Below are 56550 nucleotides of genomic sequence, written 5' to 3'. Positions count from 1 at the left end.
AGCCAGCGCTCGCTGGTGACGTAATAATTCACGCCGATGATGTCTGGAGGGCAGGTGTTGTCGCGGAACCAGAGCAGGTCGGCCACATCGACGCCGGTGCCGGTCAGGTAGTTCCACAGCTTGTGTTCGGGGCCGACCGTGCCGCACAGCAGGTCCCAGGCCAGCCAGCGCCGTTCGTTGTAGAACTCGGCGACATGGCTGAGCTCGGGCGTGCTGTAGGTCTTGCCGAGGTCGTCCGTCTGCACCAGTTTGGCGTTCGGGTTGACCTTGCGGATTTCGCGCATGCACAGCACCACGGCGCGGCACTGGATCAACAGGGCCTGGATGAAACTTTTATCGTCGCGCGCATGCGGATACCAGACGCCGTACAGGCCGGCAAAACGCGCGGTGGTGCAGGGTTCGTTGACGGGGGTGTAGTACTCGAGCCACGGATAGCGGACTGCCACCGCGCCGGCATACTCGGCCAGGCGTTCGGGGAAGGCGGGGTCCAGCAGGCTGGTGTCGCGCGGGCCGCTGCCATGGTGGATCAGGCCGGCAATCGGGGTGATGCCCGCTTCGCGCAGCGCAGGGAGGCGCTCGTCGGGCCAGCTCCAGTCGGCCTTGTCGATGCCGTCCGGGGCGGTGCGTTCCCACAGGATTGGATAACGGATGGCGCGGATGCCGAGGCCGGCAAAGCGGCCGATGTCGCAGTTGCGCAGCGCGTGGCCGTTACGGTCGAGCTGGCTGAAGTATTCGTCCTGCACACGGTTGACAGTACATTCAAGGCCGCCCCAAAGTTCCATTGGGCGGGGTTGGCTGTTCGGGCTCGTGTTATTCATGATTTCACCACTTGTTAGAATTTTAACAACAAAAAACTTTTAGACGGTCGCCGAAAAGCTAAAGTTCGGAATAATCGACTGTCTGGATTGGCCACCGCTCGCGAAAAGAAAACCAGCGTCTCCCGGCACCTCATGGTTGGCCGATGACGCTCCCCCTCGTCGCGTCCGGCTCGACTTCCGGTTGACAGCGCGCCGCCAACCTGCAAACATGCCATCCATGAAATTTCTCAACCCACACTCTTCGTTGATCACCTGGTGGCGCCGCTGACGACGCGCGGCCCAGACGAGAAGATGTGACTCACATGAACGCCGCCTCGATTCAGGTGGCGTTTTTTTTGGCGCGGCGGGATCGGGGCACAGACTAGGAAATGCAATGAGTTCCACAGCAACGACCACTACCCCCGCACCCGTCATCCTGACCGGCGATCGTCCGACCGGTCCTTTGCACCTCGGCCACTTCGTGGGCAGCCTGCGCAACCGCGTTGCCTACCAGAACGAGTACCGCCAGTTCGTGATGCTGGCCGACGCTCAGGCGCTCACCGACAACATGGATGACACCGGGAAGGTACACCGGAACGTTGTCGAAGTGGCGCTCGATTACCTCGCCGTCGGCATCGACCCGACCCGCTCGACGATCTTCATCCAGTCCCAGGTTCCGGAACTGGCCGAGTTGACATTCTATTATCTTAATCTCGTGACTGTCGCCCGGTTGGAACGCAACCCGACCGTCAAGACGGAGATTGCGCTGCGCAACTTCGAGCGCGACATCCCCGCCGGCTTCCTGACTTACCCGGTGAGCCAGGCCTCCGACATCAGCGCCTTCAAGGCGACCCTGGTGCCGGTTGGCGAAGACCAGATCCCGATGATCGAGCAGTGCAATGAGATCGTGCGCCGCTTCAACCGCCTGGCGAAGCAGGACATCCTGGTCGAGTGCAAGGCCCTGGTGCCGGAAATCGGCCGCCTGCCCGGCATCGACGGCAAGGCCAAGATGAGCAAATCGCTGGGCAACACGATCAACCTCGGCGACACTCCCGACCAGATCCGCGCCGCCGTGAAACAGGTCTACACCGACCCGCTGCACCTGAAGGTGTCGGACCCGGGCCATGTGGAAGGCAACGTCGCTTTCCTCTACCTGGATGCCTTCGACACCGACAAGGTCGCGCTGGAAGAGATGAAGGCGCACTACACGCGCGGCGGCCTCGGCGACAGCATCGTCAAGAAGCGCCTCGACGGCGTGCTGCAGGAGATGCTGGCGCCGATTCGCGCCCGCCGCGAAGAGTTCGCCCAGGACAAGGGGCAGGTGCTGCAGATGCTCAAGGAAGGCACTACGCGCGCGCGCGAAGTGGCGGCGGGCACGGTCGACGAAGTGCGCCGCGCGCTGGGTTTGTCCTACTTCTGATTTTCCGCAACGGTCGCGCAGACGTAGGGTGGGCGGCTCCGCCCTGGTCGATGCAAGCACGCGTCCTGTGCGCCGCCCACGCGTTCAACGGACGCCTGAAAGCGGGCGCGGCTGTTCGGACGCTGGCTGAACGCGTGGGCGGCGCAACGGCCGCATGGATGCCACTGCCCGGGTATAGCCGCCCATCCTACATCCCTGTCCGGCGGCTGCCTGCATCCCGTACCGTGGCGCAAGCGCAGACCCTTTTTCATCCGCCGCGGGCGCGCATCGCGCCCCCTCCAGTACCGCCAAACGCTCTCCCTGCATCCCCCACTGGTTTCCCGCCTTGAGCCATGACAAGCTCCATTGCACGGCTTTGCGCGAAGATGCCGTACATCTTATTCGGAGGAAAATATGAGCAAAGGATTGCGGCTGACCGAGAAATGGCTGCAGCGCGCGTTGTGGCTGGTGGCGCTGGCGTTCGCCGGCTTTCTCATCGGCCTCGGAGGCAAGCTGGTCGAGAACCTGGCGGACGTGGAAGCGACGCCCACCATGGAGCAGTTCATCGACCCGGCAAAACTTGCCGCCCTGCGCGCGGAGGAGGAGGGGGCGGACAAGCGGCAAACGCTGGCCCGCGAGCGCCACGAGCAGGCCGAGGGGAAATACCGGGTCGCGCAGTCGAACACGAAATCGGCCCGCGCCACGTTTGACAACTGGCTGGCCACGCGCAGCGTCACCGCGCGTCCCGACCAGGATCCCGAACTGCTGGCGCGCACCAGGGCGCTCGACACGCTCGAAGCGGACGAGCGGCGTGCGCTGGGCGTCGTGGAAGCGCAGCGCCAGGCCCTGCTCGACGCCACCCAGCAAGCGGAACGCGCCATGCGGCGCCGCGGCGACCTCGAGCATCCAGCTTACATGAAGCGCGACGCTGCCCTCCGGTCGCAAACCCTGCGCATCTTCGCCTACCGCCTCGCGCTGACCTTGCCGCTGCTGCTGGCGGCCGGCTGGCTGTTCAAGCACAAGAGGAAGGACCCGTCCTGGCCCTTCGCCTGGGGTTTCATTTTCTTCGCCCTGTTCGCCTTTTTCTTCGAGCTGGTGCCCTACCTGCCGAGTTACGGCGGCTATGTGCGCTATATCGTGGGGATTATCGTCACCGTGGTCGCGGGACGCTATGCGATCGCGGCGCTGCAGCGCTACCTGGCGCGCCAGAAGGAGAGCGAAGCGATGCCGGACGTGCAGCGGCGCCAGACCCTGCGCTACGACACGGCCCTGGCCCGGCTCGACAAGAACGAGTGCCCGGGCTGCGAGCGGCCGGTCGATATGAAAGATGGGAAGATGGACTACTGCCCGCACTGCGGCATCGGCCTGTTCGACCGCTGCGGCGGCTGCACGGCGCGCAAGAATGCGTTCGAACGGTTCTGCTTTGCGTGCGGAACCGCCGCCAATACGAGCCTGGCGGATTGAGCGCCGAGCCGGCGCGTTCGGGCCGGCTCGGACATTTCATTGAGAAGCTTAGTCTTTCAGGTCAGCCGGCACCTTGCCGCCATTCTGGGCCAGCTTGTTCATCACCTGCTTGTGCAGCCAGATATTCATCGAGGCCGAATCGGAGGTGTCGCCGGTGTAGTGCAGTTCGGCGGCCAGTTCCTTGCGCGACTGCAGGCTGCTGTCGAGGTCGAGCAGTTTCAGCAGGTCGACGATCGAGCTGCGCCAGTTCAGCTGCTGGCCGGAGGCCTGCTGCTTGCTGGTCAGGATGGCTTCGACGTCGACCTGTTCCATGGCTGCCGGGGCCGGTGCTGCCTGGGGTGCTGCCTGCGGTGCGGCTGGAGCGGCCTGTGCCTGCGGTGCTGCCGGTGCGCTTGGTGCCTGCGCCTGTGGCTGTTTGTTGGCCGCGTGCGAGGACGGGAAGATCTTGCTGAAGATATTGCTCAGAATGCCCATGTGATGCTCCTTTTGTTGTTGGTGGTTGATGTAACCAAGTCGGGACGCGCTTAGCGGCGCATGCCTTGTGCCATGTGTGCCAAAGCAATTGCAAGCGCCGCGCCGCCGAGGCCTTTGACGAGGTTCGGATGCTCGGCATAGAAACCTCCCATACGCTCGACCACGCCCGGGTTCTCCTGTTCCGCCTTTTGTGCGATCTCCTGCACCTGCTCGGGCGACAACTGCGAAGCCTGTTCCGGCGTGATCTGCGGCTGGCCGCCGCTGGCGCCGCCGAGCAGGTTGCCCAGCATGCCGCCCAGGCCACCCAGGCCCCCGCCCGCGCCGCCGCCCATACCGCCCAGCCCGGCGCCGCCGCGGCCGGCAAGCATGCCCAGCAGGGAAGGACCGGCGGCCGCGATCAATTGATTGAGCATGCCGGCCTGCTGGTTCGGATTACTTTGCCCAAACATCTGGCCGACCATTTGCGGGAAGGGCGGAGTCTGGTCCGAGCGCAGGGCCTGGGTCACGCCCTGGGCGACCGCTTCGCGCGGCGCCGCCTGGGCGACGCGGTCGAAGTCTTCCTCGGCGCGGGTATTGTCGGCGCCGGAAGCACCGCCCATGTATTGTTGCAACAAATTTCCTAGATCAAAAGCCATGACGTCCTCCTGCAGAATTGACAAATGAGTGACAAGCGAACGTCGAGGGTAGGGCGGACGATTGCCCGCTTCGGTACGGTATCGAACGCACGAGCAATAAAACGGTCACATCGGTTCCATCTAGCAATTGAACGCGCGCCGCGCTAAGCTGACGAGATGCCCTACCTGCCCATTGTCCTTTTCGCCGCGATCTATGCAGGCGCCGTGCTGGCCTGGAACTTGCCCTGGCTGGTCGGCGGCGCCTACCTGATCACCAGCCTCAGTTGCTTCGTCGCCTACGCAGTCGACAAGTCGGCCGCCCGCAATGGCAGCTGGCGCACGCCCGAGCGCACCTTGCTGCTGCTGGGCCTGGTTGGCGGCTGGCCGGGCGGCGTACTGGCCCAGCAGTGGCTGCGCCACAAGACGGCCAAGCGCTCGTTCCAGCAGATGTTCTGGTGCACGGTGCTCGCGAACATCGCCGGCTTCCTCTGGCTGTCGTCGCGCCTTTCCGGAACCTGAGATGGCGACGATGCCAGGTTCCTGGCCTTACCCGCGTGTCCTTGCCCACCGCGGCGGCGGGGTGCTGGCGCCGGAAAACACGCTGGCCGGGCTGCGCGAAGGCATGCGGCGCGGGTTTCGCGCCATCGAATACGACATCATGCTGGCGCGCGACGGCGTGCCGGTGGTGATGCACGATCCCTACCTGGGCCGCACGGTGCCTGGGGCCGGCAATGCCTTCGATTACGACGCGGCCGAGCTGGCGGCGATGGATGCGGGCGGCTGGTTCGCCCGCGAACACGAGGGCGAGCCGGTGCCGCTGTTCGTCGAGTTCGCGCAGTTCTGCAAGGCGCACGGCGTCTGGATGAACATGGAGATCAAGCCGGCGCCGGAGTACGACATCGAGACCGGCGGCACGGTGGCGCGCATCGCCGCCGCCCTGTTCGCCGACGAGATCGCGCGTGGCGACATGACGGCGGTGCCGCTGCTGTCGTCGTTCAGCATGCTCGCGCTGGAAGCCGCGCGCGAGGTCGCGCCGCAAGTGCCGCGCGCCTGCCTGATGAGCGAATTGCCGCCCGACTGGGAGCGCCGGGCGCAATCGGTCGAGGCGGTTGCGATTCATACCAATCACAAGCACCTGACGCCGCAGCTGGCGCAGGAGGTGAGGGCGGCCGGGTACGGGCTGTTCTGCTACACGGTCAACGATCCCGCACGGGCCCGTGCGCTGCTCGGCTGGGGCGTCGAGGCCTTCTGTACCGACCGCATCGACCTGTTCACGCCCGATTTCGCTTGAACGGCGCTGTGGGCGGGGTGGGGCTGATGCCTGCCCTGTTATCGGTAGATTGAATCCGCGTGGGCATGCACACCTTACGGCAGCGCTATTGGCAAGATCAGGCAAACCGCGCAATGGTTTCAGGCTTTCGTCTGAACTTGCCGATAACGCCACTCGTAGGGTGGGCATGCCCACGCGGATCAAACACACCGATAACGCCACAGGCAACAGCCCCACGAACCCGGCCCGATTTCGCCCGAAATCGCCCCCGAAACCCCGTCTTGTAAGCGTGTAAATAAAGTCAGCGCCGACTGATATAATCGTTGCTTTATCTACCGTACTGCGCTCTTTCCGCACCCACCAACATGAAATCTTCCGAAATTCGCGAAAAGTTCCTCAAGTTTTTTGAGTCCAAGGGCCATACGATCGTACGGTCCAGCCCCCTCGTGCCGGGCAACGATCCGACCATGTTGTTGACCAACAGCGGAATGGTGCAGTTCAAGGACGTCTTCCTCGGTCTCGATTCGCGGCCCTACTCGCGCGCGACCTCGGTGCAGCGCTGCGTGCGCGCCGGCGGCAAGCACAACGACCTGGAAAACGTCGGCTACACGGCGCGCCACCACACCTTCTTCGAGATGCTGGGTAACTTCAGCTTCGGCGACTATTTCAAGCGCGACGCCATCAACTACTGCTGGGAGCTGCTGACCAAGGTCTACCAGCTGCCGGCCGAAAAGCTGACCGTCACCGTCTACTTCGAGGACGACGAAGCCTACGACATCTGGGCCAACGAAATCGGCGTGCCGAAAGAGCGCATCATCCGCATCGGCGACAACAAGGGCGCGCGCTACGCGTCGGACAATTTCTGGCAGATGGCCGACACCGGCCCTTGCGGCCCGTGCACCGAAGTGTTCTACGACCACGGCGCCGACATCTGGGGCGGCCCTCCGGGTTCGGCCGAGGAAGACGGCGACCGCTTCATCGAGATCTGGAACCTCGTGTTCATGCAGTTCAACCGCGACGAGTCGGGTGTCCTAACCCCACTGCCGAAGCCGTCGATCGACACCGGCATGGGCATGGAGCGCCTCGCCGCCGTGCTGCAGCACGTGCACAGCAACTACGAGATCGACCTGTTCCAGAACCTGATCAAGGCTGCCGCCCGTGAAACCGGCGCGACGGACCTGGAAAACAATTCGCTGAAGGTGATCGCGGACCACATCCGCGCCGCGTCCTTCATGATCGTCGACGGCATCATCCCGAGCAGCGAAGGCCACGGCTACGTCCTGCGCCGCATCATCCGCCGCGCGCTGCGCCACGGCCACAAGCTGGGCCAGACCCGTCCGTTCTTCTTCAAGCTGGTCGGGGACCTGGACGCTGAAATGGGCACTGCCTATCCGGAACTGACTGAGGCGAAAGAGCGCGTCGCGCAGGTGCTGAAGGCCGAGGAAGAGCGTTTCGGCGAGACGCTGGAAAACGGCATGAAGATCCTGGAAGCGCAGCTGGCCAAGGATGCGAAGAACCTGGATGGCGCGACGGCTTTCACGCTGTACGACACCTACGGCTTCCCGCTCGACCTCACCGCCGACATCTGCCGCGAGCGCGGCGTGACGCTCGACGAAGCCGGCTTCACTGCCTCGATGGAGCAGCAGAAGAAGACCGCGCGCGCCGCCGGCAAGTTCAAGATGGCCGCCAAGGTGGAATACGCGGGCGAGAAGACGAAATTCGTCGGCTACGAGTCGCTGGTGCATAACACCCACGTGCTGGCGCTGTACTCGGAAGGCGTTTCGGTGCAGGAGCTGAAGGCGGGCCAGGAAGGCATCGTCGTGCTCGATACGACCCCGTTCTACGCGGAGTCCGGCGGCCAGGTCGGCGACCATGGCCTGATCCGTGCGGGCGCGGGCGAATTCGAAGTCGAAGACACGCTGAAAATCCAGGCGGACGTGTTCGGCCACCACGGCGTGCTGCGCAGCGGTTCGCTGAAGGTCGGCGACACGGTGGATGCGCAGGTCGACCAGGCCAAGCGCGCCCGCACGATCCGCAATCACTCGGCGACGCACCTGATGCACAAGGCGCTGCGCGAAGTGCTCGGTTCGCACGTCCAGCAAAAAGGCTCGCTGGTCGATCCGGACAAAACCCGTTTCGACTTCAGCCACAACGCCCCGGTGACGCAGGAGCAGATCGCGCAAGTCGAGACGATCGTCAATCGCGAGATCCTCGAGAACCACGCGACGCAGGCGCATAACATGTCTTTCGACGACGCGGTGAAGCACGGCGCGATGGCGCTGTTCGGCGAGAAGTACGGCGACGAAGTGCGCGTGCTCGACATCGGTACGTCGAAGGAACTGTGCGGCGGCGTCCACGTGACGCGCACTGGCGACATCGGCCTCTTCAAGATCGTGTCGGAAGGCGGCGTCGCCGCCGGCATCCGCCGCATCGAAGCGGTGACGGGCGAGGGCGCGCTGGCCTGGGTGCAGGCGACCAACGCCAAGCTGCTGGCCGCTGCTTCGGCTTTGAAGACGGCGCCGGAAGAACTGCCATCGCGCATCGCGCAGGTCCAGGATCAAGTGAAACTGCTGGAGAAGGAAGTCGCCGCGCTGAAGTCGAAGCTGGCCTCGGGCCAGGGCGATGAGCTGGTCAGCAAGGCAATCGACGTCAAGGGCATCAAGGTGCTGGCGGCGACGATGGAAGGCGCCGACGTCACGAGCCTGCGGGAGACGATGGACAAGCTCAAGGACAAGCTGCAGACGGCCGCCATCGTGCTGGCCAGCGTCGCGGATGGCAAGGTCAGCCTGATCGCGGGCGTGACCAAGGATGCGACCGGCAAGGTCAAGGCGGGCGAGCTGGTCAACTTCGTGGCCCAGCAGGTGGGCGGCAAGGGCGGCGGGCGTCCGGATATGGCGCAGGCGGGTGGTACCGATCCGTCGGGCTTGCCGGGTGCGCTGGCTGCGGTCGCGGGCTGGGTCGGCGAGCGCGCGTAAGTAGCTGTAGCTGTAGGGTGGACGGCTCTGCCGTCCACGCGTTCAACTAACTCCAGAGCAGCCTGCACGGCTATGCATGGGCTGGTTGAACGCGTGGGCGGGAGACCTGTCCACCCTACGCCGTTTACGGTCGCGTTTCGGCAAACCGTTGCGGCGAGGCATCATTCTAGTGCGTTAATGTATCGAAACGGTGCAGTGCAGCTCGCTTACCGGCGCGTCAATTTGCATGCGCCATGGGTTGGATGAAGGACCCAGCGCAGGTAAAAGAACCCTGCTTACCCTGCGCTACGGGGCGTCGACCCTACCCAATGCACTCTTGTCAAGCCTTCCCAGCTCATCTATTGTCGTTGCGACAATGCAACAATTCGTGACTATTTTGGTGCGGCGCGTCATAATCCTGTAATTGGAGTAGTATCCAAACCTAGTATCACCACCTAAGCAGGCATGCGATGAGCGACACCATTCTCGACACCGATACGATTCAATTCCAGAAGGACCTGGACGCGCGCGGCCTGAACTGCCCGCTGCCTATCCTGAAAGCCAAAAAGGCGCTGGCCGAAATGGCCACGGGCGAGGTGCTGCGCATCACGGCCACCGACACCGGTTCCGTGCGCGACTTCCAGGCCTTTGCCAAGCAGACCGGTAACGCGCTGCTGTCCCACTCGCAAGCCAACGGCGAGTTCGTCTTCCTGATGCGCCGCAAGTAAGCGCCCTCTGCGGCGGGGCAGTACCAGGCCCCGCCAAATACCCTGTTCTCATACGATCGCGCATTTTCGAAGCATCCTTCTAACAAGAAATCGCACGATCGTGCTTTAATTCAGCCTTGATTCTGATTATCTCTTATAATCTAGGCCATTTCAGCCCTCGTCTACCTCTTCAATTTTTCAAAGGCACACCTATGAAAGTCCTGGTACCCGTCAAACGCGTGGTCGACTATAACGTCAAGGTCCGCGTCAAGTCCGACGGCAGCGGCGTGGATATCGCCAACGTCAAGATGTCGATGAACCCGTTCGACGAAATCGCGCTCGAAGAAGCGACCCGTTTGAAGGAAGCCGGCAAGGTCACCGAAGTGGTGGCCGTGTCCATCGGTGTGCCGCAGTGCCAGGAAACCCTGCGCACCGGCATGGCGATCGGCGCCGACCGCGGCATCCTGGTCGAGACCAATGGCGAGACCGAGCCGCTGGCCGTGGCCAAGATCATGAAGGCGCTGGCCGATAAAGAGCAGCCGCAGCTGATCATCCTCGGCAAGCAGGCGATCGACGACGACTCGAACCAGACCGGCCAGATGCTGGCGGCCCTGCTGGGCTGGCCGCAAGCCACCTTCGCTTCGAAAGTCGTGCTGGAAGAGGGCAAGGTCACCGTGACGCGCGAAGTCGACGGCGGCCTGGAAACCGTCGCTTTGACGCTTCCTGCCATCGTCACCACCGACCTGCGCCTGAACGAGCCGCGCTATGTCACGCTGCCGAACATCATGAAGGCCAAGAAGAAGCCGCTGGAAACGATCAAGCCGGAAGACCTGGGCGTCGACGTGGCCAACCGCCTGAAGACCCTGAAAGTCGTCGAGCCGGCCAAGCGCTCGGCGGGCATCAAGGTGCCGGACGTCGCCACGCTGGTGCAGAAGCTGCGCACTGAAGCCAAGGTCATCTGACCTGCCGCCATCAATAAGATATAGGACACATCATGGTCGCACTCGTAATCGCTGAACACGACAATGGCTCCCTCAAGGGCGCAACCCACCACACCGTGACCGCCGCCGCCCAGTGCGGTGGCGATGTGCACGTGCTGGTCGCCGGTGCCAACTGCGGCGCCGCCGCCGAAGCCGCCGCGCAAATCGCCGGCGTCTCGAAAGTGCTGGTCGCCGACGCGGCTTATTTCGCCGACGGCCTCGCCGAGAACATCGCCGAGCAGATCCTGGCGATCGCAGGTTCGTACTCGCACATCCTGGCCCCGGCCACCGCCTACGGCAAGAACATCCTGCCTCGCGTGGCCGCCAGGCTGGACGTGGCGCAAATTTCGGAAATCACCAAGGTCGATTCGCCTGACACCTTCGAGCGTCCGATCTACGCCGGTAACGCGATCGCCACCGTGCAGTCGAGCGACAGCGTGAAGGTCATCACCGTGCGCGGCACCGGCTTCGATGCGGCGCCTGCCGCCGGTGGTTCGGCTGCCGTCGAAAACATCGCCGCCGCTGCGGACTTCGGCAAGTCGAGTTTCGTTGGCCGCGAGCTGGCGAAGTCGGACCGTCCGGAACTCACCGCTGCGAAGATCATCGTCTCCGGCGGCCGCGGCATGGGTTCGGGCGACAACTTCAAGCTGCTCGAGCCGCTGGCCGACAAGCTGGGCGCGGCCATGGGCGCCTCGCGCGCCGCGGTCGACGCGGGCTATGTGCCGAACGACTGGCAGGTTGGCCAGACCGGCAAGATCGTCGCACCGTCGCTGTACATCGCCGTCGGTATCTCGGGCGCGATCCAGCACCTGGCCGGCATGAAGGATTCGAAGACCATCGTCGCCATCAACAAGGATCCGGAAGCGCCGATTTTCTCGGTGGCCGATTATGGCTTGGTGGGTGACCTGTTCGAGGTCATTCCTGAACTGGTGAAAGAACTCGGCTAATTAACGTACGGTGCGCATCGGTTATCACTGATCGTGAAGTAAGGCAGGGTGGGCAAGCCCACGCGGTTCACCGTATGCGATTCGATCCGTTTGGCCGAAGCCAATCAAGAAGAACACAGGCCACGCTGGTCCGGCATCACGCCCGGCTATCGTGGCCTGTTTTACATCCAAAAATCTGAGGAGATATCGTGAGCTACCAAGCCCCGATCAAAGACATGCTGTTCGTCCTGAACGAACTGGCCGGCTTGCAGCAGGTGAGCCAGCTGCCAGGCTGCGAAGACGCAACCGTCGACACCGTCGAAGCGGTGCTCGAAGAGAACGCGAAATTCTGCGGCGAAGTCGTCGCCCCACTGAACGCGCCGAGCGACAAGGAACCGAGCTTCTGGCACGACGGCCAGGTCACGACCTCCGCCGGCTTCAAGGTCGCCTTCCAGGCCTTTGGCGAATCCGGCTGGCAGGGCGTGCAGCACCCGACGGAGTTCGGCGGCCAGGGCTTGCCGAAGCTCGTCGCCACACCATGCACCGAGATGCTCAACGCCGCATCGATCTCGTTCGCACTGGTCGCGCTGCTGACCGATGGCGCCATCGAAGCGCTGCTGACCGCAGGTTCCGACGAGCAGAAAGCCCTGTACCTCGAGCCGCTCATCACCGGCAAATGGACCGGCACCATGAACCTGACCGAGCCGCAGGCCGGGTCGGACCTGGCCGCCGTGCGTACCCGCGCCGTGCCGCAGGGCGACGGCACCTATAAAATCTTCGGCACCAAGATTTTCATCACCTACGGCGAGCACGACATGGCCGAGAACATCATCCACCTGGTGCTGGCGCGTACGCCGGACGCGCCGCCGGGCGTGAAGGGGATCTCGCTGTTCATCGTGCCGAAGTTCCTGGTCAATGCGGACGGCACGCCGGGCGCGCGCAACGATGCGCACTGCGTCTCGATCGAACACAAGCTCGGCATCAAGGCCAGCCCGACGGCGGTGCTGCAGTTCGGCGACCACGGCGGCGCGATCGGCACGCTGGTCGGCGAAGAGAACCGCGGCCTGGAATACATGTTCATCATGATGAACGCGGCGCGCTTCGGCGTCGGCATGCAGGGCATCGGCCTGGCGGAACGCGCTTACCAGCAGGCCGTCGCTTTCGCGAAGGACCGCGTGCAGTCGCGCGACCTGGCGGGTTCCGCCGGCCCGGTCGCCATCATCAACCACCCGGACGTGCGCCGCATGCTGATGTCGATGCGCGCCCAGACGGAAGCGGCGCGTGCGCTGGCCTATGTCGGCGCGGGAATCTCGGATATCGCCCACTATCACGCCGACGAAGCTACCCGTAAAGCGAACCTCGCCGTCTACGAATACCTGGTCCCGGTCATCAAGGGCTGGTCGACCGAGATGAGTGAAAACGTCGCGCGCGACGGCGTGCAGGTACATGGCGGCATGGGCTTCATCGAGGAGACCGGCGCCGCCCAGCACTACCGCGACGCCAAGATCCTGACGATCTACGAAGGCACGACCGCGATCCAGGCGAATGACCTTGTCGGCCGCAAGACCGTGCGTGACGGCGGCGCGGTGGCGAAATCGATCATCGCGCAGGTGCGCAAGACTGAATCTGAACTGAGCGAAGCCGCTTTGGGTGAAGTGCAGGGCGCCGATTTCGCTGCGATCCGCAGGCAGCTGGTCCTTGGCTCCACGGCGCTGGAAGAGGTGGTCGACTTCGTCGTGGCCAATGTGAAGTCCGACATCAAGGGCGTGTTCGCCGGTAGCGTGCTTTACCTGAAGCTGGCCGGCATCGTGCTGGGCGGCTGGCAGATGGCGCGCGCCGCGCTGGTCGCACAGCAGAAACTCGATGCCGGGGAGGGTGACGCCACCTTCCTGCGCGCGAAGATCGCCACCGCGCGCTTCTTCGCGGATCACATCCTGTCCGCTGCGGGTGGTTTGCGTTCGGCCATCGTCGAGGGCAGCGCCGGCGTGCTGGCGCTCGACAACGAGCAGTTCTGAGCCTGACGCGCGCCTGGTTCACCGAAGCGGCCTGCGGGCCGCTTTTTTCATGCCGGCGCGGAAATCTGCACGATTTGCTGAGTTTGATTTCGGTTAAACGGAGCATGACAGCCGCGTTCGTAGACTGGCTCCACTGTTCAACTCTGGAGCTCCACATGCCAACCATACCAGCGCGCCCCATCCGCTTCCCGGCCCTTGCCGTCTCGTCCCTGCTGCTGCTGAGCGCCTGCGGAGGCGGCAATTCCGCTCCGGATCCGGTGGCCACCAGTCCCGATCCGGCCCAGCCCGGCCCGACCGCACCGCCTGCGCCGCCCGAGCAACCGTCCCCGCCGACCCAACCCGGTCCGGACACGCCGGCCGACCCGGCGCCCGAGCCGGAGCCAGTGCTGGCCGCCACCTATGCCGGCCTGGGTGACGACACTACTCAGCCGGCCTGGAACGCGTGGGTCGCCCCGCCGAATCGCGCGCCGGTGAGCGGTGTCGGCTGCCTGGTCAACGAAAACTTCCACCAACATTCGCTGGTATCGATTTACAGGGATGGCGTGCGCCTGGGATTGCCCGACAATATCGGGCGCGGCGGCTGCGCCAGCGCCTACGAACTGCATACCCAAGACACGACGGGCGTGGTGCACATCGAGACCGATGTGCCGAAAAAGTTCACGCTGGGCCAGTTCTTCGCGCTGTGGAAACAGCCGCTCGGCGCGAACGGCACGGCGGGCCTCGGTGCGCCCGTGCGCTTCTACCTGATCGCGAACGAGAAGCTGACGCGCTATACCGGCGACCCGGCCACGCTGGAACTGGTGGCGCACCGCGAAATCGTCATCATTGGCGGCACCGCGCCGGCCGTGCTGCCGAAATATCGCTGGCCGGCCGGCCTTTGAGGTAAATCGGGCCGCGACACTTCGACGCTCTCAGCCGTACGCGCCGCCCGTGTAGAGCAGGTCAAACAGGCGCGAGATGGTGGCGATCAGCACCGTCGTGCCGACGAGCAGGGTGGTCACCAGCAGCAGGGCGAGGAGCCAGGTCGAATGCGAACGGGTGCCTGCCGCGGCATTGTGGCGTGCGTCCCAGCGCTCGTCGGGCGTGAGGCCGATGACCAGCGCCTCGATGTAGCCGGCGATGCCTGAGACCAGCAGCGGCAGCAGCGCATAGAAGGGATTGACCCCGTGCGCGTTGCTGAAGATAAGGCCGGCAATGGGCAGGCTGCTGATGTGCAGCAGGCCGAGGCGATCGAGGCCGCCATGCAGGTAAAAGCGATGCGCCCCCAGCGTCCCCAGGGAAAGCGCGAGCGCGGTGGCCAGCGTCTTGTTCTTGTGTGCCATTCGTCAGCGGATGTGTTACACGAAAGGCCAGAGTATCGTTCATAAACGTGACAAAAGCATCATCTTTTATGTAAATGCAATGTATCAAGCTGTTGCAGCGAATGCGCGGGCGCGGCCGGGCGGGTAGCGGCCGGGCGAAAAATAGCGGATAATGCCCGATTCGGCCGGGACCGCGCGCCTTGTTGTCCGCTTCTTGTCATTTCGCTTGCTGCTCTGCGGCATTGCGCGCTATAATCGTCGGCTTTCTCCGTCCAGTACAACTTTTTGGAATTATTATGGTCGTTATCCGTTTGGCTCGTGGCGGCGCAAAAAAGCGCCCGTTCTTCAACATCGTTGCAACCGATTCGCGTAATCGTCGCGACGGCCGTTTCATCGAGCGCATCGGTTTCTACAACCCGATGGCCTCGGGCGCCGAAGTCGCCCTGCGCATCACCGCTGACCGTCTGGCTTACTGGCAAGGCGTTGGCGCACAACTGTCGCCAACCGTTGCTCGCCTGGTCGCTCAGCAGACCCCGGTAGCAGCTTAAAGCAAGGTTCCAGGTTTGACCGATTCAGCTGCCGCAGTTGCGAATGGGGCGCAAGCCCCTGACGACCTGACCCAGGTCGGGTATGTTGCCGGTGCCTATGGCATCGCCGGCGCCATCCGCGTCACGCCGTTCTCGACGGATGCGGATGCGCTGCTGAGCGTGAAAACCTGGTGGCTCGATAAGCCGAGCCTGCGGTCCGTCACCGTACGGACCACGAAAATGCATGGCGGCGACGTGGTCGCCACCCTCGTCGGGATGGCGGGCCGCGATGCGGCGGAGGCGCTGAAAGGTGCCGCCGTGCACGTATCGCGCCGCGAGTTTCCCGCGCTCGAGGAAGACGAGTATTACTGGTCCGACCTGATCGGCATGGATGTCGTGAACCTGCAGGGCGAAGCCCTTGGCAAGGTGATTGACATGATGAGCAATGGTCCGCAATCCATTCTGCGCATTGAGCCCGTCGCCGATCCGGAAAATGCAGAAAAGGCGCCTGAGCGCCTTGTGCCGTTTGTGGACCAGTTCGTCAAGCACGTTGAACTCAAGGCAAAAAAGATTACCCTGGACTGGGGCCTGGATTATTAACCCGGTCTGTTCGAGGCGAGGTCCCGATGCAGTTTGACGTCGTGAGCTTGTTTCCCGAGATGTTTGCCGCGTTGACGCAGTCGGGTGTGACCCGGCGCGCCTTCGAGCAGGAACGCTGGGGCCTGACGCTGTGGAATCCGCGCGATTTCACGACGGATCGCCACCGCACCGTGGATGACCGCCCCTATGGCGGCGGCCCCGGGATGGTGATGATGGCCAGGCCGCTCGAGGCAACGATCAATGCGGCCAAAGCGCGCCAGGTCGAACATGGCCTGCCGCCGCCGCGCGTGGTGTTCATGTCGCCGCAGGGCAAACCGCTGACGCACGAACGCGTCATGGCGCTGAAGGACGAGCCCGGTCTGGTCGTCCTGTGCGGCCGCTACGAAGCGGTCGACCAGCGCCTGCTGGACCGCATCGTCGACGAGGAAATTTCCCTTGGCGACTTCGTGCTCTCCGGCGGCGAATTGCCGGCGATGGCCTTGATGGATGCGGTAGTGCGGCTCTTGCCAGGCGTGCTGGGCGACGAAGCCTCGGCGGTCGAAGACAGTTTCGTCAACGGCCTGCTCGATTCGCCGCATTACACCCGCCCCGACGTCTACGAGGGCGTGCCGGTACCGCCGGTCCTGATGGGCGGGAATCACGCCGAGATTAATAAATGGCGCCGCCAGCGCATGCTGGAGGCGACCCTGAAGAAACGGCCGGAACTGTTGGACAAGGCGCGCGAAGCGGGCCAGCTGACGAAGGCCGATGAAAAGTTTTTGACCTCGCTCCGTCCTGCGGAGTAAGGTCGGAAAATGCACCATATGGTGCGAGACGTGCGGGCATGTTGCTCACACGTTCAACCCCATCCTCTACTGGGCGACGCATCGAGCGTCAACACGCGCCAGCAAGATGGTTTTTGGAGTCATAAGAATGAATCTGATTCAGCAACTCGAGCAGGAAGAAATCGCGCGCCTCGGCCGTGCCATTCCTGATTTCGCACCTGGCGACACCGTGATCGTCAACGTCAACGTCGTCGAAGGCACCCGCAAGCGCGCCCAGGCATACGAAGGCGTCGTCATCTCGCGTCGTAACCGCGGCCTGAACTCGAACTTCATCGTTCGCAAGATCTCGTCGGGTGAAGGTGTCGAGCGTACGTTCCAGCTGTATTCGCCGCTGATCGCTTCGATCGAAGTGAAACGCCGCGGTGACGTGCGTCGCGCCAAGCTGTACTACCTGCGTGAGCGTTCGGGCAAGTCGGCTCGTATCAAAGAGAAACTGCCACAACGCAAGGTCGCTAACACCACCGCAGCCGCTAAGTAATAGCGATTGTGGAGCGAAAAAAGGCATCCCCCGGGATGCCTTTTTCTTTATCCGTTGGAGGAAATGCTTTTGGTTAAGGTTCATTTCGACCCATCCCGCCTGCCAATCGACGCCGTTGCCGGCGAGCCGGCGATCGACCCTGCATTATTGACCACCGAGGCGCTGCGCGCCCGTTTCGCCCGCTCGCGCCTGAGCTGGGAGCCGGAAACGCCGGATGAGTCCTGGATGCCCCCGGGCTTCAAACTGCGCCGCGCCGCCGTGCTGGTGCCCGTGGTCGAACGCCCCGAGGGCTTGACGGTGCTGCTGACCCTGCGCACCGATCACCTCAGCAGCCACGCCGGCCAGATCGCCTTTCCGGGCGGACGCGCCGAAGAACTCGACTCCTCGCCGATCGAAACGGCGCTGCGCGAATCGGAAGAAGAAATCGGCCTGCACCGGCGCCACATCTCGATTGTCGGCGTGCTGCCCGACTACGTCACCGGCAGCGCCTACCGTGTCGCACCGGTTGTCGCACTGGTCAAGCCGCCCTTCGAACTGACGGCCGATCCGGGTGAAGTGGCCGATATTTTCGAAGTGCCGCTCGCCTTCCTCATGAACGGCATGCATCACCAGCGCATGTCCTTCGAACTGCCGGAAGGGAAGGGGCGGCGCAGCTTCTATGCGATGCCTTATGAACGTTTCTTCATTTGGGGCGCGACTGCCGGCATGCTGCGCAATCTCTTCCATTTCCTGCGCGCGCCTGCCCAGGCAGACATGTTGTAAAGAATACTTACCAGTCCTGATTTGATTATGGCGAGCACCTGCGCTATCGTAGCGGGCAGCGTGGTATTGCCATAACAAAAGAAGGACTTGCATGACATTTTTTTCCATTCTGTGCGCACTGATCATCGAGCAACTGAAGCCCTTGCGCGCGGATAACCAGGTCTACGGCGGGATCAAAAGCCTGGCGATGCGTATCGAAGGCTGGTTCAACGCCGGCGAATCGAAGAACGGCCGCATGGGCTGGTTCCTGATGATGGCGGTGCTCGTGGTGCCGGTCGCGCTCGTCTACTGGGTGCTGCAATACTTCGGCCTGGTATTCCTGGCCTTTGCCTGGAACGTCGCCATCGTCTACCTGACGCTGGGCTTCCGCCACTACAGCCACTACTTCACCTCGATCCAGCTCGCCCTGAACAGCGGCGACGAAGCCACGGCGCGCGTGCTGCTGGCCGAATGGGCGCGCATCGACACGGTGGGCATGGATGCCGGCGAGATTGCCCGCATCGCGGTCGAAAAGTCGCTTATCACGACCCACCGTAGCGTCTTCGGCGTGTTCTTCTGGTTCCTCATGCCGGCCGGGCCTGCCTGCGCCGTGCTGTACCGCGTCTCCGAATACCTGGCGCGCGCCTGGAACGAACCCGAACACATGCGTAATGAAGCCTTCGGCCAGTTCGCGGCCCGCGCGTTCTACTGGATCGACTGGATTCCGGTGCGCCTGACCGCGATCGCCTTTGCCGTGGTCGGCAATTTCGAGGACGCCATCTACGCCTGGCGCAACTTCGCCAACCGCTGGGCCGACGAATCGCGCGGCATCATCCTCGCCGCCGGCGGCGGCGCGATGGGCGTGCGCCTGGGAACCCCGAACGAGAATGCGCCGCAACTGTTGCCGGTCGATGCCGCCATGGTCGACCTGAGCGAAGCCGACACCGAGGTCCTGCCCGGCGAAGAGCCGAGCCTGCGCGCACTGCAAAGCACCGTGGGACTTGTCTGGCGTGCGCTGATACTATGGATGATTCTGTTGTTACTCCTGTCCAGTATGGTCTGGCTGGGATAAGGGAGTACGGTGCATCTCCGCGGCTTATCGGGGCCTCGAGAAACCGTAGCGAGCGGAAGGGCTGTTGGCCGAGCCGCCAAGGCGACGCGGCTGTACTGATGTACAGCGAGCTATCGCCTTGGCGACGCAGGCCGACAGACCGACGCGCAGTAGGTTTATCGAGGTCCCCTCATCAAGTCTTCTATAAGATATAATACTCGTCGTCTACTCCACGCACTCTTGTATCAGCAAGCAGCACTATGGCCGAGTTACCGCATACCGGGACGGAAGGCGCCGTCGGCGAATTCTTCATCCTGGGCCTCACAAGTAATGGCAAGCAGTTCCGCCCGAGCGACTGGGCGGAGCGCCTGTGCGGGGTCATGTCCTGCTTCCGGCCCGAAGGCAGCGGCGGCCGCCACGCCCACCTCCAGTTTTCTCCCTACGTCCACCCGACCGTCGTCAACGGCGTCAAGGCCGTGGTCGTCAACAACGCGCTGAAGAAGGCCGAACCGCTGGCCTATCACTTCGTTGTCAATTTCGCCAAAGACAATGATTTGCAGGTCGTCGACGCCTGCTTCGTCGAGTTGCCGGGCGATCCGAAACTCTGAGTTCCCCCGGGGCGTTTGAGCCAGATCAAACCCGCCCCAAATCTGCGCATTAGCTTGGGTTCGTACGGTGGGCATTCCGTGCCCGCCGTACGAACCCGGTTCAACGATCAGCAGGGGAGGCCACCATGAACATCAGCGAGATCTGCACCATCCAGACCGTCAGTTGCAGCCGCGACGAAACCGTGCAGGGCGCCGCGCTCCTGATGCGCAAGCACCACGTCGGCGACCTGGTCGTCGTCGACGGCGCCGACGATGAGGCGATTCCGGCCGGCATCGTCACCGACCGCGACATCGTCGTGTCCGTCGTCGCGCTCGGGCTCGATCCAGCCAGCCTGCAGGTCGGCGACATCATGAGCGACGACCTGCTGACCTGCCGCGAAGAAGACGACGTCTACCAGACCATCGAACACATGCGCGTGCGCGGCATCCGCCGGGTGCCGGTGGTGAACCGCCACGGCGGCCTCGCCGGGATCGTCAGCGCCGACGACCTGCTCGAATTCCTGGCCGAGGAAATGGGCGACCTGTCCCGTATCAGCGGGAGCCAGCAAGCCCATGAGAAACGGGCAAGACACTGACATAAGCTGCAACCCTCGTTTGTCCCGCCCCCGCGCACCGAACCGGTGCGTGGCGGCATCCCGACATCGACCATCTGTTACCATCCCCGCTGGCGCGCCGCAGCATGCGGCGCACGATACTGACGGGATGACATGAATTTCACGAGCTACCAGCGCCGCCTGCCCGCGCACCTGATCGCGGGCGCCTTTGCCTTCCTCGCCGCCGGCACACTGGCGGATGCCGCAGCCGCAAAAAACGCACCGCATGCGCCGCTGCCGAAAGGCGTCACCCTCGGCGCCTCGGTCGAGGGCATTACCGAATACCGGCTGCCCAACGGCCTGAAAGTGCTGCTGTTCCCGGATACCTCGCGTCCCACCGTCACCGTCAACGTCACCTATCTGGTCGGCTCGCGCCACGAGAATTATGGCGAAACCGGCATGGCCCACCTGCTCGAACACCTGCAGTTCAAGGGCGCGCGCAAGAATCCGGACATCACGCGCCAGTTCGCCGACCGCGGCATGGATTTCAACGGCACCACCTCGCTCGACCGCACGAATTACTACGAAGTGTTCCAGGCATCGCAGGCCAACCTCGACTGGGCGCTGCAGATGGAAGCGGACCGGATGACCGGCTCCTTCATCGCGAAGAAGGATCTCGACTCCGAGATGACGGTCGTGCGCAACGAGTTCGAGAGCGGCGAGAATTCGCCCTCCAGCGTCCTGATGAAACGCATGCAGAGCATCGCCTATGACTGGCACAGCTACGGCCGCTCGACGATCGGCAACCGCAGCGACATCGAGAACGTCAGGATCGGCAACCTGCAGGCCTTTTATCGCACCTGGTACCAGCCCGACAATGCCGTGCTGCTGGTGGCCGGCAAATTCGATGCCGATGCCACGCTCGCGAAGATTGCGCGCCTGTTCGGCGTCATCCCGAAACCGAAACGCACGCTCCCCGCATTCTGGACGGTCGAGCCGACCCAGGACGGCGAGCGCAGTTTCGCCGTGCGGCGCCAGGGCGACGTCCAGATCGTCATGCTCGGCTACAAGGTGCCATCGAGCCTGCACGACGACAGCGACGTGATGGCCTTTGCCTCCGCCATCCTCGGCGACGTCCCGACCGGGCGCCTGCACAAGCAGCTGGTCGAAACCGGCAAGGCGAGCCAGGTGTTTACGTTCGGCGAGACCGGCTACGCGCCGGGCCTGCAGTATGTGGGCGCGATCGTGAAGAAGGGCGAGCCGGTCGAACCGGTGCGCGCGGCGCTGACCGAAGCAGTCGAGCATTTCGGCGACAAGCCGCCGACGAACGAGGAGATGGCGCGCATCCGCCGCATGTACGAAAACGACATGGAGCGCAGCCTGAACGATCCGCAGCGCGTCGGCGTGGCGCTGTCCGAGACGATCGCGCTGGGCGACTGGCGCCTCTTCTTCACCGGCCGCGAGCGCATCAAGACCATCACGGCGGACGAAGTGGCGGGCGTGGCGAAGCGCTACTTCAAGCGCGACAACCGCGTGACCGGCATCTTCATTCCCGAGGACGCGCCGCAGCGCGCCATCATTCCGCCGGCGCCGAGCGTGGAGAGCATCCTGAAGGACTTCAAGCCGAGTGCCTCGACCCTGGTGTCGGAAGACTTCGAACCGACCCAGGACAACATCCTGAAACGCACCCAGCTCGTGACAAAAGGCGGCGTGAAGCTCGCGCTGCTGGCCAAGAAGAACCGCGGCGAGGCAGTCACGGTCGACTTGCGCCTGCACCGGGGCGACGAAAAGAATTTGTTCGGCAAAGGCGCCGTGCCCGAGCTGACGGGCGCCATGCTGATGCGCGGCACCAGCCGCTACACGCGCGAACAGCTCGCCGACGAATTCGACCGGCTGAAAATCGCCGGCGGCCTGACCCATTTCCAGACCACGCGCGAACACCTGGCCGAGGCCTTGCGCCTGGTCGCCCACGTGATGAAGGAGCCCGCCTTCCCGGCGCCCGAATTCGAACAGCTGCGGCGCCAGTCGCTGGTTGCGCTGGAAGCCAGCCGCGCCGAGCCGCAGGCGGTGGCGGCGCGCGCGCTGTCGCGCCATTTCGACCTCTACCCGAAGGGCGACGTGCGGCACGCGAACAGTTTTGATGAGGACCTGGCCGAACTGAACGCGGCGCGCCTGGAAGACCTGCGCGCTTACCACCGCGAGTTTTACGGCACGGTGCCGGCCGAGATGGCCATCGTCGGCGACTTCGACGCCGCCAGCATCACGCCGCTGGTGGACGAATTGTTCGGCGCCTGGAAGCCCGCCGCCAACGTGGCGCCGGTGCTGCGCCGTTACGCCGACATCGCGCCCCTGAAGACGACGCTGGACACGCCGGACAAGGAAAACGGTGTGTATACGGCGCGCCTGAACCTCGACCTGAATATCGACGACCCCGACTATCCGGCGCTGACCCTGGCCAATTATATTTTTGGCGAAGGCGGCCTGCGCTCGCGCCTGATGGACCGCATCCGCCAGAAGGATGGCCTGTCCTATGGCGGCGGGTCGCAGCTCGAGGCCGGTGATCTCGACCGGGCGGGGGCCTTCGGCATCAGCGCCATCGCCGCGCCGCAAAACCTGCAGCGGCTCGATGCCGCGATCCGCGCCGAGCTGGCGCGCGCGGTCAAGGACGGCTTCACCGCCACCGAACTGGCCGGCGCCAAGTCGGGCCTGATGCAGCAGCGCCAGCAGACCCGCTCCGACGACGGCGCGCTCGCCACCGGCTGGACCGCCTACCTGTACCGCGGCCGCACTTACGCATGGTCGCGCGAGTTCGAAGCGAAGCTGATGGCCGTCACGCTGCCCCAGCTGAACGCCGCCTTCCGCAAGGCGATCGACCCGTCGAAACTGTCGGTGGTGATGGCGGGCGACCAGAGCAAGGCCAGGCCGGCGCCCTGAGCCTGTTCGCGCCGTACCCGCTTGGAGAATTTGCGCAGGGACCTTAGAATGTTGTCCTTCGGCATCATCTAGCGGCAGGAGCAGTGTCATGAAGGGCAAGAAAGAGCAGGGACCGGACCACGCGCTGGCCGGTATTTCCTTTGCGGGCAAGGTCGCGCTGGTGACCGGCGGCGCCAGCGGCATCGGCCGCGCGGTAGCGTTGGCCTTCGGGCGCGCCGGCGCGGCGGTGGTCGTGGCCGACATCGCCATCGACGGCGGCCATTCGACGGCGGCGATGATCGTCGAGGGCGGCGGCAAGGCGCTGTTCGTGCCGGCCAACGTGACGCGCGCGCAGGATGTCGCAACGCTGGTCGACAAGGCCGTGCACCATTACGGCCGCCTCGACTGCGCCGTCAACAGCGCGGGGGTATTCGAGGAGGGCGCGTTGCTGGTCGAGTGCGAGGAGGCCATGTACGACCGCATCATGGACGTCAACGTCAAGGGCGTCTGGCTGTCGATGAAATACCAGCTGCGCCAGATGAGCCGCCAGGGCGGCGGGGCGATCGTCAACCTGTCCTCGGCCCTGGGGCTGGTCGGCGCGCCGGCGCAGGGCGTGTATGCCGCCAGCAAGCACGCGCTGGCCGGCCTCACCAAAAGCGCCGCGCTCGAGCATGCGAAAGAGGGCATCCGCGTCAATGCCGTCTGCCCCGGCGCGGTGCGCACGCCGATGCTGGCGCGCGCCGCCGGGCGCGAACCGGCCATGGAAAAGAAGCTGCGCGCCGCCCACCCGATGGGCCGCTTCGCCGAGCCGGCCGAGATCGCGAACGCGGTGCTGTGGCTGTGTTCCGAGCAGGCCTCGTTCGTGACCGGGCACGAGTTGTCGGTGGATGGCGGGTTTACCGCGATTTGAATCCGGCACGCGGCCGGTATGCAGCCATGGCCCGCAAAAATGGAATGATCGTGCACGGTACAAAACCGCCACCCATCATTTCGGCCGTGGTGTCTCCAACTTTGCCGATGGCGGTACGATGCGCCCCGCGCGCAGGTCCTGCACCGTCAGCGCCACCGAACGCGCCACGTTACGCACTTCTTCCTGCACGTTCGTGTCGCGGTCGAGCGCCTCGTGGCTCTCGGCATACGATTCGTAATAGCCGATGAAGCGGTCGAGCGTGCCGAAGCTGCCCGAATCGACGAGGCCCATCCAGTTCAGCCAGTCGGTCAGCGACCGGCGCGTGCCTTCGATGCCGGCGACGTCGCCATGCACCACGACGCCGAAAGCGCGGCCGGCCAGGTGCTTCGGATAGTCCCAGCCTGCCAGCTCCATTTCCTTCGCTTTTTCGGCGTCCTTGCCCTGCGTGGAACTCGGGTCCGGGTTGCCGCCGTCGGCGCACACCAGGCGGTCGATCATCAGCTTCAGCGTGGAGGGCGTCTGGTACCAGTACACCGGGGTCAGGATGATGATCCCATGCGCGGCGACCCAGCGTTCGTAGATCTCGTTCATCCAGTCGCCGGTCTGGCGCTCGGCGTGGTTCGGATAGCAGCTGCAGGGCCAGTGGCACAGCGGCATGGCGGTCGAAGCGCAGGCCTTGCAGGGATGGATGTGGCGGTCGTAATCCGAGGTCAGGCGCGACAGGTCGAGCAGGTCCGCTTCGATGCCGTAGCCGGCCAGCGTGTCGCGCGCGATTTTTGTGAGGCGCCAGGTTTTCGACATCTCGCCCGGACAGCTGCCGTCGTTGCGGGCCGAGGCGTTGATCAGGAGGACCCGGTGCGGCGTGTCCGGGTTCTTCTGGTGCAGGTCGGCGGCCAGCAGGCGATCGCGCGCGGCCTTCCATTCGATCGAGAGGTCGTAGCCGGGATCGGCGAAGCCGACGCCCGCCTTCACGGTACGCGGCGCCTTGCGCTTGTCCTGGTAGGCCTGCCAGGCGACTTCTTCCACCTTCGCCAGTTCGCCCGACACCTGCTGGTAAGCCGGATCGAAGAAACCGTCCATGAAATTGCGACGAAATTCGTCGCGCTCCAGCCGTGGCGGCGCCTGCCCCTTGCGAACCGATGTCATGTGGTCTCCTCGAGAAGGACCGATTATGCGCAAGGCCCGGCCGGGCGGATGTACGCTGGCGAACTGTCGCGGCAATAAAAAAGCGGGCGGCGCCATGTGGCGACCGCCCGCTTTTCGATACGGCGTGAGGCTTACTTGCCTGCGGCAGGTGCGGCAGGTGCGGCAGCAGCAGGTGCGGCGCCCGCGCCGGCTGGCTGCTTGAGCGTCATGATCCAGACGCGCGCCACGTCCGCCAGGCCGCCGCCGGCCTTGACGCTCTCGAAGGTCTTGATGGCTTCGTCCTTGCGGCCGGCCTTGGCCTGGGCGGTGCCCAGGCGCAGCTTGGCTTCGTCAGGCTGCTTCAGGCCGCCCTTGGCGATACCCTGCTGGATGAAGCCGATGCCCTTGTCGTGCTGGCCCATCGTCGAGTAGGCCCAGCCCAGGTTGACCAGGCCGGCGCCGCTCTTGGCCTTGGCAGCCGAGGCTTCGCCGGCGGCGATGTTCTTCGCGTCGTCGGCGGCGCCCTTGTCGGCTTTCGCACGCAGCGCGCTGTGGGCCTTGGCGTTTGCGCCCTTGCCCAGTACGCCCGCGGCGTAGCCGGCGTCCATTGCGTTCTTCGCTTCGGTCGGGAAGCCGTCGCGCAGGGCGCTTTCGGCCAGGTCCACGTAGTCTTCCTCGCGCAGGGTCTTCATGGTGGCGAATTCCAGGCGCAGCACCGGCATGTAGTTGTTCTGGTCGAATCCGGGCTTGCGGATCACGCCGACGCGGATGACTTCGCCCCACATTTCATCGCTCGGATAATACGCCACCAGCTTCTGGACCGCGCTCTCGTAGGCGGCGTTATCCTTCGACTCGTGGGCGGCGCTCAGCATCAGCTTCAGGTCTTCCTGCGACGGGGCCTTGCCGGCCTTTTCGGCTTCGCCGATCAGCTGCTGCAGCTGGGCCTTGGCGCCGGCATAGTCCTTGTTCAGGTACTGGGCGCGCGCCATCATCGGACGGGCCACGCTCATCTCGCCGCCCATCGATTCGTAGCGCTTGAGCTGTTCGATGGTCGCGCCGTAGTTCTTCGCGCGGTACTGGATGTCGGCCATCGCCAGTACCAGCTTTGCCTGCGATTCCTTCGGTTCGAAGCCGGACTTGATGACTTCGTCGGCGGCGGCGAGCACGCCCGCATCATTGCCGCTGACCGAGGCAGCCACCATCTTCAGGCGGTTGACGACGTAATTCTCGTAGGGCGTCTTGTTCGGCAGCGCCTCGGCCTGGGCGATGCGCGACTGGATTTCGGCCGTGTTCTTGGCGTTGATCAGCGGCTGCAGGGTGTTCTGGTCCATCAGCTTGTACAGCTCCGGACGCACGTTGTTGGTCGGCGCAGCCGCAGGCGCGTCGGCCTTCTGGGCGTGGGCGCTCGTCATCAGGGCAGGCGCGGTGTTCAGGCCGACGGCGGCCAGCAGCAGGCAAAGGCGAGCGAGGCGGAAATGGGACATGAGTGATCCTTCTAAAAAGATGAGCGGAGAAAAACGAGAGATGCGATCCGCGGCAAGGTGGCAGTTTTGCCAAGCTTGAGCAAACGCGCATTGTCCCATAAACGGTGGAGACCCTGCGGCGCGATTGTGCCGCAGGCGGGAAGCGAAGGGGGCTGCCGTTACATTGCGTTACGGTGAATGCAACCCGGCATCAGAAACCGGGCACCGGGCACTGGCCGGTGGCGTCGATCTCGCCGGCCAGCCAGGCATTCACCGCCGCCAGCGCCGGCGCGGCGAAGCCGTAGGTCATCAGGGCGGGAGCATCGACGTCGAGCGCCTGATAGGGGTTCCAGAGCGCCAGGTGCAGGTCGGGACGCCAGGTTTCGCGCACGCGCGGGCCGTAGCGGCGGCGCGAGGTCGAGGCCAGGATCGTGAAGCGGCCGTCCTGCGGCAGCGCGCTCCAGTCGAAGGTCTCGGCGTCGGCGAAGGTCACCAGCTCGACCTCGAACAGCCGGGCCAGCGAAGCGGCGATGGCCGCCGCCGGCACGCCCGCTTCCGAGACGCCGTCGCTGACCACGTCCTGGCGCGCGACCAGGCGCAGGCGCGCGCCCGCGGGTGGCCGGCGCACGGCGCCCCGGCTGCTCAGGCCGCGCTGCCAGGCGCGCGCCATCAGTGCGCGGTCCTCCAGGTCGGTCGTGTAGATCGGCGCTTCGTCGGCGCCGGGCGCCTCGCTCGCCATGACTTCCGGTGTGGCCGCTAGCGTCACGCCCGCGGCCGGGCGCGACGTGCCGCCGGCGGGGTGTGCCGCCGCCAGCGCGGCCAGCCGCGCCAGCCTCGCCTCGACTTCCGCCATCGGCAGCTCGCCCGACGCAATCGCGGCGGCAATCGCCTCGATGGTCTCGATTTGCGTTTCGCGCGAACCGATCGCCATCACCATGTCGGCGCCCGCGACCAGCGCGCGCACGGCAGCCGGGCCGGCGCCATAGCGGTGCGCGATCGCGTGCATGTCCATGCCGTCGGTGATGATGACGCCCTGGTAGTGCCACTGTTCGCGCAGGATGCCGGTCAGGATCGGACGCGACATCGTCGCCGGATACTCGGCGTCGAGGGCCGGGTAGACGATGTGGGCGGTCATCATGGCGGGAGCAAACGGCGCAGCCATGCGGAAGGGCGCGAACTCGAAGCGCTCCAGTTCGGCGAGGGGCTTGTCGACCGTCGGCAGCGCGCGGTGCGAGTCGACGTGGGTGTCGCCATGGCCGGGGAAGTGCTTGACGCAACAGGCCACGCCCTCGGACTCGCTGCCTTCCATCCAGGCCAGCGCAATGCGGGTCGCGGTGTCAGGATCTGCGCCGAAGGAGCGCTCGGCGATCACGGGATTGTGCGGGTTGTTGTTCAGGTCGAGCACCGGCGCGAAGTTCCAGTTGAAGCCCAGCGAGCGCACCGCGCGCGCGACGGCCGCGCCGACTTCGCGCGCCAGAAGCGGATCGTTGGCCGCGCCGAGCGCCATGGCCGACGGCGGCGCCGGCACCCAGGTCGAGCGCACGACGGCGCCGCCTTCCTGGTCGAGTGCGATCAGCGCCTCGGGCCCCATGACCCCGCGCAGGCGGCTGGTGAGGCGCGTCAGCTGCGCCGCGTCCGTCATGTTCTGGCGGAACAGGCAGGCGCCGCGTACACGGTGCTGCGCCAGGAAGGCGGCCGTGTCTTCGTCCAGTTCGGTGCCGAACAAACGCACCATGATCAGCTGGCCGGCAATTTTCTTCAGGTCGTCCATAGCTTGTTTGCTCAGTTTGTCTTCGTGACTTTGCTCAGGTGGCGTGGCCGATCCGGATCCATGCCGCGTGCTTTCGACAGCTGCGCCGCCATCACATAAAACGCCTGGATCGCGACGATCGGGTCGAGGTCCGGCGTGGCGGCAAGCGGCAACGTCAGGTCGCGCTCGTCGACGTCTCCAGGCGCGGCCAGCAGCACGCGCGCGCCGCGTCCGCGCATCTCGGCGGCCAGCGCGACGAGGCCCGCTTGCGCCGGACCGCGCGTGGCGAAGATCAGCAGCGGGTAGCCATCTTCGATCAGCGCCATCGGGCCGTGCCTGATCTCGGCGCCGGAAAAGGCCTCGGCCTGCAGCGCCGAGGTTTCCTTGAACTTCAGGGCCGCCTCCAGCGCGATCGGAAAACTGATGCCGCGTCCGACGACCATGATGTTGCGCGCCGGCGCCAGCACCTCGATCGCGGCCGACCAGTCGACCTGCGAAGCCGCGCGCAGGTCGTCCGGCAGGGCGGCGAGGCCCGCCTTCAGTTCGGGGTCGTCCTGCCATTCGGCCACCAGGCGCGCGCCGGCGACCAGGCTCGTAATGAAGCTTTTGGTCGCGGCCACGCTCTGTTCCTTGCCGGCGTGCAGGGGCATGGTCCAGGCGGCGGCCTGCGCCAGCGGCGACCCGGCATCGTTCACGAGTGCCACCGTGGTGGCGCCGCCGTCGCGGAAGTACTGGATTGGTTCGACCAGGTCCGGGCTCTGGCCCGATTGCGAGATCGCGATGGCCAGCGTGCCCTGCGTGACCAGCGGCGATTTATACAGCGTGATCAGCGACATCGGCAGCGAAGTGACGAGGCGCCCCAGGCGCGACATGATCAGGTAGGCGACATAGTTCGAGGCGTGGTCCGAACTGCCGCGCGCCACGGTGACGGCACTGTTGAAACTGGACGCCCTCAGCGTGCGTCCGAGTTCGGCGTAGCGTTCGGCGTCCTGCGACAGTTGCAGGGCGACGCAGTCGGCGGCGGACATGGCTTCCTGCAGCATCCGTGAGCTCACAGCGCTTCTCCTTCGATACCGATACCTTCAATAAAAACCGCTTTGATGTTCAGGTCGCGGTCCAGCACGACGAAGTCGGCATGGCAGCCGGGCGCGAGGCGCCCGCGCTGGCTTTCGCCGAGGTAGTCGGCGGCATTCGTCGAGACGCGGCGCGAGGCTTCTTCGAGCGACAAGCCGATTTTCACCAGGTTGCGCAGCGCGCCGTCCATCGTCAGCGTGGAGCCGGCCAGCGTGCCGTCAGCCAGGCGCACGCCGCCCATGCATTTATGGACGACCTGGCGCCCCAGCATGTATTCGCCGTCCGGCATGCCGGACGCCGCGGTCGAATCGGTCACGCAGAACAGCTGCGGGATCGAACGCAGCGCGACCTTGATCGCGCCCGGATGCACGTGCAGCAGGTCGGGAATGATCTCGGCGTACTGCGCGTGGGCCAGTGCCGCGCCGACCATGCCCGGCTCGCGGTGGTGCAGGCCCGGCATGGCATTGAACAGGTGCGTGAAGCCGGCGGCGCCATGCTCGAGCGCGGCGACGCCGTCTTCGTACGAGCCGCTGGTGTGCCCGACCTGCACGCGCACGCCCTGGCCGGCGAGCAGGCGCACCAGTTCCAGGTGGCCGTGGATCTCGGGGGCGACCGTGATCACGCGCATTGGCGCCAGGCTCTCGTAGGCTTCGATTTCGGCCAGCGTCGCTTCCTTCGCGAACGGCGGCTGGGCACCCAGTTTGGCGGCGTTGATGTACGGGCCTTCCAGGTGCACGCCGAGGATGCGCGCTTCGCCCGGACCGCGTTCCTTGCAGGCGGCGCCAATGGCTTTCAATGCCCGTTCGATGTCTTCCGGCGGGGCCGTCATCGTGGTCGCCAGCAGGCTGGTGGTGCCGTGCTTCGCGTGCAGGGCCGCGATCACGTGCGGCGCGTCGCCGCCTTCCATCATGTCGCGCCCGGCGCCGCCGTGCACGTGGACGTCGATGAAGCCGGGCAGGATGTAGGCGTCACTGTTGGTGTCCGGGTGGGCGGCCTTGCCGTCGATCGCGGCGATGCGTGCATTGAACTGCAGCTCGCCGTGGACCCAGCCCTCGGGAGTGAGAATATTGCCTTTCATCGGGCTTCCTTCACATGGCGTTCGATCATATAGAGCGCGCCGCGCGCCGAGTCGCCCTGGGGCGGCAGGCAGCGCGCACGGGTGTGCGGCGGCAGCCAGGCCAGCAGCACGTCGCCCAGGCCCCCGCACAGCGCCAGCGGCAGCGTGTGGCCCGGGTCGAGCGCCTCGGCGATGCTCGCCACTTCGCGCCCGGCGTGTTCGAGGATGGCGCGCGCCACCGGATCGCTGTCGCCGTGGATGACCACGAAGCGCGCCAGGCTGGCGTAGGCCGTCTGGTTCGCGCGGCCCAGCCAGATCTGCACCGCGTCGCGCTTGCCGCCGCAGGCTTCGATGACCTCGCGCGCAAAGGCGCCGCCTTCCACGCGGCCATCGACCACCTGCTCGATATGGTTCAGCGCGCGCAGGCCCATCCAGGCGCCGCTCGCTTCATCCCCGGCCGGGAAGCCCCAGCCGCCGACTTCGACTTTCGTGCCGTCTTCCAGCATCGCTTCGCCGACGCTGCCGGTGCCGATCGCGACGATGGCGCCCGGCTTGCCGCCGTGGGCGCCCATCAGTGTCGAAAAACCGTCGGTGTCGAGCACGAGGGCGGCAAAGCCGGGATCGGCGGCGACGAATTGCGCTGCCCAGTCCTTGTTGTGCACGCCGGCCAGGCCGAGGCCGATCGCCATCGAGGACAGGGGAGGGGAGCCGATATCGGCCAGCGCGCAGGCTTCGCCGACGGCGGCCAGGATGGTCGTCCAGGCATTCTCGATGCCGTGGGAAAGGCCGGAGGGGCCGGCGCTGGCCTGGGCCAGTTCTTCGCCGCTGGGGCCGGGCCGGGCGAGGCGCACGCGGGTGCCGGTGCCGCCGCCATCGACGCCGATGAGGTATTCGATCATGGGAAATGCGTGCCGGGGAAGGTCAGGGCACTATAGGGAGGCGGGTTGAGCTTGTCAACAGGTATTTAAGTGGTATTGAATCCTGCGGTATGCGCGCCGCTGCGGCGCCGCTGTGGCGCCTGCTGCTCCTATGAAACGGTAGCGCCGGCGTTGGTATGCAAACTGGTATGGTTGAGCAGCTATGGCAGGCGCGACGGATGGCCCGCAGGGCCACGACGGAACAGAATCTCAGCCTGCTGAAATCGGGAACAGTAAAAGGTCAGAAATGGAATGAGCCTATTATTTCCAAAATGGAAAAAATAAGTAATACTCATTCCATGAGCGCGCTATTCAAACTTTCCAAACACCGCATGGCCCCCCTGGTCGACGGGGGGGGGGGGGGGTGCTGTCGCGCCGACGATCCTGGCGCTGGAAATCAAGGCGCCCCGGCTCGAGCGGGCGTGCCGGCTGCCGGGGTGCGCGGCGCGCTGCTGACCTGGGCGGCACGGGCCGCTACATTGCGCCAGCACTGCCGCCCCTTCCCTTTGCCCGCCGTTGCGGCGGTATTGCCTGAACCATCAACCGATTAGACAGACCATGACCCAGACGCAGATGATTTTGTTCGCAGCCTCGCCACTCATCATGTGGCGCGTATATAAACGGGTGCAGCGCCTCACGGTACGCCAGAAATCGCGCATGTGGCGCCATTGGTTCGGCGTGACCTTCCTGCCGACCGCCTTGCTGGTAATGAGTGTCCTGTTCAGCGCGAATACGTCCGTCCTTGCCGCGCTGCTCGGCGGGGCCGCCGCAGGGGCCGCGCTCGGCCGGGCCGCCTTGCGCCGGTCGGGTTTCGAACGGGTCGGCAGCGATTTTTTCTATACGCCTTATGCGCCGATCGGCATGGTTGTCTCCATGCTCTTTATCGCCCGCGTGCTGTACCGCATATTCGAAATGGTGACCCTGGGCGTGCAGCAGGCGCCCGCTTTCGGCAGCAGTCCGCTGACGATGGGGATCCTGGGCGTGGTCGCCGGTTATTACCTGATGTATGCGTCCGGCTTGCTGAGGTGGCGTCTCGCAGCGAAGCGCACAGCTTCTTGATTTCCCAATAAAAGGAAGACAAATGCGGTTTGCTCAACTTCTTTCGACGGCATGTTTCTGCATTTCCGTTGTGGTGCTGAGTGCCTGCGCTACCCGGCACCCTGTGGCTTCTTCGAATAATGTAGCGGCCACAGTAAACGATCTCGCTTACTGCTTGCAAAGCGATAACGGTCATTCAGTCACTTGTGGCAAGTCGGCGGCTTTCTGCCTGGAGTCAAAAGACCACCGTAGTGTCGCGTGTGGGGGACTGGCGCCATTTTGCGCAAAGTCGAGCTCTGGAGAAAACGTGGCGTGCGGTGGAAAAGCAGCTTTCTGCGAGAAATCGAATGATGGCCAGCGGGTTGCGTGCGGTGGCGAAGCGCCGTTCTGCGAGACATCGAAAGATGGGCTTGTATCTGCATGTGGCGGCAGGGCGCAAGCGTCTGCTTATTAACCTGGGTCGAAGGCGAAAGCAATGCGGAAATCCGTCTGGGTAGGCATGCTCTTCATGCAATTTGCTTATGCAGCTCCGGCGGACGTCCATCCAGACGATGCGCCGCAAGTACCGGCCAGGCCACCCTCTGACGCGGATTTTTGTCGGAACGGCTTGTTTCCCCGTGAGCAGGAACGCCTTGACCTGGGCGTGATCCAGGGCCAGGAAGCGGAAAAGGTGCATTTTTTCGACGATCTCGACGGCTGCCCGTCGGAGGGCCCGCAGTGCATGCGTCCCGCCTATCTCGTCCCGGGCGACGAGGTGTTGGTCGGCAAAAGGACTGCCGACTGGGCCTGCGTCTGGTATCAGGGACGCAAGCGTGAATCTGTTTCGTGGATACCGAAACAGAACGTGGCGTTGCGCCCGGCGCCGCCCATTCATCCCGTGAGCGATTGGGTCGGCGTGTGGGGCAGCGGTCCCGACAAGATCCGGATTTCCGTGTCGAAGCCGAAGGGCGAACTCCAGATCCGGTCGCGTTTGCGCTGGGAGGGAGGCACGACTCCCGGTGGCGAGGCAATCGCCCACTATGGCGGAATGACGGGGACCCTCGAGGTGCATGGTCCGAGAGGCAGCGCTGTCGAGGGCGATTGCCAGGTGACGCTTGCCAGGATCGGGAAATATCTGGTAGCCGACGATAACGGCGCCTGTGGCGGCATGAATGTCAGGCACACGGGCATGTATTTCCGTTTGCCGAAATAAGCCGGCTACGCGCTCGTCCTGGTAGATCAGCGCGCGGCCTGGTCAGCGCGGCTTGGACGATGAGCGCATGCGCAGCAGCGCCACAAGCAAGCCCATCCCCGCCGCCGCCGCCGCGATTCCCAGGGAGGTGCCGGCGCCGCGCGTCCCGTACAGGTCGAGCATGACGGTCGCAATGGCCGCACCGGCGGTCATGCCGAGCATGCGCGACATCGTCATCAGTCCGCCGGCCGCGCCGCTGCGCTCAGGTGGCCCGGAGACCAGCATGAGCCGGTTGTTCGGGGTCTGGAACAGGCCGAAGCCGATGCCGCACAAGGTCACGCGCCAGACGATGTCGAGGTCGGAGGGAGACGCGGGCAACAGGGCCAGGGTCACCAGCCCGAGGCTGAACAGCGCGAGGCCGGCCGCGCCCACGAGTTCCGGATTGAAACGGTCGGAAAGCTTGCCCGACAAGGGTGCGATGACAACGATGACCAGCGGCCAGGGCGTCATCAGCAAGCCCGTGGCAGCCGCGCTGCGGCCCATCTCCGAGATCAGCAGGAAGGGCAGGGCCAGCATGGCGATCGTCTGCGCGATGTAGGAGCTGACCGAGGTGCCCACCGACAGGCGCAGCACGGGGATCTGCAGCAGGTCGAGCGGCAGCAGCGGTGACTTGCGGCCGCGCTGGTGGCGCACCAGCACGAAGGCGCTGACGCAGCCAAGCACCAGCATGATGCCGGCGGCAAGGCGTCCGTTCGCATCGCCCAGCTCGCTGGCCCCGACGACGAACAGCGTCAGCGTCAGGGCGTTCAGTAATGCGCCGGTGATGTCGAGGCGGCGCTCGCCGGGCGTGTTCGCCGGCAGGAGCCGGCCGGCGAGGGCAATCGCAAGGAGTCCGAGCGGCAGGTTGATCCCGAACAGCCAGCGCCAGCTGCCGGCCGACAGGATGCCCGCGGCGACACTGGGGCCGATCGCAGCGGAGATCGCCACCGTCAGCGCCAGGTAGCCGATGCCGGTGCCGACCAGTGTGGGCGGGTACACCGCGCGCAGCAAGGCCGGCACGATGGTCGAGACGCAGGCCCCGCCCAGGCCTTGCAGGATGCGCGCGGCCACCAGCGTATCCAGGTTGGGCGCGCAGGCGCAGAGCAGCGAGGCCAGCGTGAACAGGACGAGGCCTGCCATGAAGACGCGCTTGTAGCCGAGCTTTTCGCCCAGCGAAGCCAGCGGCAGCACCGCGATGACCATCGCCAGCTGGTAAGCGTTCACGACCCAGATCGCCTGCGCCGCCTGCACCCCGAGGTCGGCTGCAATGCTGGGCAGGGCCACGTTGGCGATCGAGGCGCCGAGGTTGCCCAGGAAGGTGCCCAATAATATCGACAAGCTCGCCCAGCGCAGCGCCGGCATGGCCAGGCCCTCGCCGGCAGCGCGCAGGGCTGGTTCCGGTTTCATCATTTCCCACTTACCTCATCGTCATGTGCCGTCCACATCATGCTGTCGTGCTTGAAGCGCGCTGAACGGCGCATGGACGGGACGATTATATCCGTTGCGCATGATTGGCTGAGCAGCTCACGCTCGCCGGGCTGCCTGCTGCAAGGAGGGAGGGTTCTGGGTCAATACGCGTTCCGGCCGGGAAAACGAAAAAGCACGCTGCCCGCGAAGGCAGCGTGCTTTTACGGATGCAAGAAAAATCAGTCCGACTGGCGTCGTCCACCACGCTCGACCAGCACCAGCTCCTCGCGGCCGCCTCCTTCACGCACCTGGTTCACGGACGCGCTGCCCGGGCCGCGCACGCTGATATCGGTCTGGCGCACCGTCAGGCGGCGTGCCTGCAGGCTGCCCGAGCCGCTCAGTTCGGCATTCAGGCGCTCGGCGCGGCCCTCCAGCTGGACGTTGCCGGGGCCGCGCATGTTCAGCGTGACCCGCTTGCCTTCGATCGCGGCGGAGAGGTCGCCCGAACCGTGCAGCGAAGCGTCGAGGGTGTCGGTGACGCGTGCCAGCGACACGTTGCCGGGGCCGCCGCTGTCGATCAGCGCAGTGCGCACGGTGAGTTTCTCGGCGTCCAGTTCGCCCGAGCCGCTCAGGTCGGCGCGCAGTTCGTCGGCGCTGCCGGACAGCTGGGCGTTGCCGGGACCGTTCATGCGCAGAACCGCGCGCATGGCTTGCAAGCCGCGCGCTTCGAGGTCGCCCGAGCCGTTGACTTCGGCTTCGAACTGGCGAATCGTGCCGGCGACGCAGGCATTGCCGGGTCCGCGCTGGAAGCTGCTGACTTTTTCGGCCTGCAGGCCGCAGGCATCGAGGTCGCCCGAGCCATTGAGGTCGACCCGCAGCTCGCGCGCGCTGCCGCGCAGGCGCACGCCGCCAGGGCCGGACATCGTTGCCACGGCGCGCGCCACGTGCAGCTCGTCCGCCGCGAGGTCGCCGGAGCCGCTGATGCGCGCCGTCAGTTCCCTGGCGACGCCGCCCAGCTGCACGTCGCCGGGGCCGGACATGGACAAGGCCACGTTGTTTGCTTTTACCTGATGCAGGTCGAGGTCGCCGCTGCCGCTGCTGCTGACGTCGAAGCTGCCCGTCGCGCCGCGCGCACGGATATCGCCGGGACCTGTCGAACTCAGCACGAAACGCTCGCCGCCGACCGATTCGAGCTCGACGTCGCCGCTGCCGCTGTTGGCCAGCGACTTCAGGCTGGAGGCGCCGATGCGCACGACGACCTCGGTCCTGTCGTGCCTGCCGAAATGAAAGCTGAAGCCCGAGCGCGAGGCGCGCTGGCGCACGACCAGGGTGCCGTTGCGTACTTCCGTTTCGATCTCGGCCAGCTGCTTCGCTTCGCCCGACAGTTCCAGGCGCGGCGCGCCTTCGGTGACGATGACGCGGAACGGACCCGCCAGTTCGATGGCGGAAAATGCGCCGACGGCGCGTTTTTCGACCGTCACGGGCGCGCGCTTGTCCTCGGCGGAAACCGTGTGCATGCCGGACAGGCCGGCGCACAGGACGAGGGCGGCGAGGGCGGTGTGCTTGGTGCGGATGTGCATGATGTCCTTGTTGTTTTTGTGGGGGCAGGAGCGTGCACGATAGGGCAAACTGCAGGCGTGCGTGCAGCCGAACCGATGGACGTGCAAAATCACGGTATCAACGGTTGAAGACGGGCGCTGAACGGTGCGGGTAGTCTCCTGGACCCCGTGAGCGCAGGCCCCACCTGGCAGACGAAAGGGATCGCATGTCCACGCTGACTGTCCGCAAGATCGATGTCGACCTGGCGCAGGGCTTCGGGCGCCACTGGAATGGCGGCGACGCCTACCGCACCCAGCTGTTCAATGCGCTGTCGATGAGTTTTCCTCTCGGCGAGCAATTGTTCATCGACGCCGTCCGTGCCGTGCCGCCCGAATCCCTGACGGATCCGGTCTTGCGCGCCGAAGTGAACGATTTCATCGGGCAGGAGGCGACGCACCGCCACATCCACGTGCAGTACAACAAGGAGCTGGAGCGCCAGGGTTTGCCTTACACGCGCGAGGCGGCCACCATCAAACGGATGCGCCACATCGACCGGATGGGCGTGCTGGACCGGCTTGCGATCACCTGCGCGCTCGAGCATTACACGGCGATGCTGGCCGACGGCGTGCTGCGTTATCCGGAGTGGCTCGACGGCGCCGAGCCGCGGATGCGCACCGTGTGGTCCTGGCATGCCGCCGAAGAGACCGAGCACAAGGGCGTGGCCTTCGATGCCTACCGCGCGGCTGGCGGCGGCTACCGGCGCCGGGTGCTCTGGTATGTGCACGTCAGCTTCATGTTTGCCTTCGAAACCTTCCTGCAGACCTGTTTCAACCTGCGCCGCGACGGCACGCTGTTCAAGGCGCGTACCTGGGGGAATGCCGTGCGCTTCTGGTTCGGGCGCCACGGACTGGCCTGGCACCTGCTCGGGCCGGGGCTGCGATATTTTTCGCCGGACTTTCACCCCTGGCAGCACGACAACCGCCAGCTCATCGAAGCGTGGCTCGAGCACAACAGTTCAGCGTGGCGCCCGGTGCGCCAGAAAGCGGCCTGAGGCGTCTGGCCTGCTCGCGGTCGGCAAGTGTCATAATGGCGGCGTCGAGTGAGGAGAATACAGTGATTCGTTACATGGGCACCCGCAAGAACGGCGAGGGCGCCACCGTCTGCGTGTTCATCGTGAACGGCCTCGAGAAAGAGGTCCGCGAGAACGCGCTGAAACAGCATCCGGGCTGCTACGAAGCCTTGCCGGCCTCGGCCAAGGCGAAAATCGCCGTCAACCGCGACTGGCTGTCGAAGCTGTGATCGCAACCCAGCCTGTGCTGCGCCGCGCCGCTGCCGGCGTGCTGCTGGCGCTCGCCTGTAGCGCGGCGCAGGCGCTGCCCTCGACCTTTGCGCCCGTGATCGGCAATGCGCTGCTCTGCCACAGCCAGCTCGACAATGCATATTTCCACGCCTACCTGAGCACGGCCTTCGGCCCGGCGTACAAGCACGAGGGCGGCGCCTTCTGGTTCAAGGGCGATGCCATGCTCTGGGGCAAGCAAGTGCAGGACATCATGGTCAGCGACGACACGAATCCGATGGTCTTCATCGCGGCCGTGTTCGACGCCAGGCCCGAAGAGCTGGAAGAAGCGGTCCACGCCGCCGTCGGATTGCGTCACAAGGCGCTTGACGCGTCGCAGACTCCCTTGCGGGCGTCGAACCCGGGCAGCGTCATCGCTTATCACAACAGCAAATCCAAAATATACTGCGCGAGGTATAAACCTCTGCCGCCAGGCCGTTAGCGCTCCATGTACACCAATTTCTTCCACCTGAAACAGGCGCCGTTCTCGATCGCCCCCGACCCGCGCTACCTGTTCATGAGCGAGCGCCACCGTGAGGCGCTGGCGCACCTGCTGTACGGCATTGGGAGCGGCGGCGGCTTCGTGCTGCTGACCGGCGAGATCGGCGCCGGCAAGACCACGGTCTGCCGCTGCTTCATCGAACAGGTGCCGGAGAATTGCCGGCTGGCTTACATCTTCAACCCGAAGCTGAGCGTCGGCGAACTGCTGCAATCGGTCTGCGAAGAGTTCCGCATCGCGCCGCCAAACGGGCAGGGCGGGGTGAAGGGCTATGTCGATGCGATCAACGCGTATTTGCTGGCATCGCACGCGCAGGGAATGAACAACGTGCTCGTGATCGACGAAGCCCAGAACCTGGCGCCGGACGTGCTCGAACAATTGCGCCTGCTGACCAACCTGGAAACCAGCGAGCGCAAGCTGCTTCAAATTATCCTGATCGGCCAGCCGGAACTGCGCACGATGCTGGCGCGTCCGGAACTGGAACAACTGGCCCAGCGCGTCATCGCGCGTTACCACCTGGGACCGCTGTCCGAGGCGGAAACGGGTGCATATATCGCGCACCGGATGGCGGTCGGGGGCGCGCAGGGAGCGCCGGTGTTTCCGGCCTCGATCGTGCCGTCCATACACCGCATCACACAGGGCGTACCGCGCCGCATCAACCTGCTGTGCGACCGCGCGCTGCTGGGCGCCTATGTCGAGAACAGCGGGCAAGTGACGCGCACCATCCTGCGCAAGGCGGCCGAGGAAGTGTTCGCCGGGGAAACCACGCCGGCGGCCCGCACGGCGCGCTGGCCACTGCTGGCCGGCGGTCTGCTTGCCGGCGCGGCGCTGAGTGCGGCCGCGGCCTGGCAGGTGCTGCCGCATGCGGTCTCGACGTCGCCGGGCGCGGAGAAGGGCGCGATCCCGCCTGCCGCGGCGGTGGCAGCGCCTGCTGCGAGCCTGCTACACGGAAATTCCGACGAAAACGCGGCCCTGCGCGCACTGGCCTTGCTCTGGGGCGCGCAACTGCCGGCGGGCGAGGCCTGCCTGGCCGCCTCGCGCGTCGACCTGCGCTGCCATGCGGGCCGCGGCGGCATCTACGAATTGCGCCAGCTCGACCGTCCGGCGGTCATCACCCTGCGCGACGGACGCGCCACCAGCTACGCCGTGCTCGCCGGAATGGACGAGCGCAGCGTGAGCTTGCTGGTCGGAGGCAAGCGCGAAAAAGTCGAGCTCGCGGCGCTGGTGCCGCGCTTCACGGGCGAGTACACGACCTTCTGGAAGATGGCGCGCGGCTTTCGCAACCAGCTGGCGCCCGGCGACCAGGGGCTGGACGTCGACTGGCTGGGCGCGCGCCTGGCGCAACTGAACAACACAGCCGCGCCGGCGGCGCAGACGCCCTTCGATGCGCGCACCCAGGAATTGCTGCGCGCCTTCCAGTCCGCACAAAACCTGAAGGCGGACGGCGTCGCCGGCCCGCGCACCTACATGCGCCTCAACCAGCTGACCGGGGTCGCCGAGCCGCGCCTGCTCGCCACTGCCGGGACGGGACACTAAATGTCGTACATTCTCGAAGCACTCAAAAAGGCGCAAGCCGAACGCCAGCTGGGCAATGCGCCCGACATCCATACGCCGGCGCCGCTTGCGGTTCCGGCCGCGTCCGCCGCGGCGAACCGCAAGCCGCTGCTGATCGGCCTGGGTGCGGGCCTGCTAGTCGCGGGGATTGCGGCCGGGTTCGTGTGGCGTGCGCAGACGCCGGCCGGGGCGCCTGCCGTGCTGGCGCAGGCGGGCGCGGTGGGTGGGCCAGCGGCGCCATCACGCGCTGTGGCCTCGCCGGCTGCTCCGGTCGAGGCGGCGCCGGTGGTGCGGGCGGCCGAGCCGCCCGCAGCGCCGCCCGCAGCACCGCACAAACCGGCGCCGGTCCCGCAGCCGGCAGCGCGGGAGCGCGCTGCCGCTGTTGCCGCCACCCCGGCCCCGCCGCAGCCGGCCGCCGCGCCAGCTGCCGCGCCGCGCGGCGCCGCTCCTGCCGCGACAAGGCCGCCACCGGCCCAGGCCGCCGCGCGCGAGCCCGTACCACAAGCGGTCTACCTGCCGGCCCCCGCGCCCGAGCCGGCGCCGGCGCCGCCGGTCCGTGCGCCCGATCCGATCGTCGACGAAAACCTGCGCACGCTGCAGCAGTTGCCGGAAACCCTACAGCGCGAGGTACCGAAGGTAACGGTCGGTGGCTATATTTATTCGCCGAATCCGGCGGACCGCCTGCTGCTGGTCGACAAGATGCTGCGCCGCGAAGGAGAGGAGCTCGCTCCCGGCCTCGTGCTGGAACGCCTGAGGCCGAAGTATGCCGTGATGAATTACCGCGGCACCCGCTATCGTGTCGCTTACTGATACGGGCACGATGCCCGCGGTGCTGGCCGTGGTTGGCTGGTCGGGCAGCGGCAAGACGACGCTGCTCGAGTTCCTCGTCGCGCAACTCGCCGCGCGGGGGCTGCGCGTAAACGTCGTCAAGCACAGCCACCACGACATCGAACTGGAGCCGCCGCACAAGGACAGCGCGCGCCTGCGGATGGCCGGGGCGGCCGAAGTGATGATCGCGTCGCCTTACCGCTACGCCATCCTGCGCGAACTGCGCGGCGAGCCCGAGCCGGCTCTTGCCGAACAGCTGGCGCGCCTGGCCCCCGCCGACCTGACCCTGGTCGAAGGGTATAAATGGGAACCGCTGCCGAAACTCGAGGTCTGGCGGCCCGCGCTCGGCCGCGCGCCGCTGTATCCCGACGATCCGCTGGTGGTGGCGGTAGTGTCCGACGAGCCTGTGCCTGCCGGCGTCGAACGGACCTGCCTGAACCTGAATGCGCCTGATGAGGTCTTGAGCTGGCTCATCGATTGGATGGCGACCGGGGCTAAAGTTTCCGCAAAACAAGACGTTAATAAAGGATAACCCTCTTCAGGAGATCTACATGGACCTTACGAGCATTGCTGCCCTGTCTACCACCATGGCCGAGACCGGCAACAAGCAGGATGTCGCCATCACCATGCTCAAAAAGCAGCAGGACATGCAGCAGTCGACCATGACGCAAATCCTCGACGGCATCCAGCCGCCGCAGAGGCTGCCGGCCCACCTTGGCAACACGATCAACACCACCGCCTGAGCTGACCCCTCCGGTTGCCGCCCCGCGGCGGCCGGGTTATCCTGCCGGGCTCACCCACGCCACCGACAGGACTTTCCCATGAACAAACGCCAAGCCGCCATCGCCGCCGCCCTCGCGGGCGTGTGCGCCGCCGCAGCCGCCCAGGACGCGCCCATGCAGGGCAACAATGCCGACCAGGAACGCTGCTACGGCGTCGCCAAGGTCGGCCAGAACGATTGCGCCACCGCCACCCACGGCTGCGCCGGCCTGGCGCGCATCGACAACGACCCCGCCGAATGGAAGCTGGTGCCCAAGGGCAGCTGCGAAAAGGCGGGCGGCAAGCTGAACGCGCCTTCCACCGACGCTCCGGCGCCGCCGCCGGCACGCTGAGCCGTGCAGTTGCCGGACTGCGCTGGGTCCGCTGGCGTCGGCGTGGGGCTGCGCTCCCCGCATTACCGCCAGTTTCTCGAGACCCGCCCGCCTGCCGGCTGGCTCGAAGTCCATAGCGATAACCTGCTCTCGCGCAGCGGGCGCGACTGGGACGTGCTGCGCAGGCTGCGGCGCGACTATCCGATCAGCCTGCATGGCGTCGGCCTCGGGCTCGGTTCGGTCCACGGTTTTTCGGCCGCGCACCTCGAGCGCCTGCGCTTGCTGGTGGAAGAAGTCGCGCCATTTCTCGTCTCCGAGCACTTGTCCTGGGGCGCGTTGCGCGACCGTCACCTGAACGACCTGCTGCCGCTGGTGCTGGACGGCGACACGCTGGACTTGCTGGTCGAGCGCGTGGCGCGTGTGCAGGACACCCTGCGGCGCCAACTGCTGGTCGAAAACGTCTCCACCTATGTCCGCTTTCGCGCCGACGCCATGAGCGAAGCCGAGTTCCTCGCCGAGCTGGCCCGGCGCAGCGGCTGCGCCATCCTGCTCGACGTGAACAACCTGTACGTGAACCAGCGCAATCACGGCGAGGATGCGCTGGCGGCCATCGCGGCGCTGCCGCGCGGCGCCGTGGGCGAGATCCACCTCGGCGGCCACCTGGACCTGGGCGATGTCGTGCTCGACCATCATGGCGCCGGGGTGGCCGAACCGGTGTGGGCCCTGTACCGGGCGGCGCTGGCGCGCTTCGGACGGGTACCGACCCTGGTCGAGTGGGACAGCGAGATTCCGGCGCTTGCGGTGCTGCTGGGGGAGGCGGACAAGGCGCGGGCGATCGCCGCGTCTTTCGCCCCGGCGGGGGGCGCCGGCGTGTTGTCGCCCGCAGGCCGGGGCGGGGCAGGGACGGCTGCGCATGAGGCGGTCCAGGCAGCCTTCGGCGCGGCCCTGTTCGACGCCGCGCAGGAGCCGGCGCTCGCCTCCATGCTGGTCGGCGGCGGCGATGCGCAACAACTGGCTCGCCGCCTGGCCATTTATCGGGGCAACCTCACTGGCGGCTGGGAACGGGCGCTGGGGAATGCCTATCCTGTGCTGCGGACCCTGGTCGGCGAGGAATTTTTTGCTGCACTGGCACGCGCCTATGGCAAGGCCTGTCCATCGGTCGATGCGGATTTGAATGCCTTCGGTGCGGGGCTGGCCGGATTCGTGGCCGGTTTTGCGCCGCTCGGCGGGTATCCTTACATGGCCGATATGGCGCGCCTGGAGTGGGCGCTGCATCTGTCCCACTATGCCGCCGCAGTGCCGGTGCTGGCGGCGGCCGATATCGCGCGGCTCGCTCCGGCGCAGATCGAGGCGCGCCGCTTCCGTTTGCATCCGGCCTGTTCGCTGTACGAGAGTGCATGGGCGACGCTGGGCTTGTGGCTGGCGCACCAGCCGGCTGGACCCGCGTTTCCGGATGAGATGGCGATGCCGTGCCGTGGCCTCGTGGTGCGCCCGGGCTGGCAGGCGCAGGTGCTGGCGCTCGACGCTGCGGCCTACGCTGCCTTGACGCGGCTGGCCGAGGGGGCAAGCTTCGGCGAAGCGCTGGATGCGGCCTTCGAGGTGGACGATGCGTTCGATGTGGTCGCACAGTTGAACAGCTGGCTGGCGAATGGCGTGTTCGCTAAGCTGTAAAGGCGTCCGTCAACAGCAACCGCAAAATCAGTCGGGTCCGTAGGGGGGACCGGGCGGCGAACCGCTCCCGAGTCCACGCGGTACAGAGCGCGCAGGTCGAACACGCATTTCGACTCGGAACAGTTGCACCGCGTGGACTCGGGAGTCCACCCTACGAATGCGTGATGTTCTACGGACAACACGGGATGAATTGAAAGCTCAGGCAAGGCCGTTCAAGACGCCCTTGCAGGCGCCCGAAGGATGATCGCGGCGCCCTTGCGGCGGCGCCGTGACGTCAATGGAAAGCGCGCAGGATACGCTCTTCGCCGCTCAGGCCGGCGCAACTGGCCGTGGCCATGCGGGTCGCTTCCATCATGCGGCTCAGTTGCGCGTCTTCGAAGCGCTCGAGCTCTTCGTTGGCGGCGTTCAGGGCCATCGCCAGTTTCGAGCGCGCGTTCTGGTAGAGGACGCTCGTGTACTGATCGGTGTTTTTCAGCAGCTCTTGCGCGTTCTCGATGACGAGGCGCAGGTCGCCGATCAGCCGTTCCTGCGTTTGCGGGTTTTCTTCCGGGGTTTCCATTGCCGTCACCTCAAAAAGGCGGTTGGTCACGCTTAAAATATAAACACGGACTACCGGTCGCGTTTGTCAGCGCGCAAACGTGCGCCGTAGAGGCCGGCTGTCCCGACTACTTCACGGAGATGCGCACGTCGCCCACGGTCACGGTCTGGCCGGTGCGAATCTTTGCGGTCTTGCGCAGCTCCTTCTTGCCATCGACCGACACCACGCCACTGGCCACCATGTTCTTGCCGGCGCCGCCGCTATCGCACAGGCCGACCAGTTTCAGCAGCTGGTTGAGTTCGACGAACTCGGATGTCAGTTCGAAAGTTGTGTTTTGCATAATATACTTGGGATAAATTGTGGGGCGCACGCTTGGGCTCGCCATGCATTTCATGACAAGCCCAAGCGTGCGGCGGCAGGGTCGCTTATTCCGGATCGGGACGCGTCATGTCCATCGGAACGATCCATTGGTCGAACTGTTCCTCGCTGACATGACCCGATTGCCGGGCCGCCTCGCGCAGCGTGATGTCCTCGTGCTGCGCGTGCTTGGCAATCTGCGCGGCGGCATCATACCCGATGTGCGGAGCCAGCGCTGTCACCAGCATCAGCGAGCGCTCCATCAGCTCGCCGATCCGGGCGCGGTTCGGCTCGATGCCTTTCGCGCAGTGTTCGTCGAAGGAGCGCATGCCGTCGGCCAGCAGCCGGGCGCTTTGCAGGAAATTGTGGGCAATCATCGGCTTGAACACGTTCAGCTCGAAATTACCCTGCGAGGCGCCGACGGTCAGCGCGACGTCATTGCCGAACACCTGGCAGCACAGCATGGTCAGCGCTTCGCACTGGGTCGGATTCACCTTGCCCGGCATGATCGAGCTGCCCGGCTCGTTTTCGGGAATCGTGATTTCGCCCAGGCCCGAGCGCGGGCCGGAGGCCATCCAGCGTACGTCGTTGGCGATCTTCATGAGCGCCGTGGCCAGCGTCTTGAAGGCGCCGTGCGCGGAAACCAGTGCATCGTGCCCGGCCAAGGCCGCGAACTTGTTCGGCGCGCTCTTGAAGGACAGGCCCGTGCGCGAACCGAGTTCGGCGGCGATGCGCGCGGCGAACTCGGGATGCGCGTTCAGGCCGGTGCCGACCGCGGTGCCGCCGGCCGCCAGCAGCAGCAGGCCGGGCAGGGAGGCGCGGATTGCTTGTTCGGCGAATTCGAGCTGGGCGACATAGCCGGAAAACTCCTGGCCGAGCGTCAGCGGCGTGGCGTCCTGCAAGTGGGTGCGGCCGATCTTGACGATGTCGGCAAAGTCGCGCGATTTGGTCAGCAGCGTGCCGCGCAGGCGCGCCAGGGCCGGCAACACCTCCTTCGCGACCGCCAGTGCGGCGGCCACGTGCATGGCGGTCGGGAAGATGTCGTTCGAGGACTGGCCCATGTTGACGTGGTCGTTCGGGTGCAGCAGGCGCGCTTCGCCGCGTTCGCCACCCATCAACTCGGACGCGCGGTTGGCCAGCACCTCGTTCATGTTCATGTTGCTCTGGGTACCGGAGCCGGTCTGCCAGACGGCGAGCGGGAATTCGTCCGGATAGCGCCCTTCGAGCACTTCGTCGGCAGCGGCGATGATGGCGTCGGCCTTGTCGCGCGGCAGTTTGCCGAGCGAGCGGTTGACGGCGGCCGCCGCGCGCTTGACCTGGGCCAGCGCGGCAACCAGTTCCGGCGCCATGCGCTCGGTCGAAATGTGGAAGTGGTGCAGGGAACGCTGGGTTTGCGCACCCCAGAGGTGGGCGGCCGGGACCTCGATCGGGCCGAAACTGTCTTTTTCTATCCGGTTTTCCATGAAGTGTCCTGTTATTTATTTCGTGGGCTGGAGCTAAAGAGTGTAGCCGAACACCCGTTAATTACGCTTAGGCTACAAATTCTTCCTGCCATGTCGCTGCGCTCTCCTGCCATCCTCTCGATCCTGCTGCTTGCCGCCACGGCAGGCACTGCCCATGCCGCTGAACTGGGCGAGGCGCAAGTGCTGTCGCACATCGGGCAGGCGCTCGTGGCGGATGTCGAGCTGAGCCTGATTGAAGACGGCGCGAACCCGGTCCGGGTCCGCCTGGCCAACCCGGACGTGTACCGCGGCGCGAACATCGCCATGCCGGCCGTGCTCTCCAGCCTGAACATGACTATGATGCGGCGCGACGGCCGCCAGTTCCTGCATCTGACCTCGCTCAAGCCGGTCGAGAGCCGCCACCTGCACCTGTACCTGGAACTCGTCGACGGCGCGCAGCGCAACGTGCGACTCGTGACCCTGTGGCTGACGCCGGACCCGGCCCCGGCGCCGCCGGCCGTGCGCGAAACGGTGCCGGAGGTACTGAAAGCGCAGGCCGCGCCCGCTCCTGCTCCTGCTCCTGCTCCTGCGCTGCGCAGGCCGGCGCCGCCGGCGCGTCCTGCCAACGCCCTGCAGGCAGGCGAGGAATACGTGGACCCGGCGCCGGTCCGTCGCAAGCTGGTTCCCAAGCCGGCACCGGTGGCCAGGATGGTAGCGACCAGGAAGCCGGCGCCTGCGCAGGCAAGCCACGCCGACGCCCCCAGCTGCGCACCGCAACCATCGTCCGATCACCTGGATGCATGCGTCGCGCTCGGCGAAAAGAATGCCGCCTTGCGCCACGATCTCGGAAAGCTGGAGGAAAAGGTCAAGTCCTTGCAGGGCGCGAAAGCAGCCCCGGCGGGTGCTCCCGAGCTCGCGCACCTGGCCCAGCCAGCCCCGGCAGCAAAGGAAGCGTCCAGGGAAGCGCCGCGCATTCACCCCAAGCCGAAGAAGGTCGAGCCGCCCGGGCCGGACCTGCCATGGCGTGCGATCGGGGCCGGCCTCGCTGCCGTGCTCGCTGTCGGTGCGCTGGTGCTGATGCTGCTACGCCGTCGCAGGCATTCGAGTGTTGGCAAGATCCCGGCCGCCCACAAGCCCGCCAAATTGCCCAAGGCAGCGCCGGCAGCCGGGGCGGGCGAACCGAAGCCGAATTTCATGGCTGCCGTCAAGGCGCGCCTGATGCCCGGCCGCGGCAAGGAAACGGCGCCGGGTGCCGCCGAGCCCGTGCTGACCGACGTGATTCCCCAGCAAGAATAGAGGGCGTTTCGGGCCGCGCACAATTGGTCTACACAAGCTGCATATTTGCGCTATACTGGGTTCGTTGGTTGTCAAAACCACAAAACGGAACAGAGTCCGGCGCAGCCACCACCGATAGCGTGGCGCGGGACCCGGGTGATCGCCGCAAGGCGCCTGTTTCCGGAAGCGGTCATGCTGCCAACAGCGGCAGAGGACGCCGGATGCAACCGGCAAAGAGGCAACACTGGGATTACTCCGTGTTGCTCTCCGAATTCATACGGGCTTTGTCCGTAGCAAAAAGGCGCCTTCGGGCGCCTTTTTGTTTGCCCGCCTTCATGTTCGGTTCCGCCGCCACCGGCCATAAAAAAAGCGCCCGCAGGCGCTTGATTCGAAACAGGGGCAGGGCGGCTCAGTGCGCACGCATGGCGCGGTCCAGCTGGCCCATCCATGGTTCGGTCACGTCGCGCACGGCGCGGTCGTTGGCCATGATCTGTTTCAGCAGGTCGATCTTGCGCAGGCGCTTGGCGCCGTCCAGTGCCGGCACGCCGCTTGCCGTGGCGCTCGCCTGGGCTGCGCATTGCGCCTGCAGGCTGTCGAAACCATTCCAGTCGCCCGATTGCGCCGCCGCGGCCATCTTGCCCGTCAGGCCAGCAATATTTTCGTACATCGAGAGAACTTCGTTGGAGGTCATGTGAACACCGCGACAATTTTTTTCGGCCGGATTACCGGTTGTCCTCCTTTTACGGCAGAGCTCGCTGGAACTTTAGGCCTGTTTGCAAAAATAATTGAAAATTTTTCACGCACGCCTCGCAAGACGGGAGACCGCCCGCCATAGCGCCGGATTTTTGCAGTCCAGCGCCTGTTTTTGCCGTCTGTCGCATTCCGAAGCTGCGGTTTCCCCGCTTCCCTTACAGTGCGTGCTGGATTGCTGCGCCAGCCGCCGCGCCGACATAATAAGAGAGAGGAAACAATGAGACACCACCGAGCATCGCGGACGGTCGCCGCTGTGGCCACGCTGGCGCTGGCGCTGGCCACCGGCGCCGCCTGCGCCGAAGCCCCGTTTTCGTTCGAGGCCACGCCCGGCAAGCTGCCGAAGGACGTGATCCCGCTGCTGTACGACGCGCGCCTGGTGCCCGACATTGCGGCCGACACCTTCCGCGGCGAGCAGCGCGTCGAGATCGAGGTGCTGCGCCCGACCCGCCGCATCGTCCTGAACGCCGCCAACCTGAACATCGAGCGCGCCGCCTTGTCGGGGCGCGGCATGGCCGAGCGCGCGTTGACGCCCATCCTCGACGAGAAGCAGGAAACGCTGGCTTTCGAGCTCGGCGCGCCCCTGGCGCCGGGCCGCTATACGCTGGCCCTCAGCTTCAACGGAAAGATCAACCGCGAAGGGCGCGGCCTGTTCCAGGTCGCCTACAAGGCCGGCGGGGTGGAAAAGAAACTCGTTGCCACGACGATGGAACCGTCCGACGCCCGCCGCCTGCTGCCCACCTGGGACGAACCAGCCTTCCGCGCGCGCTTCAAGCTGACGGTCGACGTGCCGGCCAGCTTCAAGGCCTATTCGAACACCCCGGTCGAGAAGCAGGAAAAGCTCGCCAACGGCCTGCAGCGCATCGCGTTCGCGCCGACCCCGAAGATGCCGAGCTACCTGGTGGTGCTGGTCGCGGGTGAGCTGGAACGCGTGGCCGCACGCCAGGACGGCGTCGAGATCGGCGTGGTGACGACCGCCGGCAAGCTCGGCTCGACCGCCTTCCCGCTGCAGGCGACCAAGGACTTGCTACGCTACTACAACAATTACTTCGGCGTGCCGTATCCGCTCGCCAAGCTCGACCAGATCGCGATTCCCGGCGGTTTTAATGGCGCGATGGAAAACTGGGGTGGGATCGTCTACAACGAGTCGGCCCTGCTCTACGACCCTGTGAAGAGCCCGGAAGACGTCAAGAAACTCACCTTTGAAGTCAACGCCCACGAAGTCGCGCACCAGTGGTTCGGCAACCTCGTCACCATGGCCTGGTGGGACAACCTGTGGCTGAACGAAGGTTTTGCGTCCTGGATGGCGGCAAAGTCCACCGAGCACTTTCACCCCGAGTGGCGTCCGCATCTGGACGGCATCGCCGAGCGTGAAGGCGTGCTGAACCTGGATGCGCGCAAGACCACGCACCCGATCCAGACCCGCATCGACAACGAGGAACAGGCGGCGGGCGCGTTCGACGGCATCACCTATGTGAAAGGGCAGGGCTTCCTGCGCATGCTGGAAGCGTATGTCGGCGAGGACCAGTTCCGCAAAGGCATCCGTGCCTACATGGCGAAGCACCAGTATTCGAATACGACGGGCGCAGACCTCTGGGCCGCGATCGAAAAGGCTTCCGGCAAACCGGTGGGCAAACTCGCGGCCGACTGGACCACGCAGCCGGGTTACCCGCTGGTCTCGGTCAGCCAGTCCTGCGCCGACGGCAAGCGCCAGGTGACCTTGTCCCAGGAACAATTCCGCCTCGACGAACCGGCGCCTGAAAACCGCCTGTGGAGCGTGCCGCTGCAGGTCGGCACCGTGAATGGCAAGGCCTGGTACACGCTGCTGGCCAACCGCAGCACCACGATCACGCAAGGCGGTTGCGAGGGTACGCTGGTGGTCGACCCGTACAGCGTGGGCTTCTTCCGCATCCAGTACGACCGCGCCAGCTTCGATGCGCTGGCAAGCAACGCCGCACGCCTGCCGGACCCGACGCGCCTGAAACTGCTGCTCGATGCCTGGAGCCTGGTGACGGCCGGGCGCATGCCGCTGGGCGACTATGTGCGCCTGGCGGGCAAGTATGGCGACGAGCCGCGCCTGGCCGTCTGGGAATCGATCCTGTCGAACCTGGGCACGCTCGACCGTCTCGCGCGCGGCGAACCCGAGCAAGCGCTGATCCGTCGCTTCGTGATCAATTTCGTCCAGCCACGGTTTGCGCGGCTCGGCTGGGAGCCGAAGGCGGGCGAGACCAGCGAAGATCGCCAGCTGCGCGCGCTGCTGGCCTCCAGCCTGGCGCGCGCCGGCGACGAGCGCGCGATCCGCGAAGCACGCGAGCGCTTCGCCCGCTACCAGGCCGACCCGGCCTCGAGCAGCCCGGAAATGCTCGACTTCGTCGTCAACACCGTCGGCCGCTATGCCGACGGCGCCACCTATGCCGCGCTCGGCAAGCTGGTCGCCGGCGCCACGACCGACGAGGAGCGCAACCGTTTCGGCGGTGCGATGACGCTGGTGCAGGATCCGGCCCTGGCCGCGAGCGCGCTGCGCATGGCGGTTTCGCCGCAGGTGCCGGCCAACCTGGCAACCGTCATCGTGGCCAGCATCGGGCGCGAGCATCCGGACCAGGCCTGGGACTTCGCGGTGGCCAACCGCGAAGCCCTCTTGAAAAGTGCGGATGCCGTCGGCCGCAACCGCGCGCTCGCCTCGGTCGTGGCGGGATCGCTTGAGACGCGTCATGCGGATATGATGGAGCAGTATGTCGGCCAGAACTTCGGCCCGGACGCGCTGGTCGAAGCTCGACGGGTGGGGAACGGGATCCGCGTGCGCGCCGCGCAAAAGGCGCGCCTGCTGCCGCAAGTGCGGGCCGCATTGCAGGAAGAGCAACAGTAAACCGTGATAACTAAAAGGAAAAGCATGAAGACTCGTTGGACCCTCACCAAGACCGCCGTCGTCCTCGCCCTGTGCGGCGGCACCTTCGCCCATGGATTGGCAGCCGCCCAGGAAGCTGGCCAGGTCAAAGCGCCGATTGAAAAGCCGGCGCCGACCAGGGACACGAACATGACCGTACTCCCCGGCGACGATTTCTTCACCTGGGCCAACGGCGACTGGCTGGCCAAGACCGAGATCCCGGCGGACCGTGGTTCCTGGAGCGCGATGGGCGCCCTGGCGGAAGACACGAATACCCGGATCGCGAAGATGATCGAGGACCTCGGCGCCGACAAGAATGCCAGCGGCGACGCGCGCAAGGTGGCCGACTTCTACGCCGCCTACATGGACGAAGCCGGCATCGACAAGCGCGGCCTGGCGCCGATCAAGCCAATGCTGAACAGCATTGCCGGCATCAAGGACAAGGCGGGGCTGGTGCGCGCCCTCGGCGGCTCGATCCGCGCCGACGTCGATCCGCTGAACGCCACTAATTTCTTCACCGAAAACCTGTTCGGTGTTTGGGTGGCGTCGGGCCTGACCGATCCTTCGCATAACATGCCTTACCTGCTGCAGGGCGGCCTCGGCTTGCCGGACCGCGCTTATTACCTCGAAAACAATGCGCGCATGGCCGAGCTGCGCACCAAGTACCAGCAGCACATCGCCGCGATGTTGAAACTGGCCGGCATGGACAAGACCGACGAGCGCGCCGCGCGCGTGTTCGAACTCGAGCTGGCGCTGGCGCAGACCCACGCCACGCGCGAGCAATCGGCCGACATCCAGAAGGCGAACAATGTCTGGACCCTCAAAGAGTTCAGTGCCAAAGCCCCGGGCATCGACTGGAACGCCTTCTTCAAGGCGGCCGGTTTGTCCGGCCAGGACCGCTTCCAGGTCTACCATCCGAGCGCGATCACGGGCGCGGCCAGGCTGCTGGACCATGCCGACGTCGCCGCTTGGCGCGACTACCTTGCTTTCCACAAGCTGAACCAGTACGCCAGCCTGTTGCCGAAGGCCTTTGCCGACCAGCGCTTCGAGTTCAACGGCAAGACGCTCAGTGGCACGCCGCAGCAGTCGGCACGCTGGAAACGCGCGCTCGGCGCCACCAATGCCGCGATGGACGAGGCGGTGGGCAAGATCTATGTGTCACGCTACTTCCCCGCCGAGAACAAGGCGCGCGTGCAGACCATGGTCGCCAACATTATCGACGCCTTCAGCCGCCGCATCGACAAGCTTGAATGGATGGCGCCGGCCACCCGCGCCCAAGCCCAGGCCAAAGTCAAATCGCTGTATGTCGGCATCGGCTACCCGGAGCACTGGAAGTCGTATGACGGCCTGCGCGTGGTCGCCGGCGACGCCTTCGGCAATGCGATCCGCGCCGAGGAATACCATTATCGGCAGGAACTCGCCAAGCTCAAGCGCAAGCCCGAGCGCACCGAGTGGGCGATGCCGCCGCAGCTGGTCAATGCCGTCAACCTGCCGCTGCAGAATGCCCTGAACTTCCCGGCCGCGATCCTGCAGCCGCCGTTCTTCGACCCGAAGGCGTCGGACGCCGCCAACTACGGCGCGATCGGCTCGATCATCGGCCACGAAATCAGCCACAGCTTCGACGACCAGGGCGCGCAGTTCGACGCCCAAGGGCGCCTGCGCGACTGGTGGACGAAGGAAGACCTGGAGCATTTCAAGGCGGCGTCGGCCAAGCTGGTTGCCCAGTACAGCGCTTATAAACCCTTCCCGGACCTGGCCGTCAACGGCCAGCTGACGCTGAGCGAAAACCTGGCCGACCTGGCCGGGCTGCAAGCGGCCTACGACGCCTTCAAGACCACGCCTGCCGGCAAGAGTCCTGAATCGGACCGCGAGTTCTTCCGCGGTTTCGCCCAGGGCTGGCGCAGCAAGGCGCGCGAAGCCTCGCTGCGCCGCGGCGTCCTGACCGACGGCCATGCACCGGCCCAGTACCGCACCTATATCGTGCGCAACCTGGACGCCTGGTACAAGGCCTACGACGTCAAGCCGGGGCAGTCGCTCTACCTGGCGCCGCAGGATCGCGTGAAGATCTGGTAATGCCGTAAAACGACGCGGGCGGCCCATCCTGCCGGCCCGCGCACTACCGATGAATTTTATGACCGACAGCCTCGACGACATCTCCCGCCGTACCCTCGCGCATTACGAACGCAATGCGCCCGCATTCTTTGCCGGCACGATCGACCACGACGTCAGCCAGAACGTGGGGGCGCTGCTGGACGCGATCGAGGCGCCGGCGCCGTTCACCTTGCTCGACCTGGGCTGCGGCCCGGGACGCGACCTGAAAACCTTCAGCACGCTTGGCCACCACGCGATCGGACTCGACGGTTCGGCCGAATTCGTCGCCATGGCGCGTGGACATAGCGGCTGCGAGGTCTGGCACCAGGATTTCCTGCACCTCGACTTGCCGTCCGCCTTCTTCGACGGGATCTTTGCGAACGCCTCGCTGTTCCATGTGCCCAGTGCGGCCCTGGCCGGGGTGCTGGCGGCCTTGTACGGTAGCCTGAAGCCTGGAGGCGTGCTGTTCAGCTCGAACCCGCGCGGGAACAACGAGGAGGGCTGGAACGGGGCGCGTTACGGCACGTATTTCGATTACCCGAGCTGGGAGCGGCATCTGGTCGCTGCAGGGTTTGCTCCGCTACATCACTATTACCGTCCACCGGGTTTGCCGCGCGCCCAGCAGCCCTGGCTGGCGAGTCTCTGGCGCAAGCCGCTTGTGTAAGTTAAATGTTATCCAGCGAACAGAACCCGCGGATCAGGGGGCCTAAGGTAGGGCTTCGATTCCAACCGGAAGGAGACCATCATGAACGAGGACCAAGTCAAGGGCAAAGCCAAGGACATCGGCGGCAAGATTCAGGAAAAGGTCGGCGAAGCTGTCGGCAGCCGCCAGCAGCAGTCCGAAGGAATGGCAAAGCAGGTTGAAGGCAAGGTGCAGGAAAAAGCAGGCGATGTGAAGGATATCGTCAAGGGTAATCGCTGATTTCCTGGCCTTTGGAGTAAACGAAGCCGCGACATGTCGCGGCTTTTTTATGTGTGGAAAGGGCAGGGCGAATCCTCGACTACGCCATCCCGGCATGCTCCAATATTGTCGAGCTATGTGTGTGGCCGTACAGAACGCGGCCGTATCGGGGCGTAATCTGTACCCATCGCGTCGTCATCCGACCACGCCTTAATTAACCCAGCGCAAGGAGATCATCATGAACAAGGACCAAGTCGAAGGCAAACTGCAAGACATCGGTGGCAAGATTCAGGAAGAAGCCGGCAAGCTGGTTGGTAATCCCGAGCAGCAGGTCAAGGGTCTGAAGAACCAGGTCGAAGGCAAGACCCAAGAGAAATTTGGCGACGTCAAGGAAAACCTGAAAGACGCAACCAACTGATTCCCGGGCCGTCTTGCGCGGCAGGCAGTGAACGAAAAAAGGCCCCGGCGTTTCGACGCCGGGGCCTTTTTATTGATCGCAATCGCGCGCTGCTTTACTGGACTTCGTAGGCGCCGATGTCGTTCTTCGAATTGATCGCGACGCGGTTGATGCCCGAAGCCGTGTGCTTGTAGCTGGCCGCTGCGTTCAGCGACACGCCAGCCTTCGAGAAGCCGGGAGCCACGCCGGCGTTCACGATCAGCGGGGTGACCAGCGGACGCAGGTCGTAGGCCGCGCGGTTGACGAAGCCTACCGACAGCGACTGGTAGTTCGCCGTCTTGATGCTGGACGCCTGGGTGCTCATCGGGCCGTAGCCGCTGAACAGGTTGTTGATCAGCTTGGCCGGGGTGGCAACGCCGCCGCCCACCATCACGAAGTAGCCGCGCGAACTCTCGTCGTTGATGAAGGTATTGTTCACCACGTACAGGTCGGTCGCGTAACCGGCGACGCCTTCTTCACCATAGGCGACGATGTTCGGATTATTGCCGCCGACCGGCTGCATGATGACATTGCCGATGATGAAGGTGGTGCCGCCGTTCGGCACGTCGATTTCGTAGCTCGGCTTGCCGGCGGCGGTGCTGCCGGTTTCGCCTGCACGCAGGCTCGAGAAGCGGTTGTAGGCGATGGTGTTGTACAGCGCGCGCGTCTTGAGGTTGTGGCCGACGTTGGCGTCGTGCGAGAAGTTGTAGCGGAAGGTCAGCTTGCCGGCCTTGCCGATGTACACGTTGTGGGTGTAGCCATCGCCGCGGCCATTGTGGCCGAACTCATTGTTCTCGAGAACGATGGTGCTGGCGGTGTTCACGCCACTCAGGATGCCGTTCTCGTTGTCGTGCAGGAACGAGTTACGCAGCGTGAAATTGGTGCCTTCCAGGCGCAGGGCGGCGCCGTTCTTGTCGGCCACTGCCGCGCCATACATTTCGACGTTATCGATCGTGATGTTGCTGCCGCCCACGACCCAGATCGCCTTGCCGCCAGCACTCTTGCCGCCGGCAGCGATCTTTGGACGGCCATTCACGCCGCGGATCGTCAGCTTGCTTTGCGAGATCGTGCAGACGTCACCGGTGTAGGTGCCGGCCTGGATTTCGATGAGGTCGCCGGCAGTTGCCGCGGCAAAGGCCTTGCATGGGGTCGCGTACGTCTTGCCGGCGCCGACGCTGCGGGTAGCGGCCGATGCCGGGGCCGCGATGGCGGCGCCGATGACCAGGGCGGAGACTGCGAGGGAAAGGCGGGTGGCGCTGATACGGATGACTTGCATTGTTTGTCCTCGGGTAGTGCGTGTTCGCTTTGAAGCGTGTCGCTAGATCAGGAACCCAGAGAATACCCTGTGGAATTAATTCCGTGGGGACAGAATTTGTTACGAACATCCTGTACTGTTGAGTTCAGAATTCACAATTCCCCTAGGAAATCTATGCATTTACCCCCAAATGTATTCACAAAAATATTTTCAACAACGTCGCGCGCACGCAACACTAGTCGTTGACATTTTGTTGAGTTGTCAGAAATTCTGTATCCCTCGAAGCAACTGTTGAGCTAACAAAGCGAAAAAAAAGCCGGAACACCAAGATGGCGTTCCGGCTTTCAGGAGCAGGTAGCTGGCTTACTTCGCCGCGGTCCCGCCCAGGTTCTTCTTGAAGAAGGCTTCGATCAGGCCATACACGTGGCGCTGGGGTGCGCGGCCCGAAATGCCGTGCTTGGCGCCCGGATAGGTCATCAGTTCGAACTGAACGTTGCGCTTGACCAGTTCGTCGATCAGGCGCGTGCTGTTAGCAAACAGCACGTTGTCGTCGGCCATGCCATGCACCAGCAGCAGCGGCGATTTCAGGCCGTCCAGGTGCGCGAACACGCCGCTGCGTGCGTAGGCGTCCGGATCCGACTTCGGCGTGCCACCCACGAACTGCTCGCTGTAGTGGGTGTCGTACAAGGACCAGTCCGTCACCGGCGCCACCGACACGCCCATGGCGATTTTGTCCGACGCCGCCGCCAGCAGGCGCAGGGTCATGAAGCCGCCATAGCTCCAGCCGAACACGCCGACCCGCTTCGGATCGACATAGCTCTGCTGCGCCAGCCAGTCGATGCCGGTGACCTGGTCTTCGACTTCGTTCTTGCCCAGGTTGTTATAGATGACGTCGGTGAAAGCGCGTTCACGGCGGCTCGAACCGCGGTTATCCAGGCGCCACACGATGAAACCCTGCTGCGCCATGTACTGGTCA

The 56550-nt window shown here is 65.2% G+C and carries 55 protein-coding genes (2 of these 55 running past the window's edge); 37 read left to right on the top strand and 18 right to left on the bottom strand.

The genetic code is table 11. The features are described 5' to 3' along the window. On the bottom strand, positions 1–782 hold the start of the coding sequence (locus AC1MEM_RS22035) for a family 1 glycosylhydrolase (protein ID WP_499474212.1). It extends 1501 nt beyond the left edge of the window; the window shows 782 of its 2283 coding nt (coding positions 1–782); its start codon is at positions 780–782; its stop codon lies off the left edge, out of view. Positions 783–1191: 409 nt separating this feature from the next. Here AC1MEM_RS22035 and trpS point away from each other — a divergent pair, with 409 nt between their 5' ends. Both trpS and AC1MEM_RS22025 read left to right on the top strand, forming a co-directional pair. After that, on the top strand, positions 1192–2217 hold the full coding sequence (gene trpS / locus AC1MEM_RS22030; RefSeq protein ID WP_499474211.1) for a tryptophan--tRNA ligase: 1026 nt from the start codon (positions 1192–1194) through the stop codon (positions 2215–2217). A gap of 393 nt (positions 2218–2610) precedes the next feature. Continuing rightward, the gene (locus AC1MEM_RS22025) at positions 2611–3660 is read left to right on the top strand and encodes a serine endopeptidase (protein ID WP_499474209.1); all 1050 of its coding nucleotides are present in this window, start codon (positions 2611–2613) and stop codon (positions 3658–3660) included. Between the two features lie 48 nt (positions 3661–3708). Here AC1MEM_RS22025 and AC1MEM_RS22020 read toward each other — a convergent pair whose 3' ends face one another. Then, positions 3709–4134 (bottom strand): DUF3597 domain-containing protein, encoded by a 426-nt coding sequence (locus AC1MEM_RS22020; protein ID WP_499474207.1) that lies wholly within the window; start codon positions 4132–4134, stop codon positions 3709–3711. A 50-nt stretch (positions 4135–4184) separates the two neighbouring features. Beyond that, the gene (locus tag AC1MEM_RS22015; protein ID WP_499474205.1) at positions 4185–4769 is read right to left on the bottom strand and encodes a hypothetical protein; all 585 of its coding nucleotides are present in this window, start codon (positions 4767–4769) and stop codon (positions 4185–4187) included. Positions 4770–4925: 156 nt separating this feature from the next. On the opposite strand from AC1MEM_RS22015, the gene AC1MEM_RS22010 reads away from it, so the two are divergent. The 8 genes from AC1MEM_RS22010 (at position 4926) to AC1MEM_RS21975 (ending at position 14481) form a co-directional block, all read left to right on the top strand. Then, a complete protein-coding gene (locus tag AC1MEM_RS22010) occupies positions 4926–5267 on the top strand; it encodes a DUF1294 domain-containing protein (RefSeq protein WP_499474203.1) in 342 nt (113 codons plus the stop codon). Position 5268: 1 nt separating this feature from the next. Beyond that, complete coding sequence (ugpQ, locus tag AC1MEM_RS22005) at positions 5269–6039, top strand: glycerophosphodiester phosphodiesterase (protein WP_499474201.1); 771 nt, start codon at positions 5269–5271, stop codon at positions 6037–6039. Between the two features lie 344 nt (positions 6040–6383). Then, positions 6384–8993: an alanine--tRNA ligase gene (gene alaS / locus AC1MEM_RS22000; RefSeq protein WP_499474199.1), complete on the top strand. Its 2610-nt coding sequence runs from the start codon at positions 6384–6386 to the stop codon at positions 8991–8993. Between the two features lie 449 nt (positions 8994–9442). Further along, positions 9443–9700: a sulfurtransferase TusA family protein gene (locus AC1MEM_RS21995; RefSeq protein ID WP_499474197.1), complete on the top strand. Its 258-nt coding sequence runs from the start codon at positions 9443–9445 to the stop codon at positions 9698–9700. Between the two features lie 191 nt (positions 9701–9891). Next, on the top strand, positions 9892–10641 hold the full coding sequence (locus AC1MEM_RS21990; RefSeq protein WP_499474195.1) for an electron transfer flavoprotein subunit beta/FixA family protein: 750 nt from the start codon (positions 9892–9894) through the stop codon (positions 10639–10641). A 32-nt stretch (positions 10642–10673) separates the two neighbouring features. Continuing rightward, positions 10674–11606, top strand: a complete 933-nt coding sequence (locus AC1MEM_RS21985; RefSeq protein ID WP_499474193.1) for an electron transfer flavoprotein subunit alpha/FixB family protein — start codon at positions 10674–10676, stop codon at positions 11604–11606. Positions 11607–11794: 188 nt separating this feature from the next. Continuing rightward, complete coding sequence (locus AC1MEM_RS21980; RefSeq protein ID WP_499474191.1) at positions 11795–13600, top strand: acyl-CoA dehydrogenase; 1806 nt, start codon at positions 11795–11797, stop codon at positions 13598–13600. Positions 13601–13755: 155 nt separating this feature from the next. Then, on the top strand, positions 13756–14481 hold the full coding sequence (locus AC1MEM_RS21975) for a hypothetical protein (protein ID WP_499474189.1): 726 nt from the start codon (positions 13756–13758) through the stop codon (positions 14479–14481). Positions 14482–14511: 30 nt separating this feature from the next. Here AC1MEM_RS21975 and AC1MEM_RS21970 read toward each other — a convergent pair whose 3' ends face one another. Further along, positions 14512–14922: an NINE protein gene (locus AC1MEM_RS21970; RefSeq protein WP_499474187.1), complete on the bottom strand. Its 411-nt coding sequence runs from the start codon at positions 14920–14922 to the stop codon at positions 14512–14514. 275 nt (positions 14923–15197) lie between these two features. On the opposite strand from AC1MEM_RS21970, the gene rpsP reads away from it, so the two are divergent. The 10 genes from rpsP (at position 15198) to AC1MEM_RS21920 (ending at position 24086) form a co-directional block, all read left to right on the top strand. After that, positions 15198–15449, top strand: a complete 252-nt coding sequence (gene rpsP / locus AC1MEM_RS21965) for a 30S ribosomal protein S16 (protein ID WP_499474185.1) — start codon at positions 15198–15200, stop codon at positions 15447–15449. A 15-nt stretch (positions 15450–15464) separates the two neighbouring features. Continuing rightward, positions 15465–16028: a ribosome maturation factor RimM gene (gene rimM, locus AC1MEM_RS21960; protein ID WP_499474183.1), complete on the top strand. Its 564-nt coding sequence runs from the start codon at positions 15465–15467 to the stop codon at positions 16026–16028. A 26-nt stretch (positions 16029–16054) separates the two neighbouring features. Continuing rightward, complete coding sequence (gene trmD / locus AC1MEM_RS21955; protein ID WP_499474181.1) at positions 16055–16813, top strand: tRNA (guanosine(37)-N1)-methyltransferase TrmD; 759 nt, start codon at positions 16055–16057, stop codon at positions 16811–16813. A 127-nt stretch (positions 16814–16940) separates the two neighbouring features. Then, on the top strand, positions 16941–17330 hold the full coding sequence (gene rplS / locus AC1MEM_RS21950) for a 50S ribosomal protein L19 (protein WP_499474179.1): 390 nt from the start codon (positions 16941–16943) through the stop codon (positions 17328–17330). A 63-nt stretch (positions 17331–17393) separates the two neighbouring features. Then, positions 17394–18092, top strand: a complete 699-nt coding sequence (locus AC1MEM_RS21945; protein ID WP_499474177.1) for a CoA pyrophosphatase — start codon at positions 17394–17396, stop codon at positions 18090–18092. 91 nt (positions 18093–18183) lie between these two features. Beyond that, entirely contained in the window at positions 18184–19143 is a 960-nt protein-coding gene (locus tag AC1MEM_RS21940; protein ID WP_499474175.1) for a CobD/CbiB family protein, read from the top strand. Positions 19144–19382: 239 nt separating this feature from the next. Continuing rightward, positions 19383–19730: a DUF3579 domain-containing protein gene (locus tag AC1MEM_RS21935; RefSeq protein WP_499474173.1), complete on the top strand. Its 348-nt coding sequence runs from the start codon at positions 19383–19385 to the stop codon at positions 19728–19730. A gap of 125 nt (positions 19731–19855) precedes the next feature. Beyond that, on the top strand, positions 19856–20305 hold the full coding sequence (locus AC1MEM_RS21930; RefSeq protein ID WP_499474171.1) for a CBS domain-containing protein: 450 nt from the start codon (positions 19856–19858) through the stop codon (positions 20303–20305). Between the two features lie 132 nt (positions 20306–20437). Beyond that, positions 20438–23197 (top strand): M16 family metallopeptidase, encoded by a 2760-nt coding sequence (locus tag AC1MEM_RS21925; RefSeq protein WP_499474169.1) that lies wholly within the window; start codon positions 20438–20440, stop codon positions 23195–23197. Positions 23198–23285: 88 nt separating this feature from the next. Continuing rightward, a complete protein-coding gene (locus AC1MEM_RS21920; protein ID WP_499474167.1) occupies positions 23286–24086 on the top strand; it encodes an SDR family oxidoreductase in 801 nt (266 codons plus the stop codon). Positions 24087–24161: 75 nt separating this feature from the next. Here the strand turns inward: AC1MEM_RS21920 and AC1MEM_RS21915 are convergent, their stop codons facing one another. From AC1MEM_RS21915 to AC1MEM_RS21890, 6 genes are all read right to left on the bottom strand, one after another. Next, positions 24162–25232, bottom strand: a complete 1071-nt coding sequence (locus tag AC1MEM_RS21915; RefSeq protein ID WP_499474165.1) for a flavodoxin family protein — start codon at positions 25230–25232, stop codon at positions 24162–24164. Positions 25233–25363: 131 nt separating this feature from the next. Then, complete coding sequence (locus tag AC1MEM_RS21910) at positions 25364–26695, bottom strand: tetratricopeptide repeat protein (protein ID WP_499474163.1); 1332 nt, start codon at positions 26693–26695, stop codon at positions 25364–25366. A 190-nt stretch (positions 26696–26885) separates the two neighbouring features. Beyond that, a complete protein-coding gene (locus tag AC1MEM_RS21905; protein ID WP_499474161.1) occupies positions 26886–28445 on the bottom strand; it encodes a glycoside hydrolase family 3 protein in 1560 nt (519 codons plus the stop codon). A gap of 11 nt (positions 28446–28456) precedes the next feature. Next, a complete protein-coding gene (locus AC1MEM_RS21900) occupies positions 28457–29467 on the bottom strand; it encodes an SIS domain-containing protein (RefSeq protein WP_499477731.1) in 1011 nt (336 codons plus the stop codon). Between the two features lie 8 nt (positions 29468–29475). Beyond that, positions 29476–30576 (bottom strand): N-acetylglucosamine-6-phosphate deacetylase, encoded by a 1101-nt coding sequence (gene nagA / locus AC1MEM_RS21895; protein ID WP_499474159.1) that lies wholly within the window; start codon positions 30574–30576, stop codon positions 29476–29478. Next, positions 30573–31454 (bottom strand): glucosamine kinase nucleotide-binding domain-containing protein, encoded by an 882-nt coding sequence (locus AC1MEM_RS21890; protein WP_499474157.1) that lies wholly within the window; start codon positions 31452–31454, stop codon positions 30573–30575. The genes nagA and AC1MEM_RS21890 overlap by 4 nt, the downstream gene beginning before the upstream one ends. Before the next feature lie 576 nt (positions 31455–32030). On the opposite strand from AC1MEM_RS21890, the gene AC1MEM_RS21885 reads away from it, so the two are divergent. After that, positions 32031–32531 carry a CcdC protein domain-containing protein gene (locus tag AC1MEM_RS21885; protein WP_499474155.1) on the top strand — a complete coding sequence of 167 codons (501 nt, stop codon included), beginning with the start codon at positions 32031–32033 and terminating at the stop codon, positions 32529–32531. Between the two features lie 454 nt (positions 32532–32985). Further along, positions 32986–33702 carry a hypothetical protein gene (locus AC1MEM_RS21880; RefSeq protein ID WP_499474153.1) on the top strand — a complete coding sequence of 239 codons (717 nt, stop codon included), beginning with the start codon at positions 32986–32988 and terminating at the stop codon, positions 33700–33702. Positions 33703–33744: 42 nt separating this feature from the next. Here AC1MEM_RS21880 and AC1MEM_RS21875 read toward each other — a convergent pair whose 3' ends face one another. Beyond that, a complete protein-coding gene (locus AC1MEM_RS21875; RefSeq protein ID WP_499474151.1) occupies positions 33745–35130 on the bottom strand; it encodes an MFS transporter in 1386 nt (461 codons plus the stop codon). 236 nt (positions 35131–35366) lie between these two features. Next, on the bottom strand, positions 35367–36707 hold the full coding sequence (locus tag AC1MEM_RS21870; protein WP_499474149.1) for a GIN domain-containing protein: 1341 nt from the start codon (positions 36705–36707) through the stop codon (positions 35367–35369). 185 nt (positions 36708–36892) lie between these two features. Here AC1MEM_RS21870 and AC1MEM_RS21865 point away from each other — a divergent pair, with 185 nt between their 5' ends. The 9 genes from AC1MEM_RS21865 to bufB all read left to right on the top strand — a co-directional run bounded on the left by AC1MEM_RS21865 (position 36893) and on the right by bufB (position 43645). Continuing rightward, complete coding sequence (locus AC1MEM_RS21865; RefSeq protein ID WP_499474147.1) at positions 36893–37717, top strand: metal-dependent hydrolase; 825 nt, start codon at positions 36893–36895, stop codon at positions 37715–37717. A 62-nt stretch (positions 37718–37779) separates the two neighbouring features. Further along, positions 37780–37965 carry a hypothetical protein gene (locus AC1MEM_RS21860; protein WP_499474145.1) on the top strand — a complete coding sequence of 62 codons (186 nt, stop codon included), beginning with the start codon at positions 37780–37782 and terminating at the stop codon, positions 37963–37965. Continuing rightward, positions 37962–38444, top strand: a complete 483-nt coding sequence (locus AC1MEM_RS21855; RefSeq protein WP_499474143.1) for a hypothetical protein — start codon at positions 37962–37964, stop codon at positions 38442–38444. The genes AC1MEM_RS21860 and AC1MEM_RS21855 overlap by 4 nt, the downstream gene beginning before the upstream one ends. Positions 38445–38450: 6 nt before the next feature. Then, entirely contained in the window at positions 38451–40037 is a 1587-nt protein-coding gene (locus AC1MEM_RS21850; RefSeq protein ID WP_499474142.1) for an ExeA family protein, read from the top strand. After that, on the top strand, positions 40038–40865 hold the full coding sequence (locus AC1MEM_RS21845) for a general secretion pathway protein GspB (RefSeq protein WP_499474140.1): 828 nt from the start codon (positions 40038–40040) through the stop codon (positions 40863–40865). A 10-nt stretch (positions 40866–40875) separates the two neighbouring features. Continuing rightward, positions 40876–41415: a molybdopterin-guanine dinucleotide biosynthesis protein B gene (gene mobB, locus AC1MEM_RS21840; RefSeq protein ID WP_499477729.1), complete on the top strand. Its 540-nt coding sequence runs from the start codon at positions 40876–40878 to the stop codon at positions 41413–41415. Positions 41416–41434: 19 nt separating this feature from the next. Next, positions 41435–41626, top strand: coding sequence for a YjfB family protein (locus tag AC1MEM_RS21835; RefSeq protein ID WP_499474138.1), 192 nt, complete (start codon positions 41435–41437; stop codon positions 41624–41626). A 78-nt stretch (positions 41627–41704) separates the two neighbouring features. After that, positions 41705–41995: a BufA1 family periplasmic bufferin-type metallophore gene (locus AC1MEM_RS21830; RefSeq protein WP_499474136.1), complete on the top strand. Its 291-nt coding sequence runs from the start codon at positions 41705–41707 to the stop codon at positions 41993–41995. 42 nt (positions 41996–42037) lie between these two features. Next, a complete protein-coding gene (bufB, locus tag AC1MEM_RS21825; protein ID WP_499474134.1) occupies positions 42038–43645 on the top strand; it encodes an MNIO family bufferin maturase in 1608 nt (535 codons plus the stop codon). Positions 43646–43919: 274 nt separating this feature from the next. Here bufB and AC1MEM_RS21820 read toward each other — a convergent pair whose 3' ends face one another. The 3 genes from AC1MEM_RS21820 to fumC all read right to left on the bottom strand — a co-directional run bounded on the left by AC1MEM_RS21820 (position 43920) and on the right by fumC (position 46003). Continuing rightward, complete coding sequence (locus tag AC1MEM_RS21820) at positions 43920–44204, bottom strand: DUF883 family protein (RefSeq protein ID WP_499474132.1); 285 nt, start codon at positions 44202–44204, stop codon at positions 43920–43922. A gap of 106 nt (positions 44205–44310) precedes the next feature. Further along, the gene (locus tag AC1MEM_RS21815; protein ID WP_499474130.1) at positions 44311–44523 is read right to left on the bottom strand and encodes an RNA-binding S4 domain-containing protein; all 213 of its coding nucleotides are present in this window, start codon (positions 44521–44523) and stop codon (positions 44311–44313) included. 85 nt (positions 44524–44608) lie between these two features. After that, a complete protein-coding gene (gene fumC, locus AC1MEM_RS21810) occupies positions 44609–46003 on the bottom strand; it encodes a class II fumarate hydratase (RefSeq protein ID WP_499474128.1) in 1395 nt (464 codons plus the stop codon). Between the two features lie 90 nt (positions 46004–46093). Between fumC and AC1MEM_RS21805 the strand changes: the two genes are divergently transcribed. Next, positions 46094–47278 (top strand): FimV/HubP-related protein, encoded by a 1185-nt coding sequence (locus AC1MEM_RS21805; RefSeq protein WP_499474126.1) that lies wholly within the window; start codon positions 46094–46096, stop codon positions 47276–47278. Positions 47279–47666: 388 nt separating this feature from the next. Here AC1MEM_RS21805 and AC1MEM_RS21800 read toward each other — a convergent pair whose 3' ends face one another. Then, positions 47667–47948: a flagellar protein FliT gene (locus tag AC1MEM_RS21800; protein WP_499474124.1), complete on the bottom strand. Its 282-nt coding sequence runs from the start codon at positions 47946–47948 to the stop codon at positions 47667–47669. Positions 47949–48227: 279 nt separating this feature from the next. Here AC1MEM_RS21800 and AC1MEM_RS21795 point away from each other — a divergent pair, with 279 nt between their 5' ends. The 5 genes from AC1MEM_RS21795 (at position 48228) to AC1MEM_RS21775 (ending at position 54301) form a co-directional block, all read left to right on the top strand. Then, positions 48228–50873, top strand: coding sequence for a M1 family metallopeptidase (locus tag AC1MEM_RS21795; protein WP_499474122.1), 2646 nt, complete (start codon positions 48228–48230; stop codon positions 50871–50873). A 24-nt stretch (positions 50874–50897) separates the two neighbouring features. Continuing rightward, positions 50898–52964, top strand: coding sequence for a M13 family metallopeptidase (locus AC1MEM_RS21790; protein ID WP_499474120.1), 2067 nt, complete (start codon positions 50898–50900; stop codon positions 52962–52964). 49 nt (positions 52965–53013) lie between these two features. Beyond that, a complete protein-coding gene (locus AC1MEM_RS21785; RefSeq protein WP_499474118.1) occupies positions 53014–53646 on the top strand; it encodes a class I SAM-dependent methyltransferase in 633 nt (210 codons plus the stop codon). An 81-nt stretch (positions 53647–53727) separates the two neighbouring features. Next, positions 53728–53904: a CsbD family protein gene (locus tag AC1MEM_RS21780; protein WP_499474116.1), complete on the top strand. Its 177-nt coding sequence runs from the start codon at positions 53728–53730 to the stop codon at positions 53902–53904. Between the two features lie 217 nt (positions 53905–54121). Beyond that, positions 54122–54301, top strand: coding sequence for a CsbD family protein (locus tag AC1MEM_RS21775; RefSeq protein ID WP_499474114.1), 180 nt, complete (start codon positions 54122–54124; stop codon positions 54299–54301). Between the two features lie 94 nt (positions 54302–54395). On the opposite strand, the gene AC1MEM_RS21770 is transcribed toward AC1MEM_RS21775, so the two are convergent. Both AC1MEM_RS21770 and AC1MEM_RS21765 read right to left on the bottom strand, forming a co-directional pair. Continuing rightward, positions 54396–55595, bottom strand: coding sequence for a right-handed parallel beta-helix repeat-containing protein (locus AC1MEM_RS21770; RefSeq protein ID WP_499474112.1), 1200 nt, complete (start codon positions 55593–55595; stop codon positions 54396–54398). Positions 55596–55937: 342 nt separating this feature from the next. Next, positions 55938–56550: the final stretch of a S9 family peptidase gene (locus tag AC1MEM_RS21765; protein WP_499474110.1), read on the bottom strand. The gene runs 1607 nt beyond the window's last position; only the last 613 of its 2220 coding nucleotides appear in the window; its start codon lies beyond the right edge, outside the window; it ends in the stop codon at positions 55938–55940.

Source organism: Telluria sp. AIW5 (assembly GCF_056680575.1).
This window is presented reverse-complemented; position numbering and strand designations above follow the sequence as displayed.

Coding starts and splice junctions, on each gene's coding strand:
- AC1MEM_RS21925 (WP_499474169.1), top strand. CDS start 20,438: ATGAATTTCACGAGCTACCAGCGCCGCCTGCCCGCGCACCTGATCGCG.
- AC1MEM_RS21800 (WP_499474124.1), bottom strand. CDS start 47,948: ATGACCTCCAACGAAGTTCTCTCGATGTACGAAAATATTGCTGGCCTG.
- AC1MEM_RS21845 (WP_499474140.1), top strand. CDS start 40,038: ATGTCGTACATTCTCGAAGCACTCAAAAAGGCGCAAGCCGAACGCCAG.
- AC1MEM_RS22010 (WP_499474203.1), top strand. CDS start 4,926: ATGCCCTACCTGCCCATTGTCCTTTTCGCCGCGATCTATGCAGGCGCC.
- AC1MEM_RS21910 (WP_499474163.1), bottom strand. CDS start 26,695: ATGTCCCATTTCCGCCTCGCTCGCCTTTGCCTGCTGCTGGCCGCCGTC.
- AC1MEM_RS21775 (WP_499474114.1), top strand. CDS start 54,122: ATGAACAAGGACCAAGTCGAAGGCAAACTGCAAGACATCGGTGGCAAG.
- AC1MEM_RS21935 (WP_499474173.1), top strand. CDS start 19,383: ATGGCCGAGTTACCGCATACCGGGACGGAAGGCGCCGTCGGCGAATTC.
- AC1MEM_RS21785 (WP_499474118.1), top strand. CDS start 53,014: ATGAATTTTATGACCGACAGCCTCGACGACATCTCCCGCCGTACCCTC.
- AC1MEM_RS21990 (WP_499474195.1), top strand. CDS start 9,892: ATGAAAGTCCTGGTACCCGTCAAACGCGTGGTCGACTATAACGTCAAG.
- AC1MEM_RS21885 (WP_499474155.1), top strand. CDS start 32,031: ATGACCCAGACGCAGATGATTTTGTTCGCAGCCTCGCCACTCATCATG.
- alaS (WP_499474199.1), top strand. CDS start 6,384: ATGAAATCTTCCGAAATTCGCGAAAAGTTCCTCAAGTTTTTTGAGTCC.
- AC1MEM_RS21890 (WP_499474157.1), bottom strand. CDS start 31,454: ATGATCGAATACCTCATCGGCGTCGATGGCGGCGGCACCGGCACCCGC.
- ugpQ (WP_499474201.1), top strand. CDS start 5,269: ATGGCGACGATGCCAGGTTCCTGGCCTTACCCGCGTGTCCTTGCCCAC.
- AC1MEM_RS21995 (WP_499474197.1), top strand. CDS start 9,443: ATGAGCGACACCATTCTCGACACCGATACGATTCAATTCCAGAAGGAC.
- AC1MEM_RS21930 (WP_499474171.1), top strand. CDS start 19,856: ATGAACATCAGCGAGATCTGCACCATCCAGACCGTCAGTTGCAGCCGC.
- AC1MEM_RS21830 (WP_499474136.1), top strand. CDS start 41,705: ATGAACAAACGCCAAGCCGCCATCGCCGCCGCCCTCGCGGGCGTGTGC.
- AC1MEM_RS22020 (WP_499474207.1), bottom strand. CDS start 4,134: ATGGGCATTCTGAGCAATATCTTCAGCAAGATCTTCCCGTCCTCGCAC.
- AC1MEM_RS21915 (WP_499474165.1), bottom strand. CDS start 25,232: ATGACATCGGTTCGCAAGGGGCAGGCGCCGCCACGGCTGGAGCGCGAC.
- AC1MEM_RS21875 (WP_499474151.1), bottom strand. CDS start 35,130: ATGATGAAACCGGAACCAGCCCTGCGCGCTGCCGGCGAGGGCCTGGCC.
- AC1MEM_RS21820 (WP_499474132.1), bottom strand. CDS start 44,204: ATGGAAACCCCGGAAGAAAACCCGCAAACGCAGGAACGGCTGATCGGC.
- AC1MEM_RS22025 (WP_499474209.1), top strand. CDS start 2,611: ATGAGCAAAGGATTGCGGCTGACCGAGAAATGGCTGCAGCGCGCGTTG.
- AC1MEM_RS21975 (WP_499474189.1), top strand. CDS start 13,756: ATGCCAACCATACCAGCGCGCCCCATCCGCTTCCCGGCCCTTGCCGTC.
- rpsP (WP_499474185.1), top strand. CDS start 15,198: ATGGTCGTTATCCGTTTGGCTCGTGGCGGCGCAAAAAAGCGCCCGTTC.
- AC1MEM_RS21900 (WP_499477731.1), bottom strand. CDS start 29,467: ATGCTGCAGGAAGCCATGTCCGCCGCCGACTGCGTCGCCCTGCAACTG.
- AC1MEM_RS21770 (WP_499474112.1), bottom strand. CDS start 55,595: ATGCAAGTCATCCGTATCAGCGCCACCCGCCTTTCCCTCGCAGTCTCC.
- AC1MEM_RS21790 (WP_499474120.1), top strand. CDS start 50,898: ATGAAGACTCGTTGGACCCTCACCAAGACCGCCGTCGTCCTCGCCCTG.
- AC1MEM_RS22015 (WP_499474205.1), bottom strand. CDS start 4,769: ATGGCTTTTGATCTAGGAAATTTGTTGCAACAATACATGGGCGGTGCT.
- AC1MEM_RS21985 (WP_499474193.1), top strand. CDS start 10,674: ATGGTCGCACTCGTAATCGCTGAACACGACAATGGCTCCCTCAAGGGC.
- AC1MEM_RS21940 (WP_499474175.1), top strand. CDS start 18,184: ATGACATTTTTTTCCATTCTGTGCGCACTGATCATCGAGCAACTGAAG.
- trpS (WP_499474211.1), top strand. CDS start 1,192: ATGAGTTCCACAGCAACGACCACTACCCCCGCACCCGTCATCCTGACC.
- AC1MEM_RS21865 (WP_499474147.1), top strand. CDS start 36,893: ATGTCCACGCTGACTGTCCGCAAGATCGATGTCGACCTGGCGCAGGGC.
- AC1MEM_RS21870 (WP_499474149.1), bottom strand. CDS start 36,707: ATGCACATCCGCACCAAGCACACCGCCCTCGCCGCCCTCGTCCTGTGC.
- AC1MEM_RS21850 (WP_499474142.1), top strand. CDS start 38,451: ATGTACACCAATTTCTTCCACCTGAAACAGGCGCCGTTCTCGATCGCC.
- AC1MEM_RS21805 (WP_499474126.1), top strand. CDS start 46,094: ATGTCGCTGCGCTCTCCTGCCATCCTCTCGATCCTGCTGCTTGCCGCC.
- trmD (WP_499474181.1), top strand. CDS start 16,055: ATGCAGTTTGACGTCGTGAGCTTGTTTCCCGAGATGTTTGCCGCGTTG.
- AC1MEM_RS21945 (WP_499474177.1), top strand. CDS start 17,394: ATGCTTTTGGTTAAGGTTCATTTCGACCCATCCCGCCTGCCAATCGAC.
- AC1MEM_RS21815 (WP_499474130.1), bottom strand. CDS start 44,523: ATGCAAAACACAACTTTCGAACTGACATCCGAGTTCGTCGAACTCAAC.
- AC1MEM_RS21795 (WP_499474122.1), top strand. CDS start 48,228: ATGAGACACCACCGAGCATCGCGGACGGTCGCCGCTGTGGCCACGCTG.
- AC1MEM_RS21920 (WP_499474167.1), top strand. CDS start 23,286: ATGAAGGGCAAGAAAGAGCAGGGACCGGACCACGCGCTGGCCGGTATT.
- fumC (WP_499474128.1), bottom strand. CDS start 46,003: ATGGAAAACCGGATAGAAAAAGACAGTTTCGGCCCGATCGAGGTCCCG.
- AC1MEM_RS21905 (WP_499474161.1), bottom strand. CDS start 28,445: ATGGACGACCTGAAGAAAATTGCCGGCCAGCTGATCATGGTGCGTTTG.
- AC1MEM_RS21880 (WP_499474153.1), top strand. CDS start 32,986: ATGCGGAAATCCGTCTGGGTAGGCATGCTCTTCATGCAATTTGCTTAT.
- AC1MEM_RS21780 (WP_499474116.1), top strand. CDS start 53,728: ATGAACGAGGACCAAGTCAAGGGCAAAGCCAAGGACATCGGCGGCAAG.
- rplS (WP_499474179.1), top strand. CDS start 16,941: ATGAATCTGATTCAGCAACTCGAGCAGGAAGAAATCGCGCGCCTCGGC.
- AC1MEM_RS21970 (WP_499474187.1), bottom strand. CDS start 14,922: ATGGCACACAAGAACAAGACGCTGGCCACCGCGCTCGCGCTTTCCCTG.
- AC1MEM_RS21835 (WP_499474138.1), top strand. CDS start 41,435: ATGGACCTTACGAGCATTGCTGCCCTGTCTACCACCATGGCCGAGACC.
- nagA (WP_499474159.1), bottom strand. CDS start 30,576: ATGAAAGGCAATATTCTCACTCCCGAGGGCTGGGTCCACGGCGAGCTG.
- mobB (WP_499477729.1), top strand. CDS start 40,876: ATGCCCGCGGTGCTGGCCGTGGTTGGCTGGTCGGGCAGCGGCAAGACG.